Genomic DNA, 50150 nt, shown 5'->3' on the forward strand with positions numbered 1-50150 from the left:
GGTCATGGCGGCGGTGAAGTTCTCCGCGACGCCGTCCTGCATGATCTTGACGGTGCCGGCGCGGAACCGGCCGGCGCCGCCGCGGCGGGCCAGGAGTTCGGGGATCTGCTCGGCGCCGCGGTCCCTCTCCCACCACAGGGCACCGGCGACCCGGCCGGTCAGCGTGCCCGCCTCGGCCGCCGCCAGGTACGCCCGCTGGATCTTCGGGTCGACCATCGCGTCCTGCCAGGCGGTGACGCCGGCCGCGTGCAGTCGCCGCTGCCCCGCGTGCAGGCCGCGCAGCAGCTCGTCGCCGGTCGGTTCGGGGACCAGCCGTCCGACGAGGCGGGCCGCGCCCTCGTGCAGGGTGCCCTGCGGGGTTCCGTCCGGCTCCCGCTCGATCCGGCCGTCCGCGGGGTCGGGTGTCGCGGCGCCGATCCCGGCGAGGTCGAGGGCTCTGGTGTTGACCCAGACCCCGTGGCCGTCCTGGTTCACCAGGTGGACCGGGCGGTCGGGCACCACCGCGTCGAGGGCGGTGCGGGACGGGGTCCCGCCCGTGAACCAGTCCATGGCCCAGCCGCCGCCGACGATCCACGGCAGATCGGGATGGGCTTCGGCGTAGTCCCGGACGACCCGCAGCGCCCCGGCGGCGTCTCCGGCGGCGGCGAGGTCGCAGCGGATCATGGTGAGCCCGGCCATGACCGGGTGGACGTGCGCGTCCTGGAAGCCGGGCAGCAGCGCGCCTCCGCCGAGATCGACGATCCGGGTGCCGGCGCCGGCGAGCGGCCGGATGTCCGGTTCGGATCCCACGGCGGTGATGCGGCCGGACTCGACCGCCACGGCGGTCGCCGTCCGGCCGGTCACCGTGCGGACCAGGCCGTTCCGGAAGATGAGATCGGTGGGCATGGGAGGCTCCTCAGAATGATGCGGGCCGCGACGGCGGCTGGCATGAGCTCGGCCCGTGACAGCCCACGGCCGTGGAACGGGCGCAGTGCGCGCGTCGCGGAGAGGTGGGAGAGGCCGTTCACGGGCTCTCCTCGGCGAGGGCACGGCGGTCGGCGGCGATCCGGGCCGGATCCCAGCCGCGCCGCGGGATCGAATCGAGCAGGAGACGGGTGTAGGGGTGCTCGGCGCCGGCCAGCACTCTCGCGGTGGGCCCGGACTCGACGACCCGGCCCCGGTGGAGCACCAGGACGTCGTCGGCGACGTGGCGTACCAGCGCGAGGTCGTGGCTGACGAACAGGTAGGCGATCCCGAGGGTCTCGCGCAGTTCGCGCAGCAGCTCGACGATCTGCGCCTGGATCGAGACGTCCAGCGCGGCGGTCGCCTCGTCGAGGATCAGCACCTTCGGCTCCGTGGCGAGCGCGCGGGCGAGGGCCGCGCGCTGGCGCTGCCCGCCGGAGAGGCGTTTCGGAAGCGCGCCGGCCTCCCTCACGCCCAGGCCGACCCGGTCCAGGAGTTCGTCCCTGCGGGCGAGCCGCTGCGCCCGGCTGAGAGCGAAATGCAGGCGCAGCGGTTCCTCGACGCAGTCGCCGACGGTGATCCGGGGGTCGAGGGACAGGTAGGGGTCCTGGAACACCATCTGGATCTGCCGGGCCCGTTCGAGGCGCGCGCTTCGCCCCCTTGCCGGCCCCGTGCGGTCGGACCCGCACGCGCTGATCCGCCCGCCGTCGGGGCGTTCCAGGCCGACGAGCAACCGCGCGGTGGTCGTCTTCCCTGAACCGGACTCGCCGACGAGGGCCAGCGAACCGCCGGCCCGCAGGGTGAACGACACGTCGTCGACGGCGACCTGCCCGCCGAAGGACTTGCGCAGGCCCTCGGCCTCCAGCACGGGCTCAGTCATGGATCGGTTCCTCCGCTCGCAGGCACGCCACGTGCGCCGCCTCGATCCGCCGTAGGACGGGCTCCGCCTCGGTGCATCGCTCGACCGCGCGAGGGCACCGCGCGGCGAAGGCGCAGCCGGGCGGCGCCTCGGCCAGCGACAGCGGACGGCCCGGGATTCCGTGCGGCGGCCGGGGGGAGTCGATGCGCGGCGTCGCGGCCAGCAGTCCCGCCGTGTACGGGTGGCGGGGCCGGTCGAAGAGATCATCGGCGGACTGCGTCTCGACGATCCGCCCCGCGTACATGACGTAGATCCGGTCGCAGATCGCGGCGGCCAGTTCCAGATCGTGGGTGACGAACAGCATCGCCATCCCGCGCTCGGCGCGCAGCCGGGTCAGGATCGAGACGACCTCCGCCTGGGTGGAGACGTCGAGCGCGGTGGTCGGCTCGTCGGCCAGCAGCAGCCGTGGTCCTCCGGCGAGCGCTCCGGCGATCATCACGCGCTGGAGCATGCCGCCGGAGAACTCGTGCGGGCGCCTGCGCAGTGCCCCGCGCGGGTCGCGGATTCCCACCGACTCCAGCAGCGACTCCGCCTCCTTCAGCGCCTGCCGCGCCGGCGTCCCCGCGGCCCGCAGGCCCTCGGTGACGAAGTCGCCGATGCGGCGCAGCGGGTTGATGGAGGCGCGCGGGTCCTGGAACACCATCGCGGCCTCGCGGCGCCGCAGCTCCGTCAACCGCGCGGCACCCATGGCGAGGACGTCCTCGCCGCCGACCCGCAGCCGGCCGGTGGCCGTCGCCCCGTCCGGCAGAAGGCCCAGGACGGCCCGGCAGGTGACCGACTTCCCCGATCCCGACTCGCCCACCAGGCCGACCGCCTCGCCGGGGGCGACGTGCAGGGACACGCCGTCCAGGATCGGGCGGGCCGCGCGGCCCCGCGCCAGCCGAACGCCGAGGTTCTCGATGTCCAGCATCACCGCTCCCGCTTCGCGACCCGGTCGGCGATGCCCTCGCCGACGATGCCGAAGGCCACCACGGCGATCACGATGGCGGCGCCCGGCGCGAGCGCCGGGAGCAGCGCGCCCTGCAGCAGGGCGGGCGCCCCCTCGTTGATCATCGCGCCCCAGTCCGGGGTGGGCGGCTGGACGCCGAAGCCCAGGAAGGACAGCGCGGCCAGGTCCATCAGCGCGTACCCGAAGTTGATCGCCGACTGCGCCAGGACCAGCGGGGCGATGTTCGGCAGGAGATGGCGCAGGCAGATCGTCCGGCCGGAGCATCCCTGCACCCGGTACGCCTGGATGTAGGGGCGGGTCATCTCCTGGCGCGCCACGCCGCGCACCAGCCGTCCGACGTAGGGGGTGTACGCGACGCTCATCGCCGCGACCGGAGCCGCGAGCCCGGAGCCGAACATCGCCACCAGCACGATGGCCAGCAGCAGCGCCGGGAAGGCGAACACCAGGTCCATCACCCGCGACAGCACCGTGTCGACCGGTCCGCCGCGCCACGCGGCGGTCAGGCCGACCAGCAGGCCGAGCACCGTGGACGCGACGACGACGGCCAGGGGCTCGAGCAGTCCCGTCCGCGCGCCGTAGATCAGCCGCGTCAGGATGTCGCGGCCGGACTGGTCGGCGCCGAGCGGGTGCGCCGCGCTCGAACCGCTGAGGGTGGCGGACAGATCGACCGCCTCGGGATCGTGCGGTGCGATCAGCGGTGCGAACACGGCCAGGACGACCAGGACGCCCAGCACGGCGAGCGCGGCCGTGACCAGGCCGTCCCCTCCGCGCAGCCGCGGCATCGCCCTCCGCCGCAGGGGCAGGGCGCTCATGCGGCACCTCCCTTCGCGTGGGTCAGGCGCGGGTCGATGAACGGGTGGAGGAGGTCCACGAGCAGGTTGGCTCCCACGAAGGCCAGGACCACCAGGAGGCTGACGGCCTGCACGACCGGGAAGTCCTTGACGGTGACGGAGCTGACGAGCAGCTGGCCGATGCCCGACAGCCCGAACGCGGTCTCCACGATCGACGTGCTGACCAGCAGCCCGGCCACGACCGTCCCGGTGACCGTGCTGATCGGGCCGAGCGCGTTGCGCAGCACGTGGCGGCGGATCACCGCCGCCCGGGGGACGCCGCGCGAGCGGGCGACCTCGACATGCTCGCGCGCCAGTTCCTCCAGCATGGAGGCGCGGGTCACGCGGGCCAGCAGCCCGGCGAAGGTGAGCGCCAGCGCGATCGCGGGCAGCGTCAGATGGGCGGCCCGGCCGCCGAGGCCGCTGCCGTTGCCGAACGCCGGGAACCAGCCCAGCTTCACCGAGAAGACCGAGATCAGCGCGATCGCCGCGACGAAGGCGGGGGTCGCGGTGGCCACGCCGGTCCCCACGAGGACGAGCCGGTCGACCAGCCCCGGCCGCAGTGCCGACAGGGCGCCGAGCGCCAGCCCGGCGAGCAGGATGAGCACGGCCGCGTAGCCGACCAGCCACAGCGTCGTGGGCAGCCGGGCGGCGATCAGGCCGGCGACGTCCTGCCGGAACTGCACCGACCGGCCGAAGTCCCCGCTCAGCGCTCCGCCCGCCCACTTGAGGTACTGCACGGCGAAGGGGTCGTCGAGGTGGTACTGCGCCCGGACGGCCGCGATCGCCTGCGGCGAGGCCGCGCGGCCGTTCATCAGGAACGCGGCGGGATCGCCCGGTGCGAGATGAACGGAGGAGAACACCGCGATCGATGTCGCGACCAGGGTGACGAGCAGTCCGGTGAGGCGTCGGACGAGGAATCCGGCCGGCGCGCTCAACCGGCTGCTCCCAGCGGCGCCGCCCACGGGTACTCCAGCTGCGCGATGCTGGTCGGCGCGCCGGTCACCCGCTTGTTCAGGAACAGGCTGTGCGGGACCTCGTACAGCGGGATCCACACCAGATCACCGACGGCGATCCGCTGGAGCTCGGCGACGACGGCCGCCCGCTTCTGCGGGTCGGGCTCCGCCTCGGCCTGGTCCACCAACCGGTCATAGCGCGGGTTGGAGTATCCGCCGTAGTTGCTGAAGTTGCCGGTCTGCAGGATCCCGTAGAACTCGAGCGGATCGGGTGTCGAGTCGTACCAGGTCGTCATCACGAGGTCGAGCCCCGCTCGCGCCTTCGGATCGGAGAACAGTGCGGTGTAGGCGTCCGGCGCGACCGTCCTCAGCCTGACGTCCAGCCCGATCTCCCGTCCGGCGGACTGGACGGCGTTGGCGATGACGGCGATCTCGGGAGCCAGCGTGCTGGTGGCCATGACGATTTTCCGGCCGGTCGCCCCGGCGTCCCGGACGAGCTTCTTCGCCGCGGCGACGTCGCGCGCGGGTCGGGGCAGACCGGCATAGGCCGTCTTCGCCACCGCGGGCGCGATGGCCCAGGCGCCGGTCGCGGCCGGCGCCCGGGCCGGCGTGCCGACCCCGGCCGCCCCGGCCTTGATGATCCCGGCCCGGTCCAGGGCCATCGACAGCGCCCGCCGGACCCGGACATCGCCGAGCGTTCCCTTGAGGTTCGTCGGGATCAGGCTGACGGCGGTGGTGTTGGGCCCGAAGTAGAGCTTCCCGGCGGACGAGGCGCGCAGCTTCGCGAACCCGGACGGAGGCAGCAGGTACCCGCCGTCGACCTGCCCGGACAGCAGAGCGTTCACCCGGGCGGCCGGGTCCTGGATGAAGACGTTCTTGATGGTGCCGGTCTTCGGGGCCAGGCTCGGATCCCAGTAGCCCTCGAACTTCTTCAGCGTGATGGCCTGCCCTTTCTGCCAGCTCTCCAGGGCGTAGGGGCCCGTGCAGTCGACGCCGCCGTCGGGCGTGCCGTACTCCGCGCCGGCCTTGGCGAGGAACCGGGCGCTCTCGATGGTCCCGGCCGAGGTCCCCATCTCCTCGTTGAAGAGCTGGTCGGGCTTCTTGAGCCGGACCGTCACCTGCATCGGCCCGGTCTTGTCGATCGACGCGACGTTCTGGAAGGACGAGATCCAGTACGAGCCGACCTTGGGGTCCATGTGCCGCCGCAGGCTCGCCACGACGTCCTCGGCGGTCAGCGCGGATCCGTCGTGGAAGCGCACTCCCGAGCGGATCGTGTAGACCCACCGTTCGGCGTCCGGTGACGCGGCGGTCGCCAGACCCGGCGCGATCTTCAGATCCGGCGTGATGCGCTGGAGCTGCTCGCAGACGTTCGCCAGGACCGTGTTCGGCGGATAGTCGTAGGCGTGGGCGTAGTCCAGCGACTGCGGTTCGGCGTACAGCGACCACGTGACCGAGGCGAGAGGCCCTCCCGCCCGCGGGGTGTCCTTGGAGATCTGGAACGCGGCCGAGCCGGCCGTGCCCGTCTTGGAGGCACCGCCGCAGGCGGTGGCCGCGAGCGCGATGAGGGCCGTCGCGGCTGTGAATCGGGCGGCGCGCAATGGACCACCTCTTTCTCGAACAGGCCGCGGCTCAGGGCGCGGCGAAGTGCGGCCAAGTATTGGTGAAGGAACGTTCCCGCACAAGGCTTTGCAGGAACGATTCCGCAGAGCTGGACCAGGGGTACCGCAACGCTCCGGCAGCTGACAGGATCTGGTGGATGAGTCCACCCGCACCGCGAGTCCGGCTGGTCGACGTCGCCCGCGCCGCCGGCGTCTCCAAGACGACCGTGTCGGCCGCGCTGAACGGGTCCGGCAGGTTGCCCGAGGCCACGCGCCGCCATGTCCGCGACGTCGCCCACCGCCTCGGCTACCGTCCGAACGCCACCGCGCGCCTGCTGCGTGCGGGGCGCACACGGCTGCTGGGGCTCGCGGTCCGCGAGTACTCCGAGACGCCCTGGGTCTACTCCGAGCTCGCCTACTTCTCCCAGCTGGCCAACGCCGCCAGCCGCACCGCCCTCGGGCACGGCTACGGCATCGTCCTGCTGCCCACGACCTCGCCGGGCGACTGGTGGCTGGACCTGCCCTTGGACGGCGCCATCGTCATCGACCCCACGGCGGACGACCCGATGGTCGCCGACTTCCTGTCCGGTGGAATCCCCGTGGTGAGCGACCGCCGCGCGCTGGACGCCTCAGGCCGTCCCGAGGACGCGGAGAGCCTCGGACGCTGGGTGGACTTCGACTACGCGGCCGCCGCACTGAGCGTCCTGGACCATCTGGCCTCCTCCGGAGCGCGCCGCGTCGCGCTGGTCACCGCGATGTCCACCTCCAGCTTCTTCGAGGAGTCCGAGCGCGCCTACCGGGCCTGGTGCGAAGACCACGGGCAGGAGCCTCTGCTCACGGCCACCGCCGCACCGGGCCATTCGGAGGCGCTGGAGGCGGTCGACGAACTGCTCGCGGCGGCCGGTGAGCCGCCCGACGCGCTGTTCACCCTGGTCGAGACCAGCCCGCCGCTGCTGCTGGACCGGCTCCGCCGGCACGGCCTGTCCGTCCCTGACGACCTGCTCCTGGTGGCCACGACCGAGGACCCCACCGCCGCCTTCAGCGACCCGCCGGTCACCACGCTCAGCTTCCTGCCCGCCGAGACCGCCAAGGCCGGCGTGGAACTCCTGGTGAACGCCTTCGAAGGCCGCGACACCCCCCGGGGCCACCTCTTCACGGCTCGTCTCGACGTCCGCGCCTCCTCGACGCCCCGAACCCGCCGGGCGGCCCGCGAGGAGAGCAGGACCTGATCCGGTCGACCGGAAGGGCCCGGCCGGCGATGCGGCAGCGCCCTCCCGTCGTGCTGCCGGCGGAACCCGCCGTCCCGCCCTGCCGTCGGTGCGGGTCCGGTGACCTTCCTCGGGCCTGGCGGGGCGGCCCGTTCCTCGGGCTCCTGCAGGGGCTAGTAAATGTGAGACTTATTCATGTACTTTGGCGATCCCCCGTGAAGGAGATCGCATGGGTTCGCGACGGCTCGTGCCGACGGTCGTGGGCGTGGTCCTGGCCCTTCTCATCGCCGGAGCGCTGATCGATCCGGTCGGGTTCTTCGCGTTGCTGGGGATGCCCGGGCGTGCGATGCCGGCCGCACGGTGGCAGGTGGCGCCCCTCGGCGTCTACGTGCCGCTGCTGGTGGCGGGCACGGCGCTCGTCGCGGCGGCTTTCGGGCATCTCGGGAGGCGGGCGCGATTCGCGACGGTGTGGGCGGGGTTCGTGCTGGCCGCCGTGGTCGCGAAGGCCGTCATGGCGCTGGCGGCCACCGTGCCCGCGCTGAACGTCGCCGACCTGCTGTGGGCGACGAGCTTCACCGTCCCCAAAGCCGCCCTGTACGCACTGGTCCCCGCCGCGGCGACCCTTCCCGTGCGGGCGGGCGAGCGCCCGGACGGGGAGCCCGCGCACCGAGCGCACTGGCCGATCGCGGTCATCGGCGTCGCGGCGGTCGCGATGACCGGGCCGTGGGTGTCCTCGCACTGGTCACGGGACCTGCCGCACGGCCTGCCATCGGCCTCCCCGCAAGGCGGGGCGGCCGGGCTCCTCGCGGGCCTGCTGGTCCTGCTCCTCGCGCTCGCCCGCACGCAGCGGACCTTCGCGCGCCGGTCCCGCACGGCCGCCGGGGCCTTCCTCGGCGGATGGCTGGCCGCGATGTGGGCGGGCATCGTCCTCGGGGCCGTCCAGGTCGCCGGGCTGGTGGTCCTGGACGGGCCGGGTGCTCCCTTGCAGACACCCGCCGCGCTGTGGGTCCGTCTCGGCGAGGGCGCGTCCTTGGGGGCCGCCGTCGGCTGGGTTCCCGGGCTGCTCGCCCTTCTGGCCGCTCGCGGCGCATTCCGGTGGCCCGCGGCGCGGACCGTCCAGGCCACGGCCCTGGTCACCGCGGTCGTGGTCGCCGGCGCGGCGGGGGCGGTGGCCGCCGCGCGTCCCGAGCCGCCACCCGCGCCCCGCAAGGCCGCGGCCGCCGCGTCCGGGACGGAGTTGTCGGCGTTGCGGGTCGTGCGGGGGAAACGGCCGCGGATCGTCGACGGCGAGGGACGGCAGGTCCTGCTTCGCGGGGTGAACGTCAACCAGCTCGTCGACTTCTACGCGCCGCGCCCGGGCGTCCCGGCGACGCTGCCGCTCAGCGAGGACGACTTCGCGCAGATGGCCGCGCTCGGGCTGAACGTGGTGCGCCTGGGGGTGTCGTGGTCGCGGATCGAACCGCGTCCCGCCCGGTACGACGAGGGGTACCTGCGGCAGATCGACCAGGCCGTGGCCTGGGCGAAGAAGCACGGGCTGTACACGGTGATCGACATGCACCAGGACGGCTGGAGCAACGCGCCCACCCCCCGGGGGACGTCCTGCCCGCCGGGCACGTCCAGGATGGACGGCTACGACGGCGCGCCGGCGTGGGCGACCAAGACCGACGGCGCGCCCCGCTGCCAGTTCACCGGACGCGACATCTCGCCCGCCGGGGACCGCGCGTTCACCAACTTCTACTACGACCGCGACGGCGTCCAGAGCCGCCTGGTCAAGGTGTGGGCCATGCTCGCCGCACGCTTCGGCGCCGACCCCGCGGTCGCCGGGTTCGACCCGCTCAACGAACCGGGCTTCGGCGAGCAGGCGCCGCTGACCTCGACGCTGCTCCTCGGCCGCTTCTACGACCGCGTCCTGCGCGCGGTCCGCGCCGCCGAGAGCCGCCCGCACCCCCTGTTCCTCGAACCGAGCATCTTCTGGTCCGGCACCGGGTTCGACGCTGTCCCGCGGGGCTCCTTCGCCGCCGATCCCGACATCGTCTTCGCGCCCCACCTGTACGCCGAGTCGATCACCATGGACGCCTCGCTCGGCCTCCCCGTCATGACCTCCGTCGAGCACGGCTTCGTCCTCGCCCGGCGCGCCGCCGGCGACATGCCGGTGTGGAGCGGCGAATGGGGCTTCTGGGGCGACGACGGCCCCGTGGCCGACCGACTGCACCGCTACGCCCGCCAGGAGGACGGCGACGCGATCGGCGGCGCGTTCTGGGTCTGGAAGCAGGCGTGCGGCGACCCGCAGAACGGCATCGAACCCACCGGCAACGGACTCAACAACCTCGACTGCGCGACGGGACGCTTCCTGCCCCGCGACGCGGCCGCCGTCCAGGAGATCTCGCGAGCCTTCCCGCACGCCGCCCCGGGCATCATCACCTCACTGCGGTCCCTTCCCGGCGGACGGCGGACGTTCCGGCTCACCGGGAGATCATCCGCGGGCGGCTGCACCCTGGAGGTCTGGGTGCCGGGGAACGAACGCCCCGCCCCCGCCGCGACCGGCATCGACCGGATCGACGCGCGACGGGTCGAAGGCGGCTGGATGGTCACCGGCTGCGCCCACGGCTCCTACCGGCTGACGCTCGACTGAACACAGGCGAGAGCCGGACGTGCACTTCGTGGACGCCGAGCGCTGGTCGTCGCTGCGGGGCGGCCGGTGAACGCGACCGGCCGCCCCCCGCGCGCGGGGTCAGCCGGCTCGGCCGGGCTCGTAGTCGCCGCCGCGCTGGTCGACGATGACGGCCATGCGGTTGGTGGCGTTGATCAGGGCGATGAGCATCACCAGGTCGGACAGCTGGTCCTCGTCGTAGTGCTCGGCGGCGTCCGCCCATGCCCGGTCGGTGACGCCACCGCCGGCGTCGGCGATGCGGGTGCCCTCCTCGGCGACCTGCAGGGCGGCGCGCTCGGCGTCGGTGAACACCGTGGACTCGCGCCAGGCCGCGACCAGGTTGATGCGGGTGGCGCTCTCCCCGGCGTGCGCGGCGTTCTTGCTCCACACGTCGGTGGCGTAGCCGTCGCCGTTGATCTGGCTGGCGCGCAGCACGACCAGCTTCTGGGTCTCGGGCGGCAGCGTCGATTCCTGGAGGATCGTCTGGCTCGCCGCTCCGAAGTGCTTGGCGGCCTTGGCGGCGGTCGTGGTCGGGTCGCCGAAGAGGTTCAGACGAGCAGCCATTGTGAGCTCCTTTGTGTCGTGAGCGGTCGGACAAGAGATGCCGGCGACCCGGGATCTGTGACGGCCGGACCAAGGTGGCGTACGCCACATGTCCGCCTCGGGGGCGATCCGTCGTCCGCCGCCGTTGACGTCCCGTTGATGCCGGACAAGCCGGTCGGAGCGGGTGAAATTGATCTTCATCCGCTACGATCCGATTCGCCGGTTGTGTGCGACGGCGGCGACGCGCGTCCACCGTGCCGGCCGCCGTTCGCGCCGTCCGGTGCGGCCGCCCGCGAACGATGGGAAACCGTTTCCCCCGCGACGGCGTCGAAGATCTTGGTCGGCGGCGCGGGCTTCGCGGCCGCCGGGCGTCCCCCCAGGCGTGGCCTCCTTCCCGGTCGTCCGGGAGAACCGGCCGCTCCCCCGAATGCGAGGAGACCTCCATGAATTCGTCCGGCCGGCGCCTGACGCTGGCGGCCCCGGTGGCCGCGCTCGCGCTGGCGGCCGCAGGAGTCGTGGGCACGGCAGGGACCGCGAACGCGGCCCCCCGTCCGCCGCGAGGCGACGCGGTCGTCCAGGCGGCCCCTTCCCTCATGGCGCCGAAGGTCGCCGCTTCGGCGGCCGCCGCCGCGCCCGCCTCGGCGAAGCTGTCGCTGACGGGCCAGTACCAGAACACGAACTACAAGTGCGTGCCCACCTCGGCGTCGATGAGCCTGTCGACGTTCGGCGTGTCCGTCAGCCAGGACACCCTGGCCTCCAAGATGGGCACGACGGCGTCCAAGGGCACCACCGGCAACCAGGCGCTGCCCGTCATGAACGGGTACACCGACCCGCTCGGCTACAGCTACGGCTTCGCCAGCGCCTCGACGGCGTCGACGATGATGGCGCAGGTCTCCTACGACGTCGGCGTGCTCAAGCGGGCCCCCGTCCTCGGCGTGTGGATGGAGAAGCTGCCCTGGAACGCCGGCATGAGCGGCTCCAAGGTCGGCCACGCGATCATCGCCTACGGCTACAGCACCGGCGCCGGCACGATCACCGTCTGGGACCCGTGGAAGCCCACCGGCGGTTCGCACACCATCAGCGCCGCGAAGCTCGCCGCGGACATGCAGCCCAGCGGCATGTTCAAGGTCACCGGCCACACCGACGCCGACCTGTCCAGCGTCGGGGACATGACCGGTGACGGCACCGCCGACCTCGCCGGTGTCGACCGCGCGACCGGGAAGCTCTGGCTCTACCCCGGCCCGAAGCTGGCCGCCGCGGACCGGCGCCTGATCGGGACCGGCGGCTGGAACGGCATGACCGAGCTCACCGGGATCGGCGACCTCACCGGTGACGGCAAGCCCGACCTCATCGCCGCCCAGAAGTCCGACGGGACGCTCTGGCTCTACCCCGGCGGCACCAACGCCCTGGGGACCCGCATCAAGATCGGGACCGGCGGCTGGAACGGCATGAAGGACCTCACCGGCATCGGCGACCTCACCGGTGACGGCAAGCCCGACCTCATCGGGGCCAGGAAGTCCGACGGCACGCTGTGGCTGTACCCCGGCGCGTCGAAGGCGCTCGGCAGCCGCATCAAGATCGGGAACAGCGGCTGGAACGGCATGACGAAGCTGGTCGGCGTCAAGGACATCACCGGCGACGGCAAGCCCGACATGATCGCGGTGCGGATCTCCGACGGCACGCTGTGGGTCTACCCGGGCGCGTCGAAGGCGCTCGGCACCCGCAAGGAGCTCGGCTCCGGCTGGGGCGGCATCCGCTCGCTCACCTACACCGGTGACATCACCGGCGACGGCGTCGCCGACCTGATCGGCGTGCAGAGCAACACCGGCGTGATGTACGTCTACGCGGGCCGCTCGACCGGGTTCGCCGCGCGCGTGCAGCTGACGTCCGGCTGGAACGGCTGACCCTCGTCCGCAGGCACCATGGCCCCGCGCCGGATCCCGGCGCGGGGCCTTTGCGTGCGGCCACGCGATCGCGTCCGGGGAGCCTCCGGAAAATCCGTTGGCGGGACGCGGCGGCCGCTGCTACCTTGCCGGAGGCCGTGCGAGAGACCGAGGAGGTGGTACCCGTGAACGAATCGACATGGGTGCTCCCCTCAGGGGTCACGGTCGGGCGGTAGGTCGTCCGGGAGCGCCGTTCGCGAGCACTCCCGAAAGGCACGACCATGCACGTCACTTCCGAACAGCGCCTCGACGACGGTGTCCTCGAGCGCGGATTCACCCTCGGCGAGATCCCCGGCATCCTGTGGACGCCCGGATCCGCGTCCGCACCGGCCCCGCTGATCCTGATGGGCCACCCCGGCGGACTGAGCAGGATGTACCCCCGGCTGGCGGCGCGGGCCCGGCACGCCGCGGCGGACGGCTACGCCGCGGCCGCCATCGAGCTCCCCGGCAGCGGCGACCGGCCCCGCCTCGCGGACGTCGACGAGGCCCGCGCCGACCTGCGCCGGGCGCTGGAGGCCGGCGAGCCGGTCGGCGACGGCATCGTGGACCGGCTCATCCTCCCGCTGGTCGGCGAGGCGGTCCCGGAATGGCGGGCCGCCCTGGACGCCCTCCTCGCGCTGCCCGGGATCGGCGGCCCGGTCGGGTTCGCGGGTGGGCCGATCTCCATCGGCGTCCGGCTGGCGGTGGTCGAGCCGCGCATCTCGGCCGCCGTCCTGTTCGCGGGGAGTTTCGTGCCCCGCGCCATGTTCGAGGAGGCCCGGCAGGTCACCATCCCGCTGCTCGTCCTGCTGCAGTGGGACGACGAGGGGAACGACCGGCAGATGGCCCTGGACCTGTTCGACGCCTTCGGATCCAGGGAGAAGACGCTGCACGCCAACATGGGCGGGCACACCGGCGTCCCGCGGTTCGAGGGGGACGACGGGAGCCGGTTCTTCGCCCGCCACCTGAGGTAAGGCGGCGCCTCGCAGGTCGCCGCGGTGGTGTCCCTTGCCGGAACGGCAAAAAATCGTGCCGAGCGCGGCGCGTCCACCGAGACTGGCCAGGTCACCGACCCGCCTGATCTGGAGGCCGCCATGCCCGGCACCGCGCGTCGCAAGCGCCGCGGCGACACCCCGCCGCCCCGGACGGGGAGCGGCGAGATCGAGACCCTGCGGGGGTTCCTCGACTACCTCCGCGCCTCGATCGCCGCGAAGGTCGACGGCGCGCCGGAGCCGCAGGTGAGGACGGCCTGGGTGCCGTCGGGCACGAACCTGCTCGGCCTGCTCAACCACCTCACCTCCGTCGAACGCTCGATGTTCCTCGGCGACGAGGTCGCCGACTGGCAGGCGACGTTCCAGGCCGCGCCGCAGGACGGCGTGGCCGACGTCGTCGGCCGCTACCGGGAGGCGGTGCGGCGGGCGAACGAGGTGCTCGACGGGTGCGCCGATCCCGGCGCGCCCGTCCCCCGGCCGCGGACGGCGGGACGTCCCGCCCCCAGCGTCCGGTGGGCGCTCGCGCACATGATCGAGGAGACCGGCCGCCACGCGGGCCACGCGGACATCCTCCGCGAACTGATCGACGGCTCGACCGGCCGCTGACCTCCCAGGAGATCGCGGCCCCTCCGGTCTGTGGGATCTTTCGGGCAGCCGTCGACGTCCGAGGAGGCACCTGTGACCAGTCCCTTCGACCGGGAGACCGTTGCGGCGTACCGGGCCGCCGGCTGGTGGGGTTCGGAGACCGTGGCCGGGCTCGTCCGGCGGCATGCGGCACGGAGGCCGGACGACGCCGCCTACATCACGGCGGACGGAGCGCTGTCGTGGTCGGCCTACGAGGAGCACTCGACGCGGCTGGCGAAGCATTTCGCGGGGCTGGGCCTGGAGCCGGGCGAGCGGGTGGCGGCGCTGCTGCCGGACGGGCCGGCCTGGCACGTGACCGCCGTGGCGGCGGAGAAGGCCGGGCTCGTGCTCGTCGGCGTGGGGGCGCGCGCGGGCCGACGCGAGCTGCGACATCTGCTGGAACGGACCGGCGCGCGCGCCCTGGTGACCCTCGGCGAGCATCGCGGCGAGCCGTCCACCGGCCTGGTGGCGGAGCTGCGCGCCGACGGCGCCGCCCTCTCCCACCGCGTGGTCGTGGACCGGCTCGGACTCCCGGACGAGCCGCGCGAAGGCGACCCGTCCGGCCGCGCGCTCGGCCCCGACGAGCTGGCCATCATCAACTCGACCTCGGGCACGACCGGGCTGCCCAAATGCGTGTCGCACACCCAGAACCGCTGGTTCTACTTCAGCGAGCTGGCGCGGCAGGCGGGGGCGCTGACCCCGGACGACGTGTTCATGGGCGCCGTCCCCGCCCCGTTCGGGTTCGGGCTGTGGACGGCGCACTTCTGCCCGGCGGTCCTCGGGATCCCGACCGTGCTGATGGAGCGGTTCGACGCGCACGCCGCGCTCGACCTGATCGAGCGGCACCGCGTCACCGTCCTGCACTGCGTGACCACGCAGTTCATCATGCTGCTGAACGCCCAGGAGGAGACGGAGCGCGACCTGTCCTCGCTGCGCTGCATGTTCACCGGCGGCGAGGCCGTCCCCTACGAGCGCGCGGCGCGGTTCGAGGAGGCCACCGGCGCGAAGGTGCTCCAGTTCTACGGCTCGAACGAGACCGGCGCGCTCAGCCGCACGACCCTGGACGATCCGCCCGAGGTGCGGCTGCGCACCGCGGGCCGCGTCATCCCGGAGATGCGGGTGCGGCTGTTCGACCCCGCGGACGGATCCGACATCACGGGCAGCGGTCGTCCCGGGCAGCCCGGCTGCCAGGGCCCCGCGACGTCCCCCGGCTACTACGGCGACCCCGCCGCCGACCGCGCCCTGTTCACCCCGGACGGCTGGATGCTGATGGCCGACATCGTCGAGATCGACGCGGCCGGGTGCCTGCGCGTGGTCGGCCGGCAGAGCGACCTGATCATCCGGGGCGGCAAGAACATCAGCGCCGCCGCCGTCGAGGCGGAGGTGGGCACCCACCCGGCGGTCGCGCTCGCCGCGGCCGTCGCGATGCCCGACGAGGTGTTCGGCGAGCGCGTGTGCGTCTACGCCGAGCTGCGCCCGGGCGCCGAGCTGGACCTGGAGGCGCTCACCGGCCACCTGGCGGAGCGCGGCGTCTCCCGCGAATGGCATCCCGAGCGGCTCGTCGTGCTGGACCGGCTGCCCCGCTCGTCCGGCGGCAAGGTCGCCAAGGGGGAGCTGCGCGCCGACATCCGCCGCCGCCTCACCCGCTGACCTCGGGCACCAGGGCATCGTCGCCGAGCAGGGCCGAGCGCAACGGCTCGGGCATCGGCACCGCCCGGCGGGGATCGGCACCGCCCGGCGGGGATCGGCACCGCCCGGCGGGGATCGGCGGCGCCGGCCGGGCTAGCGGGCCATCAGGCGGAGGCCGGCGGTCAGTTCGCGGAGGCAGCGCACCACGAGGTCCGCCGGGGACTCGGCGGAGCCGGCGTCCGCGGCGGCCCACGCCTCCAGCGAGACGCGGATCGCGCTGGTCGCGGCGGCGGCGACCAGGCGGATCTCCAGCGGGTCGGCGTCCGGTCCGGCGAGGCGGGCGAGGACGGGCAGGAGCCGCTCCTCGGAGTCGCTGTTGACCTGCGACCAGACGGCCCGCAGGGCGGGGTCGGTGCGGGCCGCGCGCAGCAGGCCGCGGGTCCAGCGCAGGGCCTCCTCCGCCACGTCGTCCTCGGGGGAGAGGGACGTGACCGCCGCGGATTCGAGCGCCCGGGCGAGGCCGACGTCCGGGCCGGTCTCGGCGAGCAGGGCGCGCCAGCGGTCCCCGCCGGACGACAGGAGCGGGCCGACCGCGTCCTGCTTGTTGCGGAAGTAGCGGTAGAAGGTGCGCAGCGCGACGCCGGCGCGGGACGCGATCTCCTCGGCGGTCGTGCCGTCCGGCCCCTTGTCGGCGAACAGTTCGGCGGCCGCGCGGGCGATGTCGAGCTGCGTCGCGGCCTTGCGGCGCTCGGTCAGCGAGGGCGGGCCCGAGCGGGACGGCCGGTCCTGCTTCGTGTTCATGCGGGAAGCCTACGTCCACCCGGGACAGTGAGGCATGAAGCGCCATTCTGACAAAATGTGCCACTTTGACGTACCGTGGACATCGAGGGCCCTCCGGGCCCGCGATCCCACAGGGAGGCGACATGGACCGCTACAACGGACGCCGGGCACTGGTCACGGGCGGCGGCTCGGGCATCGGCCAGGCCACGGTGCTGCGCATGCTCGCGGAGGGCGGCGAGGTCGTGGCCGCCGACGTGAGCGAGGCCGGGCTCAAGGACACCGTCGCGAAGGCGGGCGGGCACGGTGCGCGCCTGCGCACGGTGCTCGTGGACGTCGCCGACGAGGCGTCCGTGCGCGCGGCGGTCGCGTCCGCCGTCTCGGCCCTCGGCGGCCTGGACGTCCTGGTCAACGCGGCCGGCATCCTGCGCTCCTCGCACACCGACCAGACGTCCCTGGCCGACTTCACCAGGGTGATCACGGTGAACCTGACCGGCACCTTCCTGATGATCCGGGAGGCGATCCCGGCGCTGCTGGAGGGCACCGGCCCGGCCGTGGTCAACTTCAGCTCGACGTCGGCGATGTTCGCCCACCCGTACATGGCGGCCTACGCGGCGAGCAAGGGCGGCATCCAGTCGATGACGCACGCCCTCGCCGCCGAGTACGGCAAGCAGGGGATCCGGTTCACGGCCGTCCAGCCCGGCTCGATCTCGTCCGGCATGACGGACGGGTCGGGGGAGAGCGGGCAGAGCCAGGGCCCCGGGCTGCCGGAGGACGCCGACCTCAGCCTGTTCGCGAAGCTCTCCCCCGCGCTCGGGAAGGGGTTCGCCGGGCCCGAGGCGGTCGCGGGCGTCGTCGCGATGCTCGCCTCGGAGGACGGCGCCTTCATCACCGGCACCGAGGTCCGCATCGACGGCGGCACCCACTTCTGACCGTCCGCCGCGTGCGGGCGGTCAGAAGCGGGCGGGCGGTCAGCCGCGCCCGCGGTGCGGGAGGAGCAGGCTCGTCAGCGCGAGGGCCAGGGCGAGGCCGGCCGCGATGAGGAAGACCCGCTCGTAGCCCGCGGCCCGCGTCGCGGTGCCGGCGGCGGTGGTCAGCACGGCCAGCCCCACCGATCCCCCGACCTGGCTGGCGGTCTGCGCGAGGCCGCCGATGGTGCCCGCGTCGTCCTCGGGGACGCCGGCGGTCGTCGCGGCCATGAGCGTGGGGAAGGTCAGCCCGATGCCGACCGCGATGAGCAGCGTCGGCCCGAGGATGCCGGTGAGGTAGGCGGATCCGCCGCCGGCCTGGGAGAGCCACCCGAAACCGGCCAGGAAGGCCGCGCAGCCGGCGAGGATCAGCGGCCGGACGCCGGTGCGCGGCAGCAGCCCGGCGGCCCGCCGCGCGGTCACCACGAACGTCACCGCCGCGGGGGTCTGCCCGAGCCCGGCCCGCAGCGCGCCGTAGCCGAGGACGTCCTGCAGGAACAGCGAGGTGAAGTACCACATCGCGATGGCGATCCCGCCGAAGAGCAGCAGCATGCCGTTGCCGGCGGCGACCCCGCGGACGCGCAGCAGCCGCGGCGGCATCATCGGCCGGGCCGCGAACCGCGCCTCGACGAGGACGAACGCGGCGAGCAGGAGCAGCCCGGCGGCGGCGGGTCCGGCGACGGCCGGGGACGTCCAGCCGTGGTCGGTGCCGTGCATGACCCCGTAGATCAGCGCGGCGAGGCCCGCGGTCCCGGTGGCGGCGCCGGCGAGGTCCAGCGGTTCCCGGCGGCCGGTGCGGGCGCCGGGCAGCGCCGCCAGCGCGACCGCGACCAGCACCGCGCCGATCGGCACGTTGATCAGGAACACCCACCGCCAGGACAGGCCGGTGGTGAGGGCGCCGCCCGCGACGGCGCCGGCCGTCCCGCCCACGCCGCCGGCGGCGGACCAGGCGCCGAACGCGCGGGCGCGCTCGCGGCCAGCGGCGAAGCCGGTGTTGATCACGGCCAGCGTCGCGGGGGCCAGCAGCGCGGCTCCCAGGCCCTGCGCGACGCGGGCCGCCACGAGGACCGCGGGGACCGTCGCCAGCCCCCCGGCCAGGCTCGACGCCGAGAACAGCAGGATTCCGGCGGCGAGCGTGCGGCGGTGGCCGAACAGGTCGGCGGCGCGACCGCCGAGCAGCATGAACCCGGCGAAGGCGAGCAGGTAGCCGTTGACCACCCAGGCCAGCCCGGCGGGCGAGAAGCCGAGGTCGCGGTCGACCGACGGCAGGGCGACGTTCACGATGGACGAGTCCAGGATCACCATGAACTGGCAGGCGCACGCCAGCGCCAGGACGAGCCAGGCGGGTCTCGTGCCGCCGCCGGGCGGGGTCTCGGTCGTGCTGCCGCGGGGGACGGCGCTCTTCGCGGTCATGACGGCTCCTCGGCTAGAATTAGTTATGCGGATAACGTTATCTGCATAATAGTTATTCGCATAACCAAGCTGTCAAGGAGCGCCCGTGGACTTCGACCGAGCCGACGCCCTCAACCAGGCGATCCGCCTGCTGAGCCTGCGCCACCGGGCCCGGACCGCCGAGCTGCTGGCCCCGCTCGGCCTGCATCCCGGCCAGGAGGCGCTGCTGCTCGAACTCGCCCGGACCGGCCCGGTGATCCAGGCGAAGCTCAGCGAGGCGCTCGGCGTCGAGCGGCCCAGCGTCACGCTCATGGCCCGCAAGCTCGAAGCCGCCGGCCACATCCGCCGCGCCCCCGCGCCCGGCGACCAGCGCGCCACCGTCGTCGAGCTCACCGACGCCGGCCGCGCCGTGACCGAGCGGGTCAAGCGGCTCTGGTGCGACCTCGCGGAGGAGACCGTGGCCGGGCTGCCCGCCGCGACCGTGGCGGAGCTGCCCGCCCTCCTCGCCGCCCTGACCGGCAACGTCGACGCCAAGCGCCGCCGCCGCGAGGGCTGAGGCGTCAGACGACGTCGAGGTTGGCCATCATCCCCATGTCCTCGTGCTCGGCGTTGTGGCAGTGGAAGAGGTAGCGGCCGCGGTAGCCGTCGAAACGCGCGATGATCTCGACGGCCTCGCCGGGCCGCAGCGCGACGGTGTCCTTGAGCCCGGCGTCGCGGGGCAGCGGCCGCCCGCCGCCGCGCGACAGCACCCGGAAGCCGGCCAGGTGCAGGTGGACGGGGTGGTGGACGTCGGCGACCAGCCGCCACACCTCGATGTCGCCGAGCCGGACGGTGACGTCGGTGCGCGCCGGGTCGAACGCCTTCCCGCCGATCAGCCAGCCGTGGCCGCCGTCCATGCGCCCGGCGCGGAACGAGAGGTCCCGGACCCGGACGGCGTCGGACCGGCGCCAGGACGGCAGGTCGGTGGACAGCACGCGCGGGACGCGGCCGCCGTCCCGGGCCTTGCGCGCGACCCGGAACGCCATGACGTCGCGCGTCCGGCCGGAGCCCAGCCGGTTGGCGATCCGGACGCGGGCTCCGACCGGGACGTCCGAGAAGTCGATGACCAGGTCGTAGCGTTCGGCGGGCGCGATCGGCAGCGTCCGGTGGGCGACCGGTGCCGCGAGCAGGCCCTGGTCGGCGCCGACCTGGACGAGGTCGAGGCGGCGCCCGTCGTCGGTGACCGCCTCCAGCTCGTAGTGCCGGGCGTTCGAGGCGTTCAGGACGCGCAGCCGGTACCGGGCGGCGTCGACCTCGTGCACGGGCCACGGCGCGCCGTTGACCAGGATCACGTCGCCGAGGACGCCCGCGAGGTAGGGCTCCTGGACGCCCGGCCGATCGCGCAGCGAGGGGTCGAGCGCGGGGTAGGCGAGGGCGCCGTCCGCGCCGAACGCCCGATCGGCGATCATGAGCGGCAGCTCGCGGTGCCCCGAGGGGAGGCCGAGCGACTCCTCGGCGTCGTCGCGGACGATGTGCAGTCCGGCGAGGCCCCGCCAGATCGCGGGGGCGGTGAAGTCCATGCGGTGGTCGTGGTACCAGAGCAGCGTCGGCCGCTGGTCCAGCGGGAACGTGTAGTCGCGCGTGAGCCGGGTCTCCACCGCCCGGGGGTCGCGCATCCCGCTCATGCCGTGCATTCCGCCCATGCCGTGGTGGCCGCCCCGCATGCCCTGCGCGGTGCCCGGCCACCCGTCCGGCAGGACGAGGTCGGTCGGATAGCCGTCGGACGCCGCCGGGGTCCGCCCGCCGTGCAGGTGGACGACGGTCGGCACGGGCAGCTCGTTGCGGTGCCGGACGGTGACGGGACGGCCGCGCCGCGACTCGATCGTCGGCCCGGGGAAGACGCCCTCGTACGTCCAGAGCGGCGTCCGCACCCCGGGCAGGATCTCCGCGGTCGCCTCCCGCTGGGTGATCTCGTAACGGTCGATGCCGCCCGCCGTGCCGACCGCCTTCAGGACGGGCGGGATCGGCAGCGGCACCTGGAACGGGGGCGGCAGCGGCACCTCGCTGCGCAGTTCGGCGCCGGTGCGCGGCGGGCGGCGGGCCAGCGCGTGCGCGGTGGTCAGGCCGGTGAACGCCACCAGCCCGAGCGCGCCGCCGATGCTCAGGACATGCCGCCGGGCGAGGCCGCGGGTGTGGTCGCCCCAGTCGGTGTCCGGCCGATCGGTCTCGTGCTCACTCATCGCCGGTCTCCTGCCGCTCGGGCGCCGCCGCGATCCGCGCCCGCTCGCGCCGGTCCTCCGGCCGCCGTCCGAGCGGCCGCCGTCCGAGCGGCCGGCGCCACACGTCGACGAACTGCACGACGAGCGCGGCGATGGTCGCGACGCCCAGCGGGAGGTGCAGCCACAGCGCGCCGCCCATGCCGGCGAAGTACTGGACGGTCTCGGCCGCGACCAGGGCCAGCGTCGCGAGGAACGGCCCCGCCCGCCGCAGCCTGACCCACACGGCGACCGCCGCGATCAGCTGGACGTAACCGAGGGACGTGGTGACGTTGGCGCCCGCCTCGTGCAGGCGCAGCCCGTCGTAGTCGCCGCTCAGGAACACCCCGGCGAACACCGGCTGCCCGAAGATCGCGACCACGTGCGCGCTGACGACGGCCCGGAAGGCCCATGCGGACGGTCTCGTCCGGCGTGCGGTCCCGGACCGGGCCGGGACGGCCGGGCGGAACTCGTCGGCCGCGGTGACCATGGTGCGCCTCCTCGCTCTCTCGATGCGCGATCACCCCGACGCTATGACCGACGAGTTATCCTGTCTAAGATCAATATCGCTATGACGCTATGATCCGCGAGGCATGACGGGAGGGCCGTGGATCTCCACATGCTCAGGCAGTTCCTCGTGGTGGCGCGCCTGGAGCACCTCAGCCGCGCGGCGGACGAGCTCCGCGTCGCGCAGCCGTCGCTGAGCCGCACCATCGCCCGGCTGGAGGGCGAACTCGGCACCCCGCTGTTCGACCGGGCCGGGCGGCTCCGGTTGAACGACGCCGGGAAGCTGTTCCGCGGCCACGTCGAACGGGCCCTCGGCGAGCTCGACGCGGGTCGGCGGGCCGTCGCCGAGGCCGCCGGCGCGGGCTTCGGCACCGTCCGGCTGGCGTCGGAGACGTTCCTCACCTTCACCGGGCCGCTCGCCGCGTACAAGCGCGCGCATCCCCACGTCGAGGTCGAGCTCCACCAGATGGCGGCGGCGGACATGGCCCGTGCCCTGCTGGCCCGGGACGTCGACCTCTGTGCGGCCTCGCAGCCGCTCCGCGCCGACGGCCTGGAATCGCTCGAGCTGTTCGAGGAGACGGTGTGGCTGGCCACGCCGCCGGACCATCCGCTGGCGGGCCGCGCCTCCGTGACCGTCGACGAGCTCGCCGGCCAGCCCTTCATCGCCGCGCACAAGGGGCACTGGCAGCGGCGGCTCCTGGACCGGCTGTTCGCGGCCCGCGACCTCACCCCGAAGATCGTGTGCGAGGGGGACGAGGTGAGCGCCATCGCCCAGCTGATCATCGCGGGGCTCGGCATCGGCCTCGTCCCGGACCTCGCGCGGCGCTCGGCCGCGACGGCGCCCGTCGCGTGGATCGCGGTCGAGGGTCCCGACTGCCGCCGCACGCTCACCCTGTACTGGGGCGCGGGCAGCCACCTGTCGGCCGCCGCCCGCCTGATGCGCGCCACGCTCGGCGACTGGGACTGGACATCCGGCGGGAGCGCGCCGGCCGCCGGCGCCCTGACCGGCGCGTAGCTCCCGCCCGCCGGCGCCCTGACCGGCGCGTGGCTCCCGTCACCGGGTGCGGCGGCGCAGCGCGGCGTAGGTCCGCAGGATCGCCGGGACGAGCACGTACACGACGGTCGGCACGACGACGCCGGTCACCACGAGCGTGCGGACCGGGAGCGACAGCGCGCCCAGCAGCGGCCTCAGCAGGATCTGCGTGGCCATGATCATGAAGTAGACCGCCAGCCAGGTGAACGCGGCGCGCACGTGGACCGAGGGCGCGGGGGCCGCGGGGCGGATCGGTGCGGTGCTGAGGGGGGACATGCCGTCTCCTTGCGTTCCGAGAAACTCCAACTCGCGAGTTGGAGTTTGCCACGGCCGCGCCCAAATTCCAACCCATGAGTTGGAATTCAGGCGTAGGCTCGTCGCCATGGCATGGGACACCGAGAAGACCAGGCGGCTCATCCTCGACGCCGCGGTCGGCGAGTTCGCCGCCCACGGGCCCGAGGCGGCGCGGATGGACCGGATCGCCGCCACCGCCGGGGTGAACAAGGAGCGCATCTACTCCCACTTCGGCAACAAGCGGGAGATGTTCGCGATCGTGCTGACCACGGAGCTGGAGCGCCTGGCCGAGGCCGTCCCGCTGGACGAGCGGGTCGCCGCCGACCTGGGCGAGTACGCCGGCCGGGTCTTCGACTACCACCGCGAGCACCCGCACTTCGTCCGGCTGCTGCACTGGGAGGGCCTCCACACCGCCGAGGGCGAGCCCGTCGCGGCCGAGGCCGAGCGGACCGCGCACTACGCCGAGAAGATCGCCGCCCTCGCCAAGGCGCAGGCGGCGGGCGACCTGGACACCCGGCTCGCCCCCCAGGAGCTGCTGTACGCGGTCATCGTCCTGGCCGGCTGGTGGTTCGCCACCCCGCAGCTGCGCCGCATGCTGATGCCCGGCCTCGACGACGACCCGGCCGGGCAGCGCGCCGCGCTCGTCCGCCTCGTCCGGATGCTGGGGGACACCGAGCGATGAGCACCGTGATCGAGGTCTCCGACGCCGACCTGGACGAGCTGCGCGCGCGGCTGGAGCGGACGCGGTGGCCGGCCGCCTGGCCCGCCGCCGCGTGGGAGGCCGGTACCGACGCCGGTGAGCTGCGGCGCCTCGTCGCCTACTGGGCGCGCGGCTACGACTGGCGGGCGCACGAGGCCGCCATCAACGCCCTGCCCTCGCACTTCGCGGACATCGACGGGACCCCCGTCCACTACCTGCGGTACGACGGCGAGCGTCCCGGCGCGCTGCCGATCGTGCTGACGAACGGATGGCCCAGCTCGTTCCTCGAGATGACCGGCCTCGCGCAGCGGCTCGCGGCGCCGTCGCGGTTCGGCGGGGACGCCGCCGACGCGTTCACGGTGATCGTCCCGTCGCTGCCGGGATTCGGGTTCTCGCCGCAGCGGCCGACGCTGGACCGGGAGCAGACGCACGAGCTGTGGCACCGGCTGATGCACGGCGAGCTGGGCTTCGAGCGGTACGCGGCGCACGGCGGCGACCTCGGCGCCGGCATCACCTCGCGGCTGGCGGAGGCGCACCCGGAGGCGCTGGCGGGCATCCACCTGATGGCGGTCGCGAGCCCCGCCGCTTACGGCGACGTCACGCCCGACGAGCAGGCATACCTGGATTCCGTCGCCGTGTGGAGCGCGCAGGAGGGCGGCTACCAGCACGAGCAGAGCACCCGTCCGCTGACGTTGAGCTACGGGCTCGCCGATTCGCCCGTGGGGCTGCTCGCCTGGATCGTGGAGAAGTACCGCGCGTGGAGCGACTCCGGCGGCGACCTGTCGTCGCGGTTCAGCGACGACTTCCTGCTGACCCAGGCGTCGCTCTACTGGTTCACCGGGACGATCTCGACGTCGTTCCGGCCCTACTACGAGTACGCCTCGGGCCTGACGCGGCGGGTGGAGCGCGTGGACGTCCCGACGGCCGTCGCCCTGTTCCCCGCCGACCTCACGCGTCCGCCCCGCAGCTGGGCCGAGCGGATCTACAACGTGACCAGGTACACGGCCATGCCGCGCGGCGGGCATTTCGCCGCCCACGAGGAGCCGGAGCTGCTCGCGGACGACATCACCGCCTTCTTCCGCGCCTACCGCTGAAGAGCGAACGCGCGGGCCGGGTTCGTCTCGAAGACGGCGGTGGCGGCGTCCCGGCCGAGCTGGGCCTCCACCCGGGGGCGGAGGACGCGGAGCAGGTGCGGCATGCCGGGGGCGTCGGGCGTCGTGGTGTCGCCGCCCATGAGCACGCGGTCGGTGTGACCGGCCTCGGCGAGGGCCGCCAGGCAGTCGAACAGCCGCCAGTCGGTCGTGTGGTGCGCGCGGGACGGGCCCTCGAAGCAGAGGTAGGCGCCCGCCTCGGCGGCGCGGCGGTGGATCCAGAAGTCGGGTGAGCGGTTGAGGTGGCTGAGGATCACCCGGTCCGGCGGGACGCCGAGGGACCCGCAGAGCAGGTCGAGGACGTCGAGGGCCGCGGTCCCCTCCTCCAGGTGGACGCCGATGGGGGCGCCGGTGGCGTTGGAGGCCTCGGCGGCGGCCGTCATGGTGTGCCGGGCGTGCTCGTCGAGGCCGTGGAAGCCGCCCGCCACCTTGATCATCCCGGCGGGGCCGTCGGTGAGCTCGCGGTGGAAGAGCGCGGAGAGGCCGGGACGGATCCGGGCGAGGAGGTCCGGGTCGTAGTGGACGGCCTGGTGGAGGCCGGTCGCGGCGATGATGTGGACGCCGGTGGCGGCGGACAGGGCGGCCAGGTCCCGCTCGCGGCGGCCGAGGCCGTAGGGGGTCCAATGGGCGATCGTCCGGCCGCCGAGGCCCGTGAAGGTCCGGAGATGGTCCGCGGCGCGGGCCGGGTCGTCGAGCTCCTGGCCGGGCAGCCGCGGCGTGCGGAGGAACAGGTGGTCGTGGGAGTCGCAGACGCCCAGGTCGGCGGGGTCGACGTCGCCGAGGACGGTCCGGACCCTCATCGGGCTTCGGCCAGGGCCGCGGCGGCGACGCGCAGGCCGGCGAGCGCCTTCGGCACGCCGACGTAGGGCGCGAGGTGGACGAACGCCTCGATGATCTCCTCGCGGGTCATGCCGAGCCGCCGGCACGTCCGGACGTGCCCGGTGAGCTGCGGGTCGACGCCGCCGAGCGCGGTGAGCGCGGCGAGGTTGAGCAGCTGGCGGTCGCGCAGCGACAGGCCGGGGCGCTGGTAGGTGCCGCCGAACAGGCTGGTGACGACCCAGTCGGCGAAGCCCGGCGCGAGGTCCTCCAGCGCGGGGAACGTGGCCTGCCGGGTGGTCTCGTCCTGCAGGACGTCCAGCAGGCGGTGGCCTTCGGCGCGGTCGAGGGTGGCTTCGGTCAGGTCCATGAGGGCTCCTTGTAACGGCTGATGCGTTACACACTAGCGTAACGATCGAGGCGTTACAATCGGGGCATGGTGAAGGACGACCCGACCGCGTTCCGGCTCGACTGCGGCGCGACCTGGCTGAACCTGCTGGCCACGAGAGGCCGGGCGTTCGGCGCGCGGCCGGTCGAGCGGATCCCCGACGTGCGGCGGTTCGCCGAGTGGCTCGATGCGTGCGAGCTGGCCCCGGCCCGCCCGGTGGACGTCGGCGACCTCGAACGGGCCCGGCGGCTGCGCGAGACGCTGCGCCCGATCGCGCTGGCGACCGTCGACGGCGCACCCCCGCCCGACGACGAGGTACGGGCGCTCGCCGGGTTCCTGGCGGCCCCGGAGCCGGTCGAGCTGGCCGTGGACGGGCGCCTCGTGCGGGCCGCGCCGGCCGACGGCGGCGCCGCGCTCGCCCGGATCGCGCGCCAGGCCGTCGACCAGCTGACCGGCCCGGAGCGGGCGTTCCTGAAGGTCTGCCCCGAGGACGACTGCCGCGGCGTGTTCGCCGATCCCGCGGACCGGCGCCGCTGGTGCCCGTCGCCCGCTTGCGCCAGTCGCGGACGTGTCCGCGCCCTGCGCGCGCGCCGCAGCGCCGAAGGCGGGTAGCCGCGGCTGCAACCGTGATCGGCGAGGCGGGGTTCATGGGGTGCCGCACGCCCGGACGGGGCGTGCGCACCGACGAAGGGAAACCTCATGGACCTGCGCCTCACCGGACGGGTCGCGGTCGTCACCGGCGCTTCGAAGGGCATCGGGCTGGCGATCGTGCGGACGCTGCTGGACGAGGGCGCCCGCGTGGTCGCCGTCTCCCGCAAGCCCGGCCCGGAGCTCGACGCGCTCGCCGGGCCGGACCTGGTGCACGTGGCCGCCGACCTGATGGACCCGGCCGCGCCCGGCCTCGCCGTCGAGCGGGCCGTGGAGGCGTTCGGCCGGCTGGACGTCCTGGTCAACAACGCGGGCGGCCCGCCGCCCGGCGCGGTCATGCCCCGGTTCGGGTTCGGCACGCTGACCGACGACGACTGGCGCGAGGTGTTCGAGTTCAACGTGCTCGCCGTGGTCCGGGCGGTCCGGGCGGCGTTGCCGCACCTGCTGGAAAGCGACGCGGCGGCGATCGTCAACGTGTCGTCGGTGAACGGGCGGCGCCCGGGGCCGATGAACTTCGACTACAACGCGGCGAAGGCGGCGCTGAACAACCTGGCGAAGGGCCTGTCGGAGGAGTTCGGGCCGCAGGGCGTCCGGGTCAACACGGTGTCGCCGGGCCCGGTCCGGACCGCCTGGTGGACCGAGGAGGGCGGCGCGGCCGACGTGATCGCGCAGGCCACCGGCTCGGACCGGGACGCGGTGCTGAACGGCGGCGCGGCGGAGATGATGAGCCTCACGACCGGCCGGATGGCCGAGCCGCAGGAGGTCGCGGACGCGGTGGCGCTGCTGGCCTCGCCGCGCTCGGCGAGCACGACGGGTGCGGACGTGGTGGTCGACTCGGGCTTCCTCAAGGAACTCTGAGCTATAAGCAATCCTGCTTGGCGTCAGAAGATCCATCTCTTTGACGTATGGAAAGCCGATGACCAGGATGGACGGTGAGCGACGGGGAGCGACCTGAGAGGGGCCACGATGAGCGCGTACGGGACGGTGCGGGGCGCGGTGCTCGCGCCGGGCGACGACGGCTACGACGCCGAGCGGACCGGCTTCCAGACCGCCGACCCGCACCGTCCCGAGGCGATCGTGGTGGCCGAGGACGCCGGCGACGTGCGCGCCGCCGTCGAGCTCGCCGCCGAACGGGGCATGCCGGTCGCCGTGCAGAACACCGGGCACGGCCTCCCGCTCCCCGCCGGCGGCGGCCTGCTGATCGCCACCCGGACGATGACCGGCGTGGAGATCGACCCGGCGGCCCGGACGGCGCGGATCGAGGCCGGCGTCCGGTGGGCTCAGGTCGTCGCGGCGGCCGCCCCGCACGGGCTGGCGCCGCTGAGCGGGTCGTCGCCCGGCGTCGGCGCCGTGTCCTACACGCTCGGCGGCGGGATCGGCCTGATGTCGCGGCGGTACGGGTTCGCGGCCGACCACGTCCGGTCGATCGACGCGGTCACCGCGGACGCGCGGCTCCGGCACGTCACGCCGGAGAGCGACCCGGACCTGTTCTGGGCGCTGCTCGGCGGCCGCGCCAACTTCGGCGTGGTCACGGGCCTGGAGATCGGGCTGCTGCCGGTCGCGCGGCTGTACGGCGGCGGCCTGTACTTCGACGCCGACCTGATCCCCGAGGTGATGGACGCCTGGCGGCGGTGGACGGAGACCGTCCCGGACGAGATGACCTCGTCGGTCGCGCTGATGCCGGTGCCCGGCGTCCCCGCGTTCCCCGAACCGCTGCGCGGACGCCACGTCGCCCACGTCCGGATCGCGTACACGGGGGACGCGGCGGAGGGCGAGCGGCTCATCGCGCCGCTGCGAGCGATCGGGCCGCGGCTGGTCGACACGGCCGGCGAGATGCCGTACACCGACTCGGGTCTCATCCACAACGAGCCGCCCGTCCCGATGGCGTACCGGGCGACGAACGTCGCGGTCGGCGCGCTGGACGGCGATCTCGTCCGCGACCTGCTCGACCTGGCCGGGCCGGGCGCGCCCGACCGGGCGATCGTGGAGGTCCGGCACCTCGGCGGGGCGATGGCGAAGCCGCCGGCCGTGCCGAACGCGGTCGGCAACCGGGGCGCCGGGTACCTGGTCGGCCTGCTGTCCAAGCTCGGCCCGGACGCCACCGGTGCCGACGCCCTGCACGGCCGGTTCGGCGGGCTGCTCGCCGCGCGGTCGCGCGGGCAGGTGCTGAACTTCCTGTTCGGCGCGAACGCGACGCCCGGCCAGGTGCGGGCCGCGTACGAGCCGGAGACGTACCGGCGGCTCGCCGAGTTGAAGGCGCACTACGACCCGGCGAACCTGTTCCGCCTGAACCACAACATCCCGCCCGCGAAATAGGGACGCGAGGCCCCGCAAGGCCCCCGCGCCCTCCGGGCCCTCACGCCCAGGACCCCCGTTCCGGACACCGGAGCGGGGGTCCTCGGCGCCTCACTTCCGCGCGGTGCGGCGCGGCAGGAGGAGCGCCGGGACCAGCGCCAGGGCCAGCAGGACGAGCGCGAACGCATACGTGTGCCGGAACGCGTCCGCCAGCGGCCCGGCGACGGCCGCGTGCGCCCGCGGGCTCAGCCGGTGCACGGCTTGGAGCGCGCCGCCGCCGTCCGGATCGTCCGGGACGAGGCCGCTCATCAGCGTGGACAGCACCACCGACGCCAGCGCCGTCCCGATCGCGCCGCACGCGGTGTTGACGAGGTTCACCGTCGTGCTCGCGGCGGGCGCCTGCTCGTGCCCCATCCCGCGGGTCGCCGCCGTCATCGCCGGCATCATCGTCGCGCCACCGCCCGCGCCCATCAGCAGCATCGCCGCGCACAGCCCCCAGTACGGGGCGTCCGCGCTCAGCTGGACGGTGAACAGCCCGAACCCGGCCAGCGCGGTCGTGACCGACACGGGCACGAGCCGGCCCGGCGGGACCCGGTCCACGATCCGCCCGGCGGCCTGCATCGCCGTCCCGGAGCCGAGCGCGAACGGGATGCCGAGCAGGCCCGCCACCGTCGCGCTCTCGCCGCGCACGACCTGGAGGTACAGGGGGAGCAGCAGCATCGTCCCGAAGTAGCCGGTCGCGAACAGCGCGAGCGTCCCGGTCGCGGCGGCGAACGTCCGGTCGCGGAACGGCCGCAGGTCGATCAGCGGATGCCGGACGGTCAGCGCCCGCAGCACGAACCCGGCGACCAGCAGCGCCCCGGCGGCCAGCGGGACCAGCACGCGGGCCGAGCCGAAGTCGCCGCGGTCGCCGCCGGTCGTCACCCCGTACAGCAGGGCGGCGAGGCCGGGCGACAGCATCAGCAGGCCGAGGACGTCCAGCGGGGTGCGCGCCCCGGCGGCGTCGCGGGGGAAGACCCGCGCGGCGAGCGCCACGACCGCCGCCGCGACCGGCAGGTTGACGAAGAACATCCACCGCCACGACACCGCGTCGATCAGCCAGCCGCCGAGGACAGGCCCGGCGAGCGGGCCGACAAGCACGGCCAGCCCGAGCGTGCTCATCAGCCGGCCGAGCCGGTCCGGTCCGGCGGCGCGCAGCAGGATCGTCATGCCGACCGGCATCACCAGGCCGCCGCTCAGCCCCTGCACCGCGCGGAACGCGATCAGCGACTCGATGTTCCAGGCCAGCCCGGCGAGCGCCGACCCGGCCGCGAACGCGGCGATCGCCGCCAGGTACAGCCGCCGCGCGCCGAACCGCCCGACCGCCCACGCGGCGGACGGGATCACCGCGGCCAGCGCCAGCGCGTACGCGGTCGCCACCCACTGGACGGTGCCGAGCGGCGCGCCGAAGTCCGCCGACAGCCGGTTCAGCGCGACGTTCACCACGGTCTGGTCCAGCGTGATCATGATCGAGCCGAGGACCAGCACCAGCGCGACCGCCATCGGCCGCGTACCGCTTCTCACCGCCGGCGGGGCCTGCGTCGTCGCCGCCACGTCAGCCGCCGTACGGCCGGGCGGCGCGGGCGTCGCGCAGCGCGTGGCCCCACCAGGCGAGCTGGTCGAGCATGCCCTTCGCCGCCGCCTCGGCGCCCTCGGCGTCGACGGGGCGCCCGTCCTCGCCGAACCAGTTCCACGGCGCGTGGAAGCTGACCGTGTCGCGCATCGTGACGGCGTGCAGCTCGGCGAAGACGCCGCGCAGATGCTCGACGGACCGCAGCCCGCCGGACACCCCGCCGTACGACACGAACGCGACCGGCTTGGCGCGCCATTCGTAGTAGTGGGTGTCGATCAGGTTCTTCAGCGTCCCGGGGAAGCTGTGGTTGTACTCGCAGGTGATGACGGTGAAGGCGTCGGCCGCCTGCAGCGTGCGGGTGATCTCGTCGAAGCCGTCGGGCGCGGGCGTGCCGAGGCGGCTGGGGGGCGGCGCGTCCGCGACGTCCACCAGGTCCAGGACGAGGTCGTCCCGCTGGGCCGCCTGCTCGGCGAACCAGCGGGCGACGGTCGGGCCGAAGCGTCCCTCGCGGGTGCTGGCGGTGATGACGGCGACGCGTAGAGGTGTGCTTTCCATGGCCCCGACGCTAAGAACGGGCCTACGGGCCGGGCATCTGTCACCCGACTGGTCGACGAGCCGGCCGCATCCGCCTCGGATCCGCGTCCTTCCCTGTCAGTCGCCCAGCCGGACGGGAGCGGTCGTCCATGCGCCGTCGGACGGCGCGGGCGCGCACGCCCGGGCCAGAACGCGCAGGACGGCCTGCGGGTCGCACCCGTACAGGCCCGCGCCCCAGGCCGCGTTCGTCTCCACGACCGCCCACCCCCGACCCTTGATCAGGCCGACGTCGACGACGACCGCGGGCGGCAGCGGTACCTCGTCCAGGAGCAGCTCGGCGTAGGCGAGGGCCTCCGCGTCCCAGGGCGCCTCCCAGCGGCCGTCGCCGGTGAGCGCGAGCTCGCCGTCCCGCAGGTACGGCGACATCGCGACGATCTCGCCGTCCAGTACCTGGCAGCGGTACTCGACCTCCCACTCGACCGGTTCGCCGACGAGGACGGGGGTGTCGCCGGGCACCGCGTCCGGGAGGCCGGCGGGCGAGCCGTAGACCCGGCCCTCGAAGCCCTTGCGGCCGTCCGCCGGCTTCACGAAGACCGGCCGGACGAGCGACTCACGAACCTCCGCCAATGTCGACATATCTACATTTCGACGGAGATGCCGTTCCGGCAGGCCGGGCAGCCACGAGGGCGGCGCGTCGATCAGCGCGACGCCGAGCTGCGCCGCGATGACCTCCACGAACGTCGGCTCCCCGTAGAGCGCCACGTCCTGTCCGCGCAGCCGCGCCGGCGCCCGCCACCCGCCCAGGCGTTCCGCCTTCCATCCGGCCCGTCCGGCGGCGAGCCGCAGCACCTTCGAGTCCTCGGAGTAGCGGGGCGACAGGACGAGCGTCGGCATGACGGACCTCCACGGCTGACGGCAAGGCCGTCAAAGGATGCCGTCATCCGCGAGCCCGTGTCATCCGACTTGATCGCAGGGGACGCGCGGGGCGGCGGGGGCGTGGAACTCGGCCCATACCGCCGTGCCGCCGAGGGCGCGGTGCGAGCCCCACGCGGTGGACAGGGCGTCGACGAGCCGCAGCCCCCGGCCGTCCTCGCCGCACGGGGCGTCGCGCACGCAGGGCGCGCCGCCCGTGCCGCCATCGTCCAGGACGGTGACACGAAGCGTTCCGTCGGCGGCGCTGACGATGACGGTCACCCGGCCGCCCAGGCCCGACGCGGTGTGCTCGCACGCGTTCGCGACCAGCTCGTCCACGCACAGCACGATGTCGGCGAGGGCCTCGGCGTCGATGTGCGGCGCGACGCGGCGGACGAACGCGCGCGCCTCCGGGGCGGACCGGGCGACCCCGGGCAGGGTGGTGGTGCCGAGGAGTCGCATGGGACCGCGCGTCCGGACAGTGCCCCGTGTCATCGAATCGCTCCCTCAGGTGAGTGCTCCGGCCAGCATGGGTCCGCCGATGCGGCCGCACAATCGCCTGTGGTGACAAGCCGGGCGCCGCGCATTCGCCGTTTACGCAGATGCACGGCCCGGACGTGCGACGATACGTGCCGGCGCCGACGCGCACGGTGACGGTCGGTTGCCGTCGCACCGGGGGCCCAGGGAGGATCGCGTGGTGAACGAACTCGAAGAGGGAACGCGGCTCGCACTCGACTTCGGCAAGCTGCGCGCCGTCGCGGCGACCGGTTCGGAGGTCGTGCCGGTCGTGCTGCAGGACGCCGCGAGCAAGGACGTCCTGTTCATCGGCTACGCCAACGAGCAGGCGCTGAAGGCGACGCTGGACGAGCGGATCGCGGTGCTGTGGTCGACGTCGCGCAACGAGCTGTGGCGCAAGGGCGCGTCGTCCGGCGACGTGCTGGAGCTGGTCGAGGTCCGCGTCAACTGCGAGCAGAACTCGCTGCTCTACCTGGTCAACCGGACGACCGGCGGCGCCTGCCACACGAAGTCGGCGTCGGGCGACGCGCGCCCGACCTGCTACTACCGGTCAATCACCGGCGAGGGAGCCCTCCGCCACGAATGACAGGGGCCTGCCCGGCGTCCGCCGGACCGGCGAGCGCTCCACGCGGCGCAGGACCGCCTCGCGGACGCCGGCGGGCGGGGCCGGGTCGAACGCCAGCCGGTAGCGGAAGAGGGTGGCCGTCTCCCGCCGGTCGAGGTCGACGCGCGCCGTGACGGAGGCGCCGGGGAGGCCCAGCTCGTCCAGCGCCATGCGCGCGGTCATCGTGATGCAGGGTGTGCGGTCCCGCCTGGCACTCGACCTGGCAGGGGACCGTTCCCGCCGCTCTGGCTGTGGTCGTTCTTGCCGCTGTGCGCCGTGTTCGCGCCGTTCCCGTCGCTCTTGCCGCTGTTGCTGCTGTTGTTGCCGTTGCTTCCGCTGTTCCCGTTGCTCGGGTGCGTCTTCTTGGCCTTCGGGGACCGGGTGTTGGCCTGGCCGGGAGGCGTCGTCCGGGCGTGCTGGGGCGTGCCCTTCGGGGACGGGCTCGGCTTCGGATGCCGCGGCGGGGACGTGCGCGGGACGACCGACGGCGACGGCGACGGCGCCTGCGGCAGCCGGTCGCCGCGGTGCCACGGCTGCTTCGGCGCGTGGTGGTGGGACGGCGCGGGCGCCGGGGACTGCCCCGGAAGGTGCCCGGTGCTCGCCGCGACCGCCACGCCCCCGCCGAACGCCGCGAGCGTGGCGGCGACCACGGCGACCTTGACCGTCGCGTAGCGGGGCACGGCGGCCCAGCGCGAGCGCCGCGCGGCGGGGCGCGCCCGGGCGGCGCGGAAGGCGGCGGCCGCGGCGTCCTCGCCGGCCAGCTCCCCCGGACGCGGCGGACCGGCGGCGGCCGACAGCAGCGCGCGCAGCGCGTCATGCCCGTCGGCGGAGCCGCCCGCGGAGCCGTCGGCGGAGCCGTTCGCGGAGCCGTTCGCGGGGCGCGCCGGAGCCCCGCCGAGCAGCCGCTCGGCGGTGCGCTGATCGAGCCGTCGGGCTCGCTGATGGTCGCTCATCTCACCCCTTCAGCGCCCGTACCGCCGCTTTTGTCACTTCGGGCGGCGGGCAGCGAGCCCGCCTGCGGCGCCGGAACGGTCCCGGAGACCGCGGCGGCGGACCCCGCGAGCCGCTCGGACAGGCGGCGCAGGCCCCGGTGGGCGGCGGTGCGGACCGCGCCCGGCCGCTTCCCGAGCACCTTCCCCGCGGACTTGGCGTCCAGTCCCACCACCACGCGCAGCAGCACCGCCTCGGCCTGGTCGCGCGGCAGCCCGGCGATCAGCCGCAGCGCGTCCTCGGTGGCGATGCCGTCGAGGGCCAGCGCCTCGGTGTCGGCGGGCGCCGCGAGCGTGAGCAGCTCCTCGGCGGGCGCGTCGGCGGCCGGGCGGCGGGACCGGCGGCGCAGGTGGTCCAGCGCGCGGTGCCGGGTGATCGTGGCGGTCCAGCCGCGGAACCCGTCGATGTCGCCGCGGAAGGCGGGCAGGTCGCGGGCGATCTGCAGCCACGCCTCGGACGTCACGTCCTCGGCGTCCGCGCCGACGAGCGCGCCGGCGAAGCGGATCAGCCGGGGCTGGACGTCGCGGTAGAGCACCCGGAAGGACTCCTCGTCCCCTTCCTGGGCCGCGCGAAGAGCGCGGTCGAGGTCGTCCTCGCCGCCCGCACCCTCCTGCCGCGCTCGCGTCACGTGCGTCATTGTGCAGGCAATTCAGGAGTGGTGTGACATGTACGAGGTGCTCGGCGCTGACCGTTCTGAACGGCCGATCGCCAGAGCGCGCGCGGCGTTCGTCCCCTGATGCGAAGTGATGGACGACATGATCCGTGATTTGCCTGCACACCGGCACGGCCCGGACGAGGAATCCGGCGCCGCGCCGGGCGGCGCCGGATTCCCGGACCATGCCGCGCACCCCTTGCACACCGTGCCCCTGACGCAGGCCGTGTCCACGACGGGCGCCCCACCCCCGGACGGCGTGCGCCCGGGCGGCGTGCGCCCGGGCGGTCCCGGGGCCACCGCGCCGGACGGGGCGCCGGTGTTCGTGGACGCGACCGGGCGGCGGCACCGGCTGGCCCGGCGGATCGGGCTGCTGGCGGGCGCGCTGCTCGTGGTCTTCCTCGGCGCGCTGGGCATCGGGGCGGCGACGGGCGCAGCCGTGCCGGGGACGCCGTGGAACGCGCCGTCCGCGCATCCCGGCGTGGGCGGGCAGCAGCCGGCCAGCGCGCGCGCCGGAAAGCAGGGCGTGGTGGCTGAGCCTGGTGGGGCGTCGCCGAGCCGGCGTCCGCGCACCGTCCCGTCGGGGGCGTCGCCCAAGGCGCCCTCCGCGACGTCGAAGCCGGTGACGACGGCCGCGCCGTCCGCGTCGTCCGCGCCCAGCGCCAAGCCCTCGGCCACCACGTCCACGAGCCGGCCGGGCAACTCCCACGCGACCCCGCCCGCGTGGGGGCACACCAAGAAGCCGGCCTGAGCATGCGGCGAGGCGAACCGCGGGGCCACTGGGTCCTGCTGCTTCTCGGTGGCCTGGCGCTGACCGTCCTCCTGCTGCTGGACGGCTACGCGCACGGCGCAGTCGGGGAGGCACCGCGCAAGGACCCCGCACACCCCGTCCCCGCGCCGTCCGCGATCACCTCCGGCGGACCGGTGCTCAACATGGCGGGCGGAACGCCGCACTCGCTGCGGACGCCGGCCAAGACGATCGCGCTGACCTTCGACGACGGCCCCGACCCGACCTGGACGCCGCGGATCCTCGACGTCCTGCGCCGCCACGGCGCGCACGGCACCTTCTTCGCCGTCGGCGCGCACATCGCCGAGAACCCGGGGCTGACGCGCCGCATCCTGCGCGAGGGCAACGAGATCGGCTCGCACACCTACACCCATGTCGACCTCGCCACCGCCCCCGCCTGGCGCGCGCGCCTGGAACTCGACCTCACGCAGCGCGCGCTCGCGGGAGCGGCCGGGGTCCACACGCGGCTGATGCGGATGCCGTACTCCTCCGTCCCGGACGGCCTGACCGCGCCGGAGTGGGGGGCGGCCCGCCGCGCGGGCGCCGACGGCTACGTCGTCGTGCTCACCGACCGCGACACCGAGGACTGGCGGCGGCCCGGCACCGCCGAGATCGTCAAGGCCGCGCTCGCGGCCGAGCGGCGCGGCCAGGGCGCCGTCGTCATGCTGCACGACTCGGGCGGCGACCGGGCGCAGACCGTCGCCGCCGTCGAGCAGATCATCGACCGGCTCCAGCCGCAGGGCTACCGCTTCACCACGCTGTCGCAGGCGATGCGGATGCCCGCCGCCGACATCGCCGTCCCGGGCCGGGAGAAGGCGATCGGCTGGACGCTGGTCGCCGCGCAGCGGACCGCGTCCGCGCTCACCGGCTGGCTGGGCGCGCTGTTCGGCGTGGCCGGGGCCCTGTACGTGCTGAGGCTCGTGCTGCTGCTGGTGTTCGCGCACGTGCACGTCCGGCGCGTCCGGCGGCCGTCCCGCCGGGGGGCGTCCCGCCGGGGGCCGCGGGCGGGGCCGGCGCCGCCCGGACCGTACCCGGACATCTCCGTCATCGTGCCCGCCTACAACGAGGAGGCCGGGATCGCGGCGACGGTCCGCTCGCTGCTCGACACCGACTATCCGGGCGCGTTCGAGGTGATCGTGGTGGACGACGGGTCGTCCGACCGGACCGCCGCGATCGTCGAGGGGCTCGCCCTGCCGGGCGTCCGGCTCGTCCGCAAGCCCAACGGCGGCAAGCCCAGCGCCCTGAACGCGGGCGCGGCCGTGGCGCGCGCGGAGATCCTCGTGCTGGTCGACGGCGACACCGTGTTCCAGCGCGACACCCTCCGGCACATCGTCGGGCCGCTCGCCGACCCGCGGGTCGGCGCGGTGAGCGGCAACACCAAGGTCGCCAACCGGGGCGGGCTCCTCGGCCGCTGGCAGCACATCGAGTACGTGATCGGCTTCAACCTCGACCGCCGGATGTTCGACGTGCTGCAGTGCATGCCGACCGTCCCGGGCGCGATCGGCGCGTTCCGCCGCTCGGTGCTGGCGCGCGTCGGCGGCGTCCCCGCCGAGACCCTCGCCGAGGACACCGACCTCACCATGGCGATCTGCCGGTCCGGGTACCGCGTCGTGTACGAGGAGAAGGCGATCGCCTGGACGGAGGCGCCGTCGTCGCTGCGGCAGCTGTGGCGGCAGCGGTACCGCTGGTGCTACGGGACGATGCAGGCGATGTGGAAGCACCGCCGGTCGCTGGTGGAGCGCGGCCCGTCCGGCCGGTTCGGCCGCCGCTGCCTCACCTACCTGGCGGTGTTCCAGGTGCTGCTGCCGCTGTTCGCGCCCGCCGTCGACCTGTTCGCACTGTTCGGGCTGGTCTTCCTGAACCCGGTGGAGCCGATCCTGCTGTGGGCCGGGTTCGTCGCGGCGCAGACGGCCGCGGGCGCGTACGCGCTCTGGCTGGACGGGGAGCGCGTCCGCCCGCTGTGGGCGCTGCCCCTCCAGCAGTTCGTGTACCGGCAGCTCATGTACCTGGTCGTCGTCCAGTCGGTGGTCACGGCGCTGCTGGGGTCCCGGCTCGGCTGGCACACGATCCGCCGCACCGGCACGTTCTCCGACGTCCCTCCGCAGCCCGCGTCCGCCCGCTGACGGAATCCGATCCGGCGGGCGGGAACAATCCCGGGGGCCCCAGGGGTTACACATGGCAGCCGGTGTGCCTGGTGTCCCCGGGCCTCACCTATCGCCTTCACGGAATACCGTCCGGCTGGAGCCGTGTTGAGCCTTTCGCCGAGAGGCGACCCGCACACCGGTGCTTGACCAGGGCCCCGCCGGGCCGCAAGACCCGGCGGGGCCTGGTCGTGTCCGGGGGAAGACGCCGGATTCGCCCGAGTCCGGGGTGATGTCAGACTGGCCCGCATGAGTCTCGCGGCGCATCTGGAGGAGCTCGGCCGTCCGCTGGTCGAGGAGCAGCTGAAGCACCCGACCGTCGTCGGCATCGCGAACGGCGACCTGGACGAGGCGGTCTTCCGCTCCTGGCTCGAACAGGACTACCTGTTCCTGCACGACTACGTCCGCGTGTTCTCCCGGCTCGCCTGGCAGGCGCCGTCCGCGCACCTCGGCGATCTCGTCGACCTGGCGCACGCGACCTACCACGACGAGCTGGACCTGCACCGGTCGCTGTCCGCGGAGTTCGGCGCCGACCTGGACGGCGCCCGGAAGGGGCCGCCCTGCGCCGCCTACACCGCGTTCCTGCTGGACAGCGCCGCCGCCTACGGCGACGGGCTCGCCGCCCTGTACCCCTGCATGTGGGGCTACTCGACGCTGGGCGCCCGCCTCGCCGAGGACCCGCCGGCGGAGCCGCGCTACCGCCGCTGGGTCGACACCTACGCCGACCCCGGCTTCGCGGAGCTGACCCGCCGCATCGCCCAGATGATCGACGAGTCCGGCGCCGACCCCGCCCGCGCGGAGCGCCTGTTCCTGGAGGGCATGCGCCACGAGCTCGCCTTCTGGGACGTCCCCCTCTAGCCCCCTCTAGATCGGTGACCGCCGAGGTCCACCGGGTCCGGGCCGCCGGTCGAGGGCCCTGGGCCGGGCGTGCGGAACTAGGCCGCGCGGAGGGCCTCGGTCGGGGGCAGCCGGGCGGCGCGGGCGGCGGGATAGAGGCCGGCCAGGGCACCGATGAGGACGGCCGCCGCGAGGCCGGCGCCGACCGCGGCCGCCGGTATCTCGGGGTGCCAGTGACGCTGCGCGGCGGTCGCGAACGTGATCAGCGTGCCCAGCAGGACGCCGGCGACCCCGCCCAGCGCCGACAGCAGCAGGGATTCCAGCAGGAACTGGGCCGCGATGTGCGGGCGGGTGGCGCCCAGCGCGCGGCGCAGCCCGATCTCGCCGCGGCGCTCCAGGACGGAGATGACCATGACGTTCGCGATCCCGATCCCACCGACGAGCAGCGCGACGGCGCCGAGCCCCAGCAGCAGCGCCGTCGTCGAACCGGCGATGAGCAGCCGTGACTCCAGCACGTCGGACGGCCGGGTGACGGCCACGGTGTCGGGGGCCTCCGGGTCGACGGCGCGGGCCAGCAGCCCGGAGGTCGCGTCGACCCGGCCGGTGTCCGCCCGCAGATAGAGCCTCGTCGGGTGCCCGGTGTAGCCGAACCCGGCGGCGGCCGCGGTGCCGATCAGCGCCGCCCGGTCGATCTCGGGCGCGAGCTCCAGCGGCTGCAGGATGCCGGCGACGGTGAACCAGCGTCCGCCGAGCCAGACCCGCGTCGCGGTGTCGACCCGGTCGATGCCGAGCCCCTCGGCGGCGTCGTGGCCGAGTACGACCACCGGATAGCGTCCGGTGGCCTCGGTGAGGAACGCGCCCGCGGCCAGGCGGCCGTCCAGGGTGGCGAGCAGGGACGGCTCGGTCGCGCGCACGTCGAGCCCGCCGGTGCGGCCGCCCGGGACGCGGTCGGTGCGGAACACGGCGAGGTCGGGGAGGTCGGCGGTGGCCGTGACCCGGGTGACCCCGTCGGTGCGCGCGACGCTCGCGGTCGCGGTCGGCGGCAGCGGCACCTCGGCGCCGCCGCGGTCGGTGCCGGTCGCCACCGTCAGCAGGTTCGTGCCGAGCCGGTCGACGCGGGCCAGCAGCTGCGACTGGCTGGAGCGGGTGATGCCCAGCACCGCGATGATCGCCGCGATCCCGATCGCGACGCCGAGCGTCGACAGCGCCGTCCGCAGCCGCCTGCTCCGCAGGCCCACGGTGGCCAGGGGCAGCAGGTCGCCCGCCCGCAACCGCGACGCGCTCATGCCCGGCCCCCGGCCGGTTCGTCGGCGGTGATCCGGCCGTCGCGCAGTTCGACGCGGCGGCCGCAGGCGTCCGCGACATGGGCGTCGTGCGTGATGACCAGCAGGGTGACGCCGCCGGCGTTGAGGTCGTGCAGCAGTGCGAGGATCCGGTCGCCGGTGGCCGAGTCCAGGTTGCCGGTCGGCTCGTCGGCCAGCACGAGGGCGGGGCGGCCGACGAGGGCGCGGGCGATCGCGACCCGCTGGCGCTCGCCTCCCGACAGCACGCGGGCCGGATGGCCGGCCCTGCCGGAGAGGCCGACCCGGTCCAGCGCCTCCAGCGCGGCGGCCTTGCGGCGGCGCGGCGGAACGCCCCGGTAGAGCAGTCCGTCCGCGACGTTCGCCACCGCCGTCTGGTGGTCGAGCAGGAAGAACCGCTGGAAGACGACGCCGACCGCGTGCGCGCGCAGCCCCGAGAGCCGCCGGTCCGGCAGCGTCTCGATGCGTTCGCCGCCCAGCGACACCGATCCGCCCGTCGGACGGTCCAGTCCCGCGGCCAGGTTGAGCAGCGTCGTCTTGCCCGACCCGGACGGCCCGACCACCGCGGTCATCTCTCCGGACCGCACGGCCAGGTCCACTCCGCGCAGCGATTCCACCGGCGGCGTCCCGGGATAGGTCTTCACGACCTCGGTGAAGCTCAACACGATGTCGCTCATGAGACGGGCACCTCCACGCGCGTGCCCTCGCCGACGCCGTTCACCTCGACGGTCCCGGTCGCGTCGTCGAACAGCCCGGGTGTGACGGGGACGAGCCGCCGCGCGGCCCCGTCCCGGACGGCCACCTGGTAGCCGCCCCCGGGACGCGCCAGCAGCGCCGTGACGGGAACCGTCAGCACGTCGCGCCGCCGCTCGCTCTCGATCGCGACCTGCACGGGCACCTGGTCGAGGTCGGCGAACACCCGCGGTGGCCTGACCAGCGTGATGGTCACGGTCACCGTGGCGGGCCCCGGGGGCGCGCCCTGCGGCGCCTCGGGCGCCGCGGCGACCTTCCCGAGCGTCCTGACCCGGCCCTGGACGACGCCGTCCGAGCCGACCATCGTGATCTGCACCGGGTCGCCGGCGTGCAGCTGCGCCCGCCGGTCCGCCGTCACCGACACCCGGACGACCTTGACGGTCGACGTGCCGGACAGCATCCGCGTCCCCGGCCCGGCCGACGCCCCGGCGCCGGTGTCCACATGGGAGACGCGGACGGGCCCGCGGAGGAACACGACCTCGCCGAGCGCGAGCTCCCCGGTCCGGGCGGCCGGCGGCAGCCCGCGCGCCTTCTGCCACCGGCGCACGGCCGCCGCCGTCGCGGCCGAGAAGTGCCGGTCGACGGTGCCGGGCGCGTATCCGAGGGCGTCGAGATTGCGTTCGAGCTCCAGCACGTCGGCGCCGGCCGTCATGCCCCAGGTGAAGGGGCGGTAGGCCGGGACGTGTCCGTAGAGCAGGACGGCGTCGGTGCCCGCGACGGCGAACAGCCGTGACCCGCGCCCGATCACCGAGCCGGCCGCGGGCGCGGCCGTCACCACCCCGGGGGCCAGCTGGTTCACGACCGAGACGGTCCCGTCGTAGCCGAGCGTCCCCGACAGCGGCACCCGCGAGACGATGTCGCCGCGCCGCACCGGGACCGCGGTCACCGCCACCGGCGCCTTGCCCGCCCCGCGCGCGGGTTCCCCCCGGCTCGCCGCCCAGATCCCGCCGGACGCGGCGACGACCGCGACCCCGGTCGCCGCGATCACGACGGCCCTCATGAGACGGCGATCCTTCCCGACCAGTACCGCTGGCAGGGCTGTGTGGCCTGGAGGAGGCGCTGCGACTTGCCTTCCGCCTCGATCGCCGTCCCGTGGAGCGGGAAGGACCCGTCGGCCTTGGGGTCGGGCCATTCCGGGATGCCGTGTTCGCGGACGCATTGGGCGAACCGTTTGAGGGCCGGGACGTCCTTCGGTTTGGGCTCCTGCCGGTTGTCCCTCCCGGACCGCTTCTTGGCGGTGGAGTTCATCCGGTCGAGGATCGCCTTGCATTCCGGGACGCTCTCCAGCGCCTGGAAGATCGTCTTCGTCTGGTCGGGCCCGCCGGCCGGGGAGAAGGTGATGTCGTCCCCGGTGGCGTTCACTTTAGGGTCGGGGAAGGTCGGGTAGCCGTGCGCCCGGGCGCACTGCGACATGCTCCTGCCCAGCGCGAGCACCTGCTGCATGTTGTTGGCGCTGGACGAGGGGGACGCGGACGCCGCGCCGTGGCCGGAGGCGCACCCGGCCAGGGCCAGCACCGACGCTGCGGCCAGCGCCGCGGGGGCGAGTCTGTTCATGTCCGCCAGGGTGGGCGTCCGCGCCGCCCGTCCGCGTCTGGCGCGAGGCGGACCCCTGCGTACATCTTCCGACAGATCCGCTCGCGACCGCGGCGTCATACCCTTCAGCCATGCGTCCCCGGGCCGGCCCCCTCCTGCTCGACTCCGCGGCGGCGGCCGTCCTCGCCCTGGCGAGCGCGCTGCTCGGCGCCGACCCGGGCCTGCACACCCCGACCCAGGCCAAGATGACGATGGTCTACGGCTCCGAGGCAGGCTGGCGGGTGCACATCGCCTTCTGGTGGCTGGCGGGCGGGCTGCTGGTCGCGGCGCTCCTGGTCCGGCGCCGCCTGCCGGTGGCCGCCGTGGTCCTCGCCGCGGCGGGCGTCGCCTCGCACCTCACCGGCTGGCCCGCCGTGGTGTTCGCCAAACCGTTGAGACCGGGATCGGGGCTCGGCCACGATCTCCCGCTGCTGCCGCTCGACCTGAGCGTCCTGGTCACGGTGTACGGGCTGGCCGGCGCCGCCGCGACCCGCAGGGCGTCGGTGGCGTTACTGATCGCCCTTGAGACGGGACTGGGCCTGCTCGCGCTGGTGGAGCCGCTGGAGGCGATCCGCCTGGGCCGCCTCGGCCCGCGCAAGGGGGACTTCCTTCCCTCCGCGTGGGGCGCGGTGCTCCAGGCCCTGTCGGACGCGGCCGTCCCGGCGCTGCTGCTCGGCATCGCCTGGGCGGCCGGCGACAACGCCCGGACGCGGCGGGCGCACCTGGCCGTCATCGAGGCGCGGGCCGCCGACCTGGAACGCGACCAGGAGCAGCGCACCGCCCTCGCCGTCGCGACCGAACGCGGGCGGATCACCCGCGAGCTGCACGACGTCGTCGCGCACGGCCTGTCGGTGATGGTCGTCCAGGCGCAGGGGGCGCAGGCGGCGCTGCGCCGCCACCCCGAACGCAGCGAGGCCGCCCTGCACAACGTGATCACGACGGGCCGCGCCTCGCTCGCCGAGATGCGCCGGCTGCTCGGCCTGGTCCGCACGCAGGCGGAGCTGGCCCCGCAGCCCAGCCTCGCCGCGCTGCCCGAGCTGATCGACCGGGTCCGCGCCAGCGGGCGCCCGGTCGCGTTCGAGATCACGGGCGAGCCGGCGACGCTGCCGGCGGGCATCGAGCTGTCGGCGTACCGGATCGTCCAGGAGGCGCTGACCAACACGCTCAAGCACGCCGACCCGGGCTGCTCGTGCAGCGTCGGCCTCGACTTCACCGGCGGCGAACTCACCATCCGGGTGCACGACACCGGCGGCACGGGGCGGCCACCGGTGTTCGGCAACGGCCTGCGCGGCATCGCCGAACGGGTCACCGCCCTCGGCGGCACCGTCCACGCCGGGCCGGCCGACCGGGGCGGCTTCGAGGTCACCACGGTCCTGCCGCTGGCGGCCCCGGCATGATCCGGGTGGTGATCGCCGACGACCAGTCCCTGGTCCGCACCGGCTTCCGCATGATCCTGGACGAGACCGGCGACATCGGCGTGGTGGGCGAGGCCGCCGACGGGCTGGAGGTCCTCGCCACCGCCGCCGCGACGTCCCCGCACGTGATCCTGATGGACGTGCGGATGCCCGGCATCGACGGCATCGAGGCGACCCGGCGGCTGCGCGGGCGCGCCGCGCCGGACGGCCCGCCGCACGTGATCATCCTGACCACCTTCGACCTGGACGAGTACGTCTACGCCGGCCTGCGCGCGGGCGCCGCCGGGTTCCTCCTCAAGGACACCCTCGCCGCCGACCTCGTCACGGCGGTCCGCACGGTCGCGTCCGGCCAGAACGTCGCCGCCCCGACCGTCACCCGCCGGCTGATCCGCCATTTCGTCGACACCGCCCCGCGCGCGGCGCACGCCCCTGGCCTGGCGATGCTGACCCCGCGCGAGGGCGAGGTCCTCGTCCTCATCGCCCGGGGGATGTCCAACGCCGAGATCGCCGAGGCCCTCCTCATCACCGAGGGCACCACGAAGACCCATGTCAGCCGGATCCTCACCAAGCTCGGCCTGCGCGACCGCATCCACGCCGTCATCTACGCCCACCAGAACGGCGTCGTCTAGCGCGCCGGCTGCGGGAGAACCACGTGCGGATCGTCGAACTCGCCGACAGCCGTGACCTGCGACTCCGGGCGTCCGGCCGCTTGCTGCGACAGAAACGCTGTTCTGGAATTCCCGTGGATCTCCATGCTCCATCCGCCCGGGGGCGTGAGCGGGAAGGGGCCGCCTTGCCGGACCGAACGACGACGGGGACCGGGCCGTCGGCGATGCGTGTGGAGACAACTACTTCCGCTCCCGCGAGCATCTGATGGCCGCCGCTCTCGCCGAGTGGCAGGAGGAGCTGACCCCCGGGTCCTCGGACGCAGCCACGCCGCCGACGAGGACCCCTCCAGCATGGCGATCGACTACTACCGGCGCGCGCTGCGGGCCTTCCACCGCAGCCCGCGGTCAGCGCGGCAGCCCGAGGATGCGCCCGGAGATCACGTTGAGCCGGATCTCCACGGTCCCGCCGCCGAGGAGCAGGCCGGGCAGGCCCAGCTCGTCCCGCACCAGGCCGCCGGGACCGTTGCCCAGCGTCCCCTCCGGCCCGAGCAGGCCGAGTGCGGCGGTGGTCCGCTCCCGGTCGGCCAGCGCGCCGCCGCCCTTGATGACGCTGGCGCCCACACCCGGTTCCAGGCCCGACATCCAGCGCAGCGTCTCGCGGAGGCCGAGCGCCCCGAGCGCGAAGCGGTCGGCGGCGGCGCGGCCGAGCGCCTGGAGCGCGGCGTCGTCCGCGGCCGTCAGGATCTTCTTGCTGACGATCCAGCCTGTTCGGACGTTTGTGAGAGAACACCCGTTCTACTGGATCTCCGTTCTCATGTCCGGCCACCCGCTGAAAATCCTTGACACCCGGGCGCCACCCTTAACTTCCCGGCATTGCCTCTAGCCCCGCGAGGCCCGCGGATCCCCTGCGACCGTGCGGGTTTCACATGAAACAGCGAGCGCGCGGCCCCCGGCCGGGGACCGCGCGCTCATCGGCGGTGTCAGTGGGCCGCCCGGACCTCCCGGCGGGCCGGGACGGCGGCCGCCGGGGACGCCGCCGGGTCGCCGTTCAGCGCCTTGAACCGGCGGAGCCGCAGGCTGTTGCTCACCACGAAGACCGAGGAGAACGCCATCGCGCCGCCCGCGATCATCGGGTTGAGCAGCCCGGTCGCCGCCAGCGGCAGCGCCGCCACGTTGTAGGCGAACGCCCAGAACAGATTGCCCTTGATCGTGCGGAGCGTGCGCCGGGACAGCCGGATCGCGTCCGCTGCGGCCCGCAGGTCGCCGCGGACCAGGGTGAGGTCGGACGCCTCGATCGCCACATCCGTGCCGGTGCCCATCGCCAGGCCGAGGTCGGCCTGGGCGAGCGCGGCGGCGTCGTTGACGCCGTCGCCGACCATCGCGACCGTCCGCCCCTCGCCCTGCAGGCGCTTGACGACGTCGACCTTGTCCTGCGGCAGGACCTCGGCGATGACCTCGTCGATCCCGACCGCGTCGGCCACCGTGCGGGCGACGGTCTCGCTGTCGCCGGTGAGCAGGACGGGCCGCAGCCCGAGCGCCCGCAGCTGCGCGATCGCCTCCGCCGAGGTCGGCTTGACCTGGTCCGCGACGGTGATCACCGCGCGGGCCTCGCCGTCCCAGCCGACCGCGACGGCGGTCCGGCCGAGGGCCTGCGCCTCCGCCATGGCCCGCTCCAGGGCGGGGGTCAGGTGCTGCGACCACTCGGCGAGCAGTTGCGGCCGGCCGACGAGGACCCCGTGCCCGTCGACGACCCCCTGCACGCCCAGGCCCTCGACGTTGGCGAAATCCTCGACCGTGCCCAGCGTTCCCACGCGCTCCGTCGCGCCCTTGGCGATGGCCTGCGCGATCGGGTGCTCGGACGCGTTCTCCAGCGCCCCCGCCAGCCGCAGCACCTCCGCCTCGTCCGCGCCGCCGGCGGTGTGGACGTCCACCAGCGCCATCCGGCCGGTGGTGACGGTGCCGGTCTTGTCCAGCACGACCGTGTCGATCCGGCGGGTCGACTCCAGCACCTCCGGGCCCTTGATCAGGATGCCGAGCTGCGCGCCGCGCCCCGTCCCGACCATGAGGGCGGTCGGGGTGGCCAGGCCGAGCGCGCACGGGCAGGCGATGATCAGCACCGCGACCGCCGCGGTGAACGCCCCGGCGAGGCCGGATCCGGTGCCGATCCAGAAGCCCAGCGTCGCGACGGCCAGCGCGATCACCACCGGGACGAAGATCCCGGAGATCCGGTCGGCGAGCCGCTGCACCTGCGCCTTGCCGGTCTGCGCGTCCTCCACCAGCCGCGCCATCTGCGCGAGCTGGGTGTCGGCGCCGACCCGCGTCGCGCGGACCAGCAGCCGCCCGCCCGCGTTCACCGTCGCGCCGACCACCGCGTCGCCCGGCGCGACCTCCACCGGGACGGACTCGCCGGTCAGCAGCGACGCGTCCACCGCCGACGACCCCTCGGTCACCACGCCGTCCGTCGCGATCTTCTCGCCGGGACGGACCACGAACACGTCGTCCACCGCGAGCCGCTCGACCGGGATGCGCTCCTCGCGCCCGTCGCGGACGACCGAGACCTCCTTGGCGCCCAGCTCCAGCAGCGCCTTGAGGGCGGCGCCCGCGCGGCGCTTGGAGCGCGCTTCGAAGTAGCGGCCCGCGAGGATGAACGCGATGACGCCGGACGCGGCCTCCAGGTAGATGTTCATCGACCCGTCCGAGCGGGTCATGGAGAACTCGAACCCGTGCTTGAGGCCGGTCTCGCCCGCGGTGCCGAAGAACAGCGCCCACAGCGACCAGCCGAACGCGGCGAGCGTGCCGACCGACACCAGCGTGTCCATCGTCGCGGCGCCGTGCCGCAGGTTCGTCCACGCGGCCTTGTGGAACGGCCAGCCCGCGTAGACGACGACCGGCGACGCCAGCGTCAGCGACAGCCACTGCCAGTTGTCGAACTGCAGCGCCGGGACCATCGCCATCGCGATCACGGGGACCGCGAGCACGACCGACATGATCAGCCGCTGCCGCAGCGTGGTGAGCCCGTCGTCGGGCTCGTCCTGCTCGCCCCGCGCGTCCTCGCCCTTGGGCGGCGCCGGCAGCTCGGCGGTGTAGCCCGCCGCCTCGACGGTGGCGACCAGGTCCTCCGGGGACACCCCGGCGGGGTACTCGACCCGGGCCTTCTCGGTGGCGTAGTTGACCGTGGCGGTGACGCCCTCGAGCTTGTTCAGCTTGCGTTCGATGCGGTTGGCGCACGACGCGCACGTCATCCCGCCGATCGCCAGCTCGATCCGCCCGGATTCCGCTTCTGGCACGGCGCCGGTGGTCATCGCTCCTCCTTCGCTTCGACCGTACGGGATGTCAGTGGGTGTGCTCGCCGTGGCCCTCGCCCTGCGGCTCGCCCTGCTGGACGGGCGCGGGCGACGGCCCCGCCGTCGCGGTGAACTCCGCCGTGCGGACCTTGCCGCCGTGCTGGAAGTCCAGGTAGAGCCGGTACGTGCCCGCGCTGGGCGCCTCGGCGTAGAAGGTGATGTCGGGTCCCGGCTTCGTCTTGCCGTCGCCCGGCTCGCCGTCCGGGTGGACGTGCAGGTAGGCGAGGTCGCCCTGGCGCAGCGCGACCAGGTGCCCGTACGCCTCCAGGTACGGCTCCAGGTCCGTGACCGGCTTGCCGTCCTTGCTCACCGACAGGGTCAGCTTGCTCGACCTGCCCGGGGCCAGCGCGCCGGCGAGCCGCACCTCGTAGCCGTCCACCTTCGCGACCCGCTCGGGCCCCGGCAGCGGGACGGGCTGGAAGTCGCCCGCGGCGGCGACGTCGACGCCCAGCGTCAGCGCCTCCTCGGCACCCTCCGGCTGGACGTCGGTGAAGAACCGGTACGCGCCGGCCTTGGGCAGGACGACCGCGACCTCCCACACGCCGCCGCCGACCTCGGTCGGGTGCAGGTGCTGGAAGCCGGACAGGTCGCGGCGCGCGATGATCAGGTGCAGCCGCTTGCCGTGCAGCGGCGTGAACCTGGTCACGGGCCGGCCGTCCGGGCCGTCGATGGTGAACCGGAAGTCGGTCCGCACGCCCGGCCGCACGTCGGTCGTCCGCGGGTGCAGGGTGTAGCCGCCCTGGCTGACCTGCAGCCCGCCGGGGACGGCCGCGGCCGCCGCCGTCCCGCCGTGGGACCCGTGCGAGCCGTGCCCGCCGTGCTCGCCCTCGTCGGCCTTGCCGACCGGGCCGGCCGCGGTGCCGATCGCGGCGGCCCCGCCGAAGACGACGGCCAGCGCCGCCACGTAGGCGCCCAGCTTGGTCGCGGTGTTCATCGTCCTTCACTCCACTCGTCTCGGCCCTGGTTCGCAGGGCGGCAGGCGTCAGGCCTGCAGGGCGTATCCCGCCTCCTCGACGGCGCTCTTGATCAGGGCGTCGTCGACGGGGGCCTCGCTGGTGACGGTCACCTGGCCGGTCTTGAGGTCGACGTCGACGGCGGTGACGCCGGCGACCTGCTCGACCTCCTCGGTCACGGAGGCGACGCAGTGGCCGCAGGTCATCCCGGTGACGGTGTAGGTGGCGGTGCTCATCTCTCGTCCTCCCTCATCGTGTACCCCCTGGGGGTATCTCGGTGGCCCCATGGTGCCACAACGCCGATGCCCCGCACAACCCGTACCCCCTAGGGGTTATTTCGAGATCCGGGTCACAGCGCGCCGCGCGGAGTTATCCACACCCTGTCCCGGGGGCCTCGCGGGGCGGGGCGCGGCGATTTGTCGATATTCGTCGAGGTATTCACCGCGGATCGCCCCGCCGGCGCGCCGAACCGCGCGCCATGCACAAGGTTTTCCACAACCTTCCCCAGCCCTGTGGGCAACTCCGCCGCGTCGCCGGGCGCGGGGCGCCGCTCCCGTCGATGGTCTCGCGTTCCGCGCCCCCGGAGGGCCCGCTTGCGCAGGTCCGCCGCACGGCTGCCGGAGCGTTTACCTTGGAGGGGTCACGGTCGGCGAGTGGAGGTCCGATGCCCGAGTTGCCCGAGGTGGAGGCGCTGGCGGCGTTCCTGCGGGAGCGCGTCGTCGGCCATGCCGTCGCGCGCGTCGACGTCCTCGCGATCTCTGCGCTGAAGACCTATGACCCGCCGGTCACCACGCTGGGCGGGCTGACCGTCACCGGCGCCGCCCGGCACGGCAAGTTCCTCGACCTGGACGTCGACGGCATCCACCTGGTGATCCACCTGGCCCGCGCCGGCTGGCTGCGGTGGCGCGACGAGGTGCCGACGAGACCCGCCCGTCCCGGCGGGAAGAACCCGCTCGCGCTCCGCGTCCACCTCGACGACGGCTCCGGCTTCGACCTCACCGAGGCCGGGACGAAGAAGGGCCTCGCGGTCTACGTCGTCCGCGACCCCGCCGACGTGCCCGGCGTGGCGGGCCTCGGCCCCGACCCGCTGGACGAGTCGTTCACCGCCGGCCGGCTGCGCGAGATCGTCGCGGGCAAGCGCACGCAGATCAAGGGGCTGCTCCGCGACCAGAGCGTCATCGCCGGCATCGGCAACGCCTACTCCGACGAGGTGCTGCACGTGGCGAAGATGTCCCCGTTCAAGATCGCCGCGACGCTCACCGACGACGACATCGCGGTCCTGCACGAGGCGATCGTGACGACCCTCCGCGACGCGGTGGAGCGCTCGCGCGGCCTCGAAGCGCAGGACCTCAAGGGCGAGAAGAAGACCGGCCTGCGCGTGCACGGCCGCAAGGGCGAGAAATGCCCGGTGTGCGGCGACACGATCCGCGAGGTGTCGTTCGCCGACTCGGCCCTCCAGTACTGCCCCACCTGCCAGACCGGCGGCAAGCCCCTGGCCGACCGCCGCCTCTCCCGCCTCCTCAAGTAACCCCCACCGACACCCGGTCGAGGGGGGGGGGGGGGGGCGGGCCCGGCGGGGGCCGCCCCCCCCACACGCGACGGCCGCCGGGAGAGGGGGCGCGGCCGGGGGGGAGGACGGGGGGGAGCGGGCCCC

Annotated in this window: 50 protein-coding genes (1 of these 50 cut by a window edge); 21 read left to right on the forward strand and 29 right to left on the reverse strand. The window is 74.4% G+C overall.

Annotated elements, in window-relative coordinates:
- The 6 genes from ABT299_RS04060 to ABT299_RS04085 form a co-directional block, all read right to left on the reverse strand.
- Positions 1-885: the 5' portion of an amidohydrolase gene (locus ABT299_RS04060; RefSeq protein ID WP_500249688.1), read on the reverse strand. 732 nt of this gene lie to the left of the window's left edge; 885 of the gene's 1617 nt are visible here — the first part of the coding sequence; it begins with the start codon at positions 883-885; its stop codon lies beyond the left edge, outside the window.
- A gap of 118 nt (positions 886-1003) precedes the next feature.
- Positions 1004-1822 (reverse strand): ABC transporter ATP-binding protein, encoded by an 819-nt coding sequence (locus ABT299_RS04065; RefSeq protein ID WP_500249689.1) that lies wholly within the window; start codon positions 1820-1822, stop codon positions 1004-1006.
- Positions 1815-2771 (reverse strand): ABC transporter ATP-binding protein, encoded by a 957-nt coding sequence (locus tag ABT299_RS04070; RefSeq protein WP_190857782.1) that lies wholly within the window; start codon positions 2769-2771, stop codon positions 1815-1817. The genes ABT299_RS04065 and ABT299_RS04070 overlap by 8 nt, the downstream gene beginning before the upstream one ends.
- A complete protein-coding gene (locus ABT299_RS04075) occupies positions 2771-3622 on the reverse strand; it encodes an ABC transporter permease (RefSeq protein ID WP_500249690.1) in 852 nt (283 codons plus the stop codon). The genes ABT299_RS04070 and ABT299_RS04075 overlap by 1 nt, the downstream gene beginning before the upstream one ends.
- On the reverse strand, positions 3619-4578 hold the full coding sequence (locus tag ABT299_RS04080; protein ID WP_190857791.1) for an ABC transporter permease: 960 nt from the start codon (positions 4576-4578) through the stop codon (positions 3619-3621). The genes ABT299_RS04075 and ABT299_RS04080 overlap by 4 nt, the downstream gene beginning before the upstream one ends.
- Entirely contained in the window at positions 4575-6194 is a 1620-nt protein-coding gene (locus ABT299_RS04085) for an ABC transporter substrate-binding protein (RefSeq protein WP_500249691.1), read from the reverse strand. The genes ABT299_RS04080 and ABT299_RS04085 overlap by 4 nt, the downstream gene beginning before the upstream one ends.
- A gap of 158 nt (positions 6195-6352) precedes the next feature.
- On the opposite strand from ABT299_RS04085, the gene ABT299_RS04090 reads away from it, so the two are divergent.
- Both ABT299_RS04090 and ABT299_RS04095 read left to right on the forward strand, forming a co-directional pair.
- Complete coding sequence (locus ABT299_RS04090) at positions 6353-7423, forward strand: LacI family DNA-binding transcriptional regulator (RefSeq protein WP_387025872.1); 1071 nt, start codon at positions 6353-6355, stop codon at positions 7421-7423.
- Between the two features lie 208 nt (positions 7424-7631).
- A complete protein-coding gene (locus ABT299_RS04095) occupies positions 7632-10034 on the forward strand; it encodes a cellulase family glycosylhydrolase (protein WP_500249692.1) in 2403 nt (800 codons plus the stop codon).
- A gap of 99 nt (positions 10035-10133) precedes the next feature.
- Here the strand turns inward: ABT299_RS04095 and ABT299_RS04100 are convergent, their stop codons facing one another.
- Positions 10134-10616 carry a carboxymuconolactone decarboxylase family protein gene (locus ABT299_RS04100; RefSeq protein ID WP_190857810.1) on the reverse strand — a complete coding sequence of 161 codons (483 nt, stop codon included), beginning with the start codon at positions 10614-10616 and terminating at the stop codon, positions 10134-10136.
- 422 nt (positions 10617-11038) lie between these two features.
- Between ABT299_RS04100 and ABT299_RS04105 the strand changes: the two genes are divergently transcribed.
- The 4 genes from ABT299_RS04105 (at position 11039) to ABT299_RS04120 (ending at position 15783) form a co-directional block, all read left to right on the forward strand.
- The gene (locus ABT299_RS04105) at positions 11039-12499 is read left to right on the forward strand and encodes an FG-GAP-like repeat-containing protein (protein ID WP_500249693.1); all 1461 of its coding nucleotides are present in this window, start codon (positions 11039-11041) and stop codon (positions 12497-12499) included.
- 260 nt (positions 12500-12759) lie between these two features.
- Positions 12760-13491 carry an alpha/beta hydrolase gene (locus ABT299_RS04110; RefSeq protein ID WP_500249694.1) on the forward strand — a complete coding sequence of 244 codons (732 nt, stop codon included), beginning with the start codon at positions 12760-12762 and terminating at the stop codon, positions 13489-13491.
- 120 nt (positions 13492-13611) lie between these two features.
- Positions 13612-14115, forward strand: a complete 504-nt coding sequence (locus ABT299_RS04115) for a DinB family protein (protein WP_500249695.1) — start codon at positions 13612-13614, stop codon at positions 14113-14115.
- A 72-nt stretch (positions 14116-14187) separates the two neighbouring features.
- Positions 14188-15783 (forward strand): class I adenylate-forming enzyme family protein, encoded by a 1596-nt coding sequence (locus tag ABT299_RS04120; RefSeq protein ID WP_500249696.1) that lies wholly within the window; start codon positions 14188-14190, stop codon positions 15781-15783.
- Positions 15784-15915: 132 nt separating this feature from the next.
- On the opposite strand, the gene ABT299_RS04125 is transcribed toward ABT299_RS04120, so the two are convergent.
- Entirely contained in the window at positions 15916-16563 is a 648-nt protein-coding gene (locus ABT299_RS04125) for a TetR family transcriptional regulator (RefSeq protein WP_190857820.1), read from the reverse strand.
- A gap of 122 nt (positions 16564-16685) precedes the next feature.
- Here ABT299_RS04125 and ABT299_RS04130 point away from each other — a divergent pair, with 122 nt between their 5' ends.
- Positions 16686-17471 carry an SDR family NAD(P)-dependent oxidoreductase gene (locus ABT299_RS04130; RefSeq protein WP_500249697.1) on the forward strand — a complete coding sequence of 262 codons (786 nt, stop codon included), beginning with the start codon at positions 16686-16688 and terminating at the stop codon, positions 17469-17471.
- A gap of 39 nt (positions 17472-17510) precedes the next feature.
- On the opposite strand, the gene ABT299_RS04135 is transcribed toward ABT299_RS04130, so the two are convergent.
- Positions 17511-18920, reverse strand: coding sequence for an MFS transporter (locus ABT299_RS04135; protein ID WP_500249698.1), 1410 nt, complete (start codon positions 18918-18920; stop codon positions 17511-17513).
- Between the two features lie 85 nt (positions 18921-19005).
- On the opposite strand from ABT299_RS04135, the gene ABT299_RS04140 reads away from it, so the two are divergent.
- Complete coding sequence (locus ABT299_RS04140; RefSeq protein ID WP_190857826.1) at positions 19006-19455, forward strand: MarR family transcriptional regulator; 450 nt, start codon at positions 19006-19008, stop codon at positions 19453-19455.
- Positions 19456-19459: 4 nt separating this feature from the next.
- On the opposite strand, the gene ABT299_RS04145 is transcribed toward ABT299_RS04140, so the two are convergent.
- Together ABT299_RS04145 and ABT299_RS04150 are read right to left on the reverse strand one after the other, a co-directional pair.
- Entirely contained in the window at positions 19460-21118 is a 1659-nt protein-coding gene (locus ABT299_RS04145) for a multicopper oxidase family protein (RefSeq protein WP_500249699.1), read from the reverse strand.
- The gene (locus ABT299_RS04150) at positions 21111-21623 is read right to left on the reverse strand and encodes a hypothetical protein (protein WP_500249700.1); all 513 of its coding nucleotides are present in this window, start codon (positions 21621-21623) and stop codon (positions 21111-21113) included. The genes ABT299_RS04145 and ABT299_RS04150 overlap by 8 nt, the downstream gene beginning before the upstream one ends.
- A gap of 129 nt (positions 21624-21752) precedes the next feature.
- Here ABT299_RS04150 and ABT299_RS04155 point away from each other — a divergent pair, with 129 nt between their 5' ends.
- Positions 21753-22655, forward strand: coding sequence for a LysR family transcriptional regulator (locus tag ABT299_RS04155; RefSeq protein WP_500249701.1), 903 nt, complete (start codon positions 21753-21755; stop codon positions 22653-22655).
- A gap of 39 nt (positions 22656-22694) precedes the next feature.
- On the opposite strand, the gene ABT299_RS04160 is transcribed toward ABT299_RS04155, so the two are convergent.
- Complete coding sequence (locus ABT299_RS04160; protein WP_500249702.1) at positions 22695-22949, reverse strand: hypothetical protein; 255 nt, start codon at positions 22947-22949, stop codon at positions 22695-22697.
- Positions 22950-23055: 106 nt separating this feature from the next.
- Here ABT299_RS04160 and ABT299_RS04165 point away from each other — a divergent pair, with 106 nt between their 5' ends.
- Together ABT299_RS04165 and ABT299_RS04170 are read left to right on the forward strand one after the other, a co-directional pair.
- Complete coding sequence (locus ABT299_RS04165; protein WP_190857837.1) at positions 23056-23649, forward strand: TetR family transcriptional regulator; 594 nt, start codon at positions 23056-23058, stop codon at positions 23647-23649.
- The gene (locus ABT299_RS04170) at positions 23646-24761 is read left to right on the forward strand and encodes an epoxide hydrolase family protein (protein ID WP_500249703.1); all 1116 of its coding nucleotides are present in this window, start codon (positions 23646-23648) and stop codon (positions 24759-24761) included. The genes ABT299_RS04165 and ABT299_RS04170 overlap by 4 nt, the downstream gene beginning before the upstream one ends.
- On the opposite strand, the gene ABT299_RS04175 is transcribed toward ABT299_RS04170, so the two are convergent.
- Complete coding sequence (locus ABT299_RS04175; protein WP_500249704.1) at positions 24752-25618, reverse strand: phosphotriesterase family protein; 867 nt, start codon at positions 25616-25618, stop codon at positions 24752-24754. The genes ABT299_RS04170 and ABT299_RS04175 overlap by 10 nt on opposite strands.
- Positions 25615-26004, reverse strand: coding sequence for a carboxymuconolactone decarboxylase family protein (locus ABT299_RS04180; RefSeq protein ID WP_190857845.1), 390 nt, complete (start codon positions 26002-26004; stop codon positions 25615-25617). The genes ABT299_RS04175 and ABT299_RS04180 overlap by 4 nt, the downstream gene beginning before the upstream one ends.
- Positions 26005-26070: 66 nt before the next feature.
- On the opposite strand from ABT299_RS04180, the gene ABT299_RS04185 reads away from it, so the two are divergent.
- The 3 genes from ABT299_RS04185 to ABT299_RS04195 all read left to right on the forward strand — a co-directional run bounded on the left by ABT299_RS04185 (position 26071) and on the right by ABT299_RS04195 (position 28986).
- Positions 26071-26634, forward strand: coding sequence for a CGNR zinc finger domain-containing protein (locus ABT299_RS04185; RefSeq protein WP_500249705.1), 564 nt, complete (start codon positions 26071-26073; stop codon positions 26632-26634).
- A gap of 87 nt (positions 26635-26721) precedes the next feature.
- Positions 26722-27528 (forward strand): SDR family NAD(P)-dependent oxidoreductase, encoded by an 807-nt coding sequence (locus ABT299_RS04190; protein WP_500192580.1) that lies wholly within the window; start codon positions 26722-26724, stop codon positions 27526-27528.
- Between the two features lie 108 nt (positions 27529-27636).
- Positions 27637-28986, forward strand: coding sequence for an FAD-binding oxidoreductase (locus ABT299_RS04195; protein WP_500249706.1), 1350 nt, complete (start codon positions 27637-27639; stop codon positions 28984-28986).
- Between the two features lie 90 nt (positions 28987-29076).
- Here ABT299_RS04195 and ABT299_RS04200 read toward each other — a convergent pair whose 3' ends face one another.
- The 4 genes from ABT299_RS04200 to ABT299_RS04215 form a co-directional block, all read right to left on the reverse strand.
- The gene (locus tag ABT299_RS04200) at positions 29077-30507 is read right to left on the reverse strand and encodes a DHA2 family efflux MFS transporter permease subunit (protein WP_500249707.1); all 1431 of its coding nucleotides are present in this window, start codon (positions 30505-30507) and stop codon (positions 29077-29079) included.
- 52 nt (positions 30508-30559) lie between these two features.
- Positions 30560-31132: an NADPH-dependent FMN reductase gene (locus ABT299_RS04205; protein ID WP_500192577.1), complete on the reverse strand. Its 573-nt coding sequence runs from the start codon at positions 31130-31132 to the stop codon at positions 30560-30562.
- Between the two features lie 96 nt (positions 31133-31228).
- Positions 31229-32005 (reverse strand): ATP-grasp domain-containing protein, encoded by a 777-nt coding sequence (locus ABT299_RS04210; protein ID WP_500249708.1) that lies wholly within the window; start codon positions 32003-32005, stop codon positions 31229-31231.
- Positions 32006-32065: 60 nt separating this feature from the next.
- On the reverse strand, positions 32066-32518 hold the full coding sequence (locus ABT299_RS04215) for an ATP-binding protein (RefSeq protein ID WP_500249709.1): 453 nt from the start codon (positions 32516-32518) through the stop codon (positions 32066-32068).
- A 202-nt stretch (positions 32519-32720) separates the two neighbouring features.
- Here ABT299_RS04215 and ABT299_RS04220 point away from each other — a divergent pair, with 202 nt between their 5' ends.
- On the forward strand, positions 32721-33125 hold the full coding sequence (locus ABT299_RS04220; RefSeq protein ID WP_206700012.1) for a phosphoribosyl-AMP cyclohydrolase: 405 nt from the start codon (positions 32721-32723) through the stop codon (positions 33123-33125).
- Here the strand turns inward: ABT299_RS04220 and ABT299_RS04225 are convergent.
- From ABT299_RS04225 to ABT299_RS04235, 3 genes are read right to left on the reverse strand one after another with little or no spacing between them, the layout of a single operon-like run.
- A complete protein-coding gene (locus tag ABT299_RS04225; protein ID WP_500249710.1) occupies positions 33090-33326 on the reverse strand; it encodes a hypothetical protein in 237 nt (78 codons plus the stop codon). The genes ABT299_RS04220 and ABT299_RS04225 overlap by 36 nt on opposite strands.
- Entirely contained in the window at positions 33323-34096 is a 774-nt protein-coding gene (locus tag ABT299_RS04230; RefSeq protein WP_500249711.1) for a hypothetical protein, read from the reverse strand. Before ABT299_RS04230 ends, ABT299_RS04225 begins: the two co-directional genes overlap by 4 nt.
- Positions 34093-34761, reverse strand: coding sequence for an RNA polymerase sigma factor (locus tag ABT299_RS04235; RefSeq protein WP_347256493.1), 669 nt, complete (start codon positions 34759-34761; stop codon positions 34093-34095). The genes ABT299_RS04230 and ABT299_RS04235 overlap by 4 nt, the downstream gene beginning before the upstream one ends.
- A 127-nt stretch (positions 34762-34888) precedes the next feature.
- On the opposite strand from ABT299_RS04235, the gene ABT299_RS04240 reads away from it, so the two are divergent.
- The 3 genes from ABT299_RS04240 to ABT299_RS04250 all read left to right on the forward strand — a co-directional run bounded on the left by ABT299_RS04240 (position 34889) and on the right by ABT299_RS04250 (position 38571).
- Positions 34889-35536 (forward strand): hypothetical protein, encoded by a 648-nt coding sequence (locus ABT299_RS04240; RefSeq protein ID WP_500249712.1) that lies wholly within the window; start codon positions 34889-34891, stop codon positions 35534-35536.
- Between the two features lie 2 nt (positions 35537-35538).
- A complete protein-coding gene (locus ABT299_RS04245; RefSeq protein ID WP_387025924.1) occupies positions 35539-37695 on the forward strand; it encodes a bifunctional polysaccharide deacetylase/glycosyltransferase family 2 protein in 2157 nt (718 codons plus the stop codon).
- Between the two features lie 267 nt (positions 37696-37962).
- Entirely contained in the window at positions 37963-38571 is a 609-nt protein-coding gene (locus ABT299_RS04250; RefSeq protein ID WP_500249713.1) for a TenA family protein, read from the forward strand.
- Between the two features lie 77 nt (positions 38572-38648).
- On the opposite strand, the gene ABT299_RS04255 is transcribed toward ABT299_RS04250, so the two are convergent.
- Genes ABT299_RS04255 through ABT299_RS04270 form a run of 4 tightly spaced genes read right to left on the reverse strand, consistent with a single transcriptional unit; the run spans position 38649 to position 42158 of the window.
- The gene (locus tag ABT299_RS04255) at positions 38649-39836 is read right to left on the reverse strand and encodes an ABC transporter permease (protein ID WP_190851283.1); all 1188 of its coding nucleotides are present in this window, start codon (positions 39834-39836) and stop codon (positions 38649-38651) included.
- Positions 39833-40528 carry an ABC transporter ATP-binding protein gene (locus ABT299_RS04260; RefSeq protein ID WP_190851281.1) on the reverse strand — a complete coding sequence of 232 codons (696 nt, stop codon included), beginning with the start codon at positions 40526-40528 and terminating at the stop codon, positions 39833-39835. The genes ABT299_RS04255 and ABT299_RS04260 overlap by 4 nt, the downstream gene beginning before the upstream one ends.
- On the reverse strand, positions 40525-41604 hold the full coding sequence (locus tag ABT299_RS04265; protein ID WP_500249714.1) for a peptidoglycan-binding protein: 1080 nt from the start codon (positions 41602-41604) through the stop codon (positions 40525-40527). Before ABT299_RS04265 ends, ABT299_RS04260 begins: the two co-directional genes overlap by 4 nt.
- Positions 41601-42158 (reverse strand): hypothetical protein, encoded by a 558-nt coding sequence (locus ABT299_RS04270; RefSeq protein ID WP_433144684.1) that lies wholly within the window; start codon positions 42156-42158, stop codon positions 41601-41603. The genes ABT299_RS04265 and ABT299_RS04270 overlap by 4 nt, the downstream gene beginning before the upstream one ends.
- A gap of 110 nt (positions 42159-42268) precedes the next feature.
- Here ABT299_RS04270 and ABT299_RS04275 point away from each other — a divergent pair, with 110 nt between their 5' ends.
- Complete coding sequence (locus tag ABT299_RS04275) at positions 42269-43573, forward strand: sensor histidine kinase (RefSeq protein ID WP_500249715.1); 1305 nt, start codon at positions 42269-42271, stop codon at positions 43571-43573.
- 8 nt (positions 43574-43581) lie between these two features.
- A complete protein-coding gene (locus ABT299_RS04280) occupies positions 43582-44220 on the forward strand; it encodes a response regulator (protein WP_347256492.1) in 639 nt (212 codons plus the stop codon).
- A 384-nt stretch (positions 44221-44604) separates the two neighbouring features.
- On the opposite strand, the gene ABT299_RS04285 is transcribed toward ABT299_RS04280, so the two are convergent.
- From ABT299_RS04285 to ABT299_RS04300, 4 genes are all read right to left on the reverse strand, one after another.
- Positions 44605-44841, reverse strand: coding sequence for a hypothetical protein (locus ABT299_RS04285; RefSeq protein ID WP_190851268.1), 237 nt, complete (start codon positions 44839-44841; stop codon positions 44605-44607).
- A gap of 338 nt (positions 44842-45179) precedes the next feature.
- Positions 45180-47501: a heavy metal translocating P-type ATPase gene (locus ABT299_RS04290; protein WP_500249716.1), complete on the reverse strand. Its 2322-nt coding sequence runs from the start codon at positions 47499-47501 to the stop codon at positions 45180-45182.
- Positions 47502-47532: 31 nt separating this feature from the next.
- Positions 47533-48477 (reverse strand): DUF8832 domain-containing protein, encoded by a 945-nt coding sequence (locus ABT299_RS04295; protein WP_500249717.1) that lies wholly within the window; start codon positions 48475-48477, stop codon positions 47533-47535.
- A gap of 48 nt (positions 48478-48525) precedes the next feature.
- Positions 48526-48732, reverse strand: coding sequence for a heavy-metal-associated domain-containing protein (locus ABT299_RS04300; protein WP_190851256.1), 207 nt, complete (start codon positions 48730-48732; stop codon positions 48526-48528).
- 428 nt (positions 48733-49160) lie between these two features.
- On the opposite strand from ABT299_RS04300, the gene ABT299_RS04305 reads away from it, so the two are divergent.
- Entirely contained in the window at positions 49161-50024 is an 864-nt protein-coding gene (locus tag ABT299_RS04305; RefSeq protein WP_500249718.1) for an Fpg/Nei family DNA glycosylase, read from the forward strand.
- Positions 50025-50150: the final 126 nt, after the last annotated feature.

Source organism: Spirillospora sp. NPDC000708, assembly GCF_040299565.1.
GTDB lineage: Bacteria > Actinomycetota > Actinomycetes > Streptosporangiales > Streptosporangiaceae > Spirillospora.

Coding starts and splice junctions, on each gene's coding strand:
- ABT299_RS04065 (WP_500249689.1), bottom strand. CDS start 1,822: ATGACTGAGCCCGTGCTGGAGGCCGAGGGCCTGCGCAAGTCCTTCGGC.
- ABT299_RS04070 (WP_190857782.1), bottom strand. CDS start 2,771: ATGCTGGACATCGAGAACCTCGGCGTTCGGCTGGCGCGGGGCCGCGCG.
- ABT299_RS04075 (WP_500249690.1), bottom strand. CDS start 3,622: ATGAGCGCCCTGCCCCTGCGGCGGAGGGCGATGCCGCGGCTGCGCGGA.
- ABT299_RS04090 (WP_387025872.1), top strand. CDS start 6,353: ATGAGTCCACCCGCACCGCGAGTCCGGCTGGTCGACGTCGCCCGCGCC.
- ABT299_RS04095 (WP_500249692.1), top strand. CDS start 7,632: ATGGGTTCGCGACGGCTCGTGCCGACGGTCGTGGGCGTGGTCCTGGCC.
- ABT299_RS04100 (WP_190857810.1), bottom strand. CDS start 10,616: ATGGCTGCTCGTCTGAACCTCTTCGGCGACCCGACCACGACCGCCGCC.
- ABT299_RS04105 (WP_500249693.1), top strand. CDS start 11,039: ATGAATTCGTCCGGCCGGCGCCTGACGCTGGCGGCCCCGGTGGCCGCG.
- ABT299_RS04110 (WP_500249694.1), top strand. CDS start 12,760: ATGCACGTCACTTCCGAACAGCGCCTCGACGACGGTGTCCTCGAGCGC.
- ABT299_RS04115 (WP_500249695.1), top strand. CDS start 13,612: ATGCCCGGCACCGCGCGTCGCAAGCGCCGCGGCGACACCCCGCCGCCC.
- ABT299_RS04125 (WP_190857820.1), bottom strand. CDS start 16,563: ATGAACACGAAGCAGGACCGGCCGTCCCGCTCGGGCCCGCCCTCGCTG.
- ABT299_RS04130 (WP_500249697.1), top strand. CDS start 16,686: ATGGACCGCTACAACGGACGCCGGGCACTGGTCACGGGCGGCGGCTCG.
- ABT299_RS04135 (WP_500249698.1), bottom strand. CDS start 18,920: ATGACCGCGAAGAGCGCCGTCCCCCGCGGCAGCACGACCGAGACCCCG.
- ABT299_RS04145 (WP_500249699.1), bottom strand. CDS start 21,118: ATGAGTGAGCACGAGACCGATCGGCCGGACACCGACTGGGGCGACCAC.
- ABT299_RS04150 (WP_500249700.1), bottom strand. CDS start 21,623: ATGGTCACCGCGGCCGACGAGTTCCGCCCGGCCGTCCCGGCCCGGTCC.
- ABT299_RS04155 (WP_500249701.1), top strand. CDS start 21,753: ATGCTCAGGCAGTTCCTCGTGGTGGCGCGCCTGGAGCACCTCAGCCGC.
- ABT299_RS04160 (WP_500249702.1), bottom strand. CDS start 22,949: ATGTCCCCCCTCAGCACCGCACCGATCCGCCCCGCGGCCCCCGCGCCC.
- ABT299_RS04165 (WP_190857837.1), top strand. CDS start 23,056: ATGGCATGGGACACCGAGAAGACCAGGCGGCTCATCCTCGACGCCGCG.
- ABT299_RS04170 (WP_500249703.1), top strand. CDS start 23,646: ATGAGCACCGTGATCGAGGTCTCCGACGCCGACCTGGACGAGCTGCGC.
- ABT299_RS04175 (WP_500249704.1), bottom strand. CDS start 25,618: ATGAGGGTCCGGACCGTCCTCGGCGACGTCGACCCCGCCGACCTGGGC.
- ABT299_RS04180 (WP_190857845.1), bottom strand. CDS start 26,004: ATGGACCTGACCGAAGCCACCCTCGACCGCGCCGAAGGCCACCGCCTG.
- ABT299_RS04185 (WP_500249705.1), top strand. CDS start 26,071: ATGGTGAAGGACGACCCGACCGCGTTCCGGCTCGACTGCGGCGCGACC.
- ABT299_RS04190 (WP_500192580.1), top strand. CDS start 26,722: ATGGACCTGCGCCTCACCGGACGGGTCGCGGTCGTCACCGGCGCTTCG.
- ABT299_RS04195 (WP_500249706.1), top strand. CDS start 27,637: ATGAGCGCGTACGGGACGGTGCGGGGCGCGGTGCTCGCGCCGGGCGAC.
- ABT299_RS04200 (WP_500249707.1), bottom strand. CDS start 30,507: ATGGCGGTCGCGCTGGTGCTGGTCCTCGGCTCGATCATGATCACGCTG.
- ABT299_RS04205 (WP_500192577.1), bottom strand. CDS start 31,132: ATGGAAAGCACACCTCTACGCGTCGCCGTCATCACCGCCAGCACCCGC.
- ABT299_RS04210 (WP_500249708.1), bottom strand. CDS start 32,005: ATGCCGACGCTCGTCCTGTCGCCCCGCTACTCCGAGGACTCGAAGGTG.
- ABT299_RS04215 (WP_500249709.1), bottom strand. CDS start 32,518: ATGACACGGGGCACTGTCCGGACGCGCGGTCCCATGCGACTCCTCGGC.
- ABT299_RS04225 (WP_500249710.1), bottom strand. CDS start 33,326: ATGACCGCGCGCATGGCGCTGGACGAGCTGGGCCTCCCCGGCGCCTCC.
- ABT299_RS04230 (WP_500249711.1), bottom strand. CDS start 34,096: ATGAGCGACCATCAGCGAGCCCGACGGCTCGATCAGCGCACCGCCGAG.
- ABT299_RS04240 (WP_500249712.1), top strand. CDS start 34,889: ATGATCCGTGATTTGCCTGCACACCGGCACGGCCCGGACGAGGAATCC.
- ABT299_RS04245 (WP_387025924.1), top strand. CDS start 35,539: ATGCGGCGAGGCGAACCGCGGGGCCACTGGGTCCTGCTGCTTCTCGGT.
- ABT299_RS04250 (WP_500249713.1), top strand. CDS start 37,963: ATGAGTCTCGCGGCGCATCTGGAGGAGCTCGGCCGTCCGCTGGTCGAG.
- ABT299_RS04255 (WP_190851283.1), bottom strand. CDS start 39,836: ATGAGCGCGTCGCGGTTGCGGGCGGGCGACCTGCTGCCCCTGGCCACC.
- ABT299_RS04260 (WP_190851281.1), bottom strand. CDS start 40,528: ATGAGCGACATCGTGTTGAGCTTCACCGAGGTCGTGAAGACCTATCCC.
- ABT299_RS04265 (WP_500249714.1), bottom strand. CDS start 41,604: ATGAGGGCCGTCGTGATCGCGGCGACCGGGGTCGCGGTCGTCGCCGCG.
- ABT299_RS04270 (WP_433144684.1), bottom strand. CDS start 42,158: ATGAACAGACTCGCCCCCGCGGCGCTGGCCGCAGCGTCGGTGCTGGCC.
- ABT299_RS04275 (WP_500249715.1), top strand. CDS start 42,269: ATGCGTCCCCGGGCCGGCCCCCTCCTGCTCGACTCCGCGGCGGCGGCC.
- ABT299_RS04285 (WP_190851268.1), bottom strand. CDS start 44,841: ATGTCGGGCCTGGAACCGGGTGTGGGCGCCAGCGTCATCAAGGGCGGC.
- ABT299_RS04290 (WP_500249716.1), bottom strand. CDS start 47,501: ATGACCACCGGCGCCGTGCCAGAAGCGGAATCCGGGCGGATCGAGCTG.
- ABT299_RS04295 (WP_500249717.1), bottom strand. CDS start 48,477: ATGAACACCGCGACCAAGCTGGGCGCCTACGTGGCGGCGCTGGCCGTC.
- ABT299_RS04300 (WP_190851256.1), bottom strand. CDS start 48,732: ATGAGCACCGCCACCTACACCGTCACCGGGATGACCTGCGGCCACTGC.
- ABT299_RS04305 (WP_500249718.1), top strand. CDS start 49,161: ATGCCCGAGTTGCCCGAGGTGGAGGCGCTGGCGGCGTTCCTGCGGGAG.